The sequence below is a fragment of the Bosea sp. (in: a-proteobacteria) genome (assembly GCA_023910605.1).
Taxonomy (GTDB): Bacteria; Pseudomonadota; Alphaproteobacteria; order Rhizobiales; family Beijerinckiaceae; genus Allobosea.
This window is the reverse complement of sequence record JAAVVV010000001.1, coordinates 1-53,969: the sequence shown is the minus strand read 5'-3', so window position 1 is coordinate 53,969 and position 53,969 is coordinate 1. Positions and strand designations below refer to the sequence as shown.

Below are 53,969 nucleotides of genomic sequence, written 5' to 3'. Positions count from 1 at the left end.
GCGGGCAGCCCGAGATCCCCGAACTCGGGCGGCATGGCGTTGCTGGCATGGTCGCACAGGATCAGGGCGGCTGCGCCGTCCGGGCCTGGCACAAGTTCGACCTCGCAGGGGACCGGAAGGCCTGCGTGCTGTCCCGCCCCTGGTGCCGGGATGGCCGACATGTTCATGAATGATGCCCCCGCGCTGACATGGGAATGCTCATGGCATATCGCGCTTATACGGTCTAACAGGATCTCCCACCTGTCCCAGACGAAGGTCTGCCATGCCGATCAGCCCCACTGTGCGCGCCACGCTGGAATCCATCTACCGCGCAGCCGTCGCAGCCGCCTTGCCGGCCCAAAGCCTCGTGCCCTTTCTGCCGCCCATGCCGAAGGGCCGGCTCATCATCCTCAGCGCCGGCAAGGCCGCAGGCAGCATGACGCCGGCGGCCGAGGCGCATTATCTCGATACGCTGGGGGTCGATCCGTCCCGGATCACCGGCGTCGCGGTCGCGCGGCATGGCTATGGCGGGCGCACGCGGCACATTCCGATGATCGAGGCCGGCCACCCGGTGCCTGACGCCCACTCGGTGGAAGCGGCGTCACGAGCGCTGGCGCTGGCGCGTGAGGCCGCCGAGGATGACCTCGTGCTGGTGCTGCTCTCGGGCGGCGGATCGGCCAACTGGATCGCGCCGGCTGGCGCGCTGACCCTCGCGGAGAAGCAGGCGGTGACCCGCGCCATGCTGCGCTCGGGCGCCTCGATCGACGAGATCAATACCGTGCGCAAGCGGCTTTCGCTGATCAAGGGCGGCCGGCTGGCGCGCGCGGCCTGGCCTGCGACTGTGCTCACCCTCGCGGTGTCGGACGTGCCGGGGGATGAACCGTCGATCATCGCCTCCGGCCCCACGGTGGCGGATTCATCCACCAACGCAGACGCCCGCGCGGTGGTGGAGCGCTACAGGCTGGCGCTGCCGCAAAGCGCGCGGCGCCTCCTCGATGACCCCGCCATGGAGACGCCCAAACCGGGCGATCCCGACATGGCGCGCAGCGACTTCCGCATCATCGCGAGGCCGGCCGATGCGATCGACGCCGCCGCGCGGGCCTGCGCCGCGCTTGGCTTCGAACCCGTCTCGCTTGGCGCGGATCTCGAGGGCGAAGCGAGCTTGATCGCCGCCGATCATGCGCGCCAGGCGCTGGCGCTGAAGGCCGCCGGACGGCGGACGGCGCTGGTCTCCGGCGGCGAACTCACCGTGACCCTGAGGGGGCGAGGGCGCGGCGGGCCCAATCAGGAGTATGCGCTGGCGCTGGCTGTTGCGCTCAGCGCCGAGCCGGGCATCGCGGCGGTTTCGGGCGATACGGACGGCACCGATGGCGGCGACGGCTCGCCCAGCGATCCGGCCGGAGCCCTGATCGATGCGGGAACGCTCGCGCGGGCGCGGGTGGCCGGGATCGATCCTGCCGCGATGCTGGCCGACAATGATTCCACCGGCTTCTTCGAGGCGATCGGCGACCTGTTGACGCCGGGACCGACGCTCACCAATGTGAATGACTGCCGCGTCATCCTGATCGAGCCGTGATGCCTTTTCGCCGCCTCCTGTCCTTGCCCCGCCTTTCGTCCGCCGTCGCGCTCGTCGCTATGCTGTGGTCTGGCGCGGCCCTGGCGGACCTGCGCATTTGCAACAACACCGCAAGCCGCGTCGGCGTCGCGCTCGGCTATCGCGATGCCCAGGGCTGGATTACGGAAGGGTGGTGGAATCTGAGCCCGCGTGGCTGCGAGACCATCCTGCGCGGGACGCTGGCGGCGCGGTTCTACTACATTCACGCCGTCGACTACGACAAGGGCGGGGAGTGGACCGGCAAATCCACCATGTGCGTGCGCAATCGCGAGTTCACAATCCGGGGCATCGACGACTGCCTGCCGCGCGGCTTCGACCGGGCCAATTTCTTCGAGGTTGACACCGGCGAGCAGAAGAGCTGGACAATCCAGCTGACCGACGCGCCGCGCTGAGGGCGTTGCCGCAACAGGCGGGTGTGGCGGGCTGGCAGCGGCGTGGGCGTGCTTCCCGCGCTCAGTTGACGAGGGCGCCCTGAAGCTGCCGCAGGCCATCAAGGCGCGCCTGGGCCGCGATGCGCGATTCCACCGAGCGGGCATCGGCGACGTCGTCCATCGCGTTCTTGATGTCGGCCGCGATCATCTCGGGCTTCAGGTCCTCGAGCGGGATGGCATGCTCGGCGAGGATGGTGAGCCCCGTTTCGTTGATGTCGACGAAGCCGCCGCGCACGAACAGGCGGCGCTGGCCGCTCTTGCCTTCGGCCACCGTGACGACGCCGGGCTTCAGCGTCGCCATGGAGGGCGCATGGCCCGCCAGCACGGTCATGTCGCCTTCGGAGGCCGGCACGACAACGCTGTCCACCGGGCCCGAGAAAAGCACGCGTTCAGGCGAGACGAGTTCGAACTGGAAGGTGGCCATAGGGCGCTCCGGACGGCAGTGGGCAGTGGACAGTCGGAGAGTTGGTACAGACGGCCGCCGGACCGAACGCCCGGCTGCCCAATGCTTGCCCCCGACTGGGATCAATCAATCATGCCGCCTCGGCGGCGAGGCGCTGGGCCTTCTCGATCGCTTCCTCGATGGTGCCGACCATGTAGAAGGCGGCCTCGGGGAGGTGATCATACTTGCCTTCGCACAGGCCGCGGAAGCCCTTGATGGAGTCTTCCAGCTTGACATACTTGCCCGGCGAGCCGGTGAAGACTTCGGCCACGAAGAAGGGCTGGCTGAGAAAGCGCTCGATCTTGCGGGCGCGTGCCACGGTCAGCTTGTCCTCCTCGGACAACTCGTCCATGCCCAGGATGGCGATGATGTCCTGGAGCGACTTGTAGCGCTGCAGGGTCTGCTGGACCATGCGGGCGACCTGGTAGTGATCCTGGCCGACGACATCGGGCGAGAGCATGCGTGAGGTCGAGTCGAGCGGGTCCACCGCCGGATAGATGCCCTTTTCGGCGATCGAGCGGTTCAGCACGGTCGTGGCGTCGAGGTGGGCGAACGAGGCGGCGGGCGCCGGGTCGGTCAGGTCGTCGGCCGGCACGTAAATGGCCTGCACCGAGGTGATCGAGCCCTTGTTGGTGGTGGTGATGCGCTCCTGCAGCGCGCCCATGTCGGTGGCGAGCGTCGGCTGATAGCCCACGGCGGAGGGGATGCGGCCGAGCAGGGCCGAAACTTCCGAGCCGGCCTGCGTGAAGCGGAAGATGTTGTCCACGAAGAAGAGCACGTCCTGGCCCTTGTCGCGGAAATGCTCGGCGATGGTGAGGCCAGAGAGCGCGACGCGGGCGCGGGCACCCGGGGGCTCGTTCATCTGGCCGAAGACCAGCGCGCACTTGGAGCCTTCGCCGCCGCCCTTCTTGTTCACGCCCGACTCGATGAACTCGTGATAAAGGTCATTGCCTTCGCGGGTGCGCTCGCCGACGCCGGCGAACACCGAGAAGCCGCCATGGGCCTTGGCGATGTTGTTGATCAGTTCCTGGATGAGCACGGTCTTGCCCACGCCCGCGCCGCCGAACAGGCCGATCTTGCCGCCGCGCGCATAGGGAGCCAGCAGATCGACGACCTTGATGCCGGTTTCGAGGATCTGGGCATCGGTGGACTGCTCGGAATAGCTCGGAGCGGGCTGGTGAATGCCACGCATCGCTTCCCCGATGACAGGGCCGGCTTCGTCGATCGGCTCGCCGATGACGTTCATGATGCGGCCGAGCGTGGCTTCGCCGACGGGAACCATGATCGGGGAGCCGGTGTCCCGCACGGGCTGGCCGCGCACCAGACCATCGGTCGAGTCCATGGCGATGCAGCGCACGGCGCTTTCCCCCAGATGCTGCGCCACCTCAAGCACGAGGCGCGAGCCGAGGTTCTCGGTCTCGAGGCCGTTCAGGATCTCCGGCAGCACGCCTTCGAACTGCACGTCCACGACGGCGCCGATGACCTGGATGATCTTGCCCATCGGCTTGCTGGAGGTGATGTCGGCTTTCGCGGGGGCCTTGGTGGTGGCTTTGGCCATGGTTCTGTCCTCGATCCTTCAAGCTTCGGTGATCAGAGCGCTTCCGCGCCCGAAATGATTTCGATGAGTTCCTTGGTGATCATCGCCTGACGCGTGCGGTTGTACTTCTGCGTCTGCTTCTTGATCATGTCGCCGGCGTTGCGCGTGGCATTGTCCATGGCGGACATGCGCGCGCCCTGTTCTGACGCAGCGTTCTCGAGCAGCGCCTTGAAGATCTGCACGGCCACGTTGCGCGGCAGCAGGGTCTCGAGGATGGCGCTCTCGTCGGGCTCGTAATCATAGACGGACTGCGCGCCGCCGGCGGCGGCGCGGGCGGGAATCTCGGCCGGGATCAGCTTCTGCGCGGTCGGGATCTGCGAGATCACCGACTTGAACTTGGAGAAGAACAGGGTTGCGACGTCGAACTCGCCGGCCTCATACATCTTCAGGACGCGGGCGCTGACCTCATCGGCCTGCACGAAGCTCATCTGCTTCACCGAGCGGAACTCGATCAGGTCGATGATGTTGCGCTCAAGCGTGCGGCGCAGGGCGTCGTTGCCCTTCTTGCCCACGCACAGGATCCTGACGGTCTTGCCTTCGGACAGCAGACGCCCGGCATGTTCGCGCGCCAGACGGGCGATGGACGAGTTGAAGGCGCCGCACAGGCCGCGCTCGGCCGTGCAGACGATCAGAAGGTGCACCTTGTCCGATCCTGTCCCCGCCAGCAGGCGGGGCGCGGAGGAGGCATCGACGCCGGCGCCAAGATTGGCGAGCACGCTCTCCATACGCTCGGCATAGGGACGCGCGGCCTCGGCGGCCAGCTGCGCCTTGCGCAGCTTCGCCGCGGCGACCATCTGCATCGCCTTGGTGATCTTCTGCGTCGCCTTCACCGAGGCGATGCGTGTGCGAAGGTCCTTCAAAGAGGGCATTCGATCGTTCCCTTGCCGCTGGTCATGTCCGGCCCCGCGAGGGGCGCGGCGGTGAGGCGAGCCTGTCCCTTCGGGAACGGTTCGCCTCGCTGGAGCCCGCGAGCGGGCCCGGAGCCGTCTCAGGCGAACGACTTCGACAGACCTTCAACAATGCCCTTCAGCGTCGCGGCGCTGGCATCGGAGAGGTCCTTCGAGTCGCGGATGGTGTTCAGCAGGTCGACATGCTTGCCGCGCAGCAGCGACAGGAGCTGGTCCTCAAAGGCGCGGACCTTGCTGACCGGCAGCTTGTCGAGATAGCCGTTGACCCCGGCATAGATCACGCAAGCCTGCTCCTCCATCTTGAGCGGCGAGAACTGCGGCTGCTTGAGCAGCTCGGTCAGGCGTGCGCCGCGGTTGAGCAGGCGCTGGGTCACGGCGTCGAGGTCGGAGCCGAACTGGGCGAAGGCGGCCATCTCGCGATACTGGGCGAGTTCGCCCTTGATCTTGCCGGCCACCTTCTTGGTGGCCTTGGTCTGGGCCGAGGAGCCCACGCGGCTGACCGAGAGGCCGACGTTCACGGCCGGGCGAATGCCCTGGTAGAACAGGTCCGTCTCGAGGAAGATCTGGCCGTCGGTGATCGAGATCACGTTGGTGGGAATGTAGGCCGACACGTCGTTGGCCTGGGTTTCGATCACCGGAAGAGCGGTGAGCGAACCCTTGCCGGCATCGTCGCCCATCTTGGCGGCGCGCTCGAGCAGGCGGGAGTGGAGATAGAAAACGTCGCCGGGATAGGCTTCGCGGCCCGGCGGGCGGCGCAGCAGCAGCGACATCTGGCGATAGGCCACGGCCTGCTTGGAAAGATCGTCATAGATGATGACGGCATGCATGCCGTTGTCGCGGAAATACTCGCCCATCGCGCAGCCAGAGAAGGGCGCCAGGAACTGCATAGGCGCAGCGTCCGAGGCGGTGGCGGCGATAATGATCGAGTATTCCAGAGCGCCGCGCTCTTCGAGCACCTTCACGAACTGGGCGACGGTGGAGCGCTTCTGGCCGATCGCGACATAGACGCAGTAAAGCTTCTGACTCTCGTCATCACCTTCATTGAGCGACTTCTGGTTGAGGATGGTGTCGAGCGCCACGGCGGTCTTGCCGGTCTGGCGGTCGCCGATGATGAGTTCGCGCTGGCCACGGCCGATCGGGATGAGCGCGTCGATGGCTTTGAGGCCGGTCGCCATCGGCTCGTGCACCGACTTGCGCGGAATGATGCCTGGCGCCTTGACGTCGACGCGGGCACGGCGGGTGGCCTTGATCGGGCCCTTGCCGTCGATCGGATTGCCGAGCGCGTCGACCACGCGGCCCAGAAGCTCCTTGCCGACAGGAACGTCGACGATGGCGCCGGTGCGCTTGACGGTCTGGCCTTCCTTGATCTCGCGGTCGGAGCCGAAGATGACGATGCCGACATTGTCGCTTTCAAGGTTGAGCGCCATACCGCGCACGCCTGACTCGAACTCGACCATCTCGCCGGCCTGCACCTGGTCGAGGCCATAGACGCGGGCGATGCCGTCGCCGACGGACAGCACCTGGCCGACTTCGGTGACCGAAGCCTCCGAGCCGAAATTCTTGATCTGATCCTTGAGGATCGCGGAGATTTCTGCGGCGCGAAGTTCCATCAGCCGACCTCTTTCATCGCAAGGCGTATAGAGTTGAGTTTGGTTTTGAGCGAAGCGTCGATCATCCGCGAGCCCATCTTCACGATGAGGCCGCCGATGAGCGCCGGATCAATCCTGAGGTCGATCTCGACCTGCTTGCCGGCCGCATCCTTCAACGCGGCGGCGATGTCCTTGAGCTGGCCTGCGGAGGGCTGCTCGGCGATCATCACTTCGGCGCGCACGATTCCCTTATGGTCGGCCAGAAGCTTGCGGTAGCCCTCGATCATTCCCGGCAGGGCGAAAAGGCGGCGCTTGGATGCAACCAGCGCGATGAAGTTCGCGGCCAGGCCGCCGATGCCGCTGGCGGCCAGAACGCCCTTGACGGCAGCGACCTGCTCGTCGGCGGTGAAGACCGGGTTGCGGATGAGGCGCTTGAGATCCTCGCTGCCGTCGATCATCGCGCCGAAGCGATCAAGGCTCGCGCCGACCTCGTCGACCGCCTTCATCTCCTGCGAAAGCTCGAACAGGGCGGAGGCATAACGCCCGCTGACACCTGACACGATGGAACCGCTCTGGGCCACGTCTGATCTCTCTTGGTCCATGAAGCCCGGATTCGAGCCCCGTTCCGGGAGCGTCGCCGAGCCGCGCAAGCCGCGCATGAATGGAGACTTCGCCAGGGTTTGTTTCCCCGCAAAGCGGGGGTGCCGTAGCATGCTGATACTGGCCACGCAACCCGGACCATCAGGCAAAGCAACAGCATGGCTTCGCCGCCGCCCCACTGCGGCTGGGTCGCGTCAATCCGCCACGCCGGCGCGTCCCGCCATGGTCATCAGCGTGGCGGTGAGCACGGCGCACAGCTTCTCGCGCCCGTCCGCGACGGCATGGACCTCGGTCATGGCAAGGGTCAGCGTGCGCCCGGCCTTGATGATCCTGCCCCGCGCCAGGAGGCGCTCGCCAGCGGCAGGGGCCACGAGATTGATCTTGAACTCGGTGGTAAGCACGCCTGCGCCCTCCGGCATCAGCGTCAAGGCTGCATAGCCGGCGGCCGAATCCGCGATCGCGGCGACGGCGCCGGCATGAACGAAGCCGTGCTGCTGGCTGACGGACGGCGCCACGGGCAGCATGATCGTCACCTCGCCCGGCGTCACGGCCGTGATCCTGGCGCCCAGAGTGGCCATGAGCCCCTGCCGCGCGAAGCTCTCGCGGATGCGTGCCTCCGCTCCGGCGCTGACGACCGCCGCCGACGGATCATCCGCGCTCATGCTGCGCGCTCCTCCTGCGGGGCCACGCACTCGCGCGATACCCGCGCCACCGCGCCGCGCAGCGCGTCCAGCCCGGCATCGGGCCGCATGCAATCAAGAGCGAGCCCCTGGCGGAAGGCGCGCGCGCCCGGCCGCCCGGCGAAAAGCCCCGTCAGATGCCGCGTGATCGAATGAAGCCGCGTGCCGCGTGCCAGTTCGGCCGCGACATAGGGCACATAGGCCTCCATCGCCGCGAAGAGGTCCTGCGCCGGCGCGGGTTCGCCGAACAGGCCGGGGTCGACCTCCAGCAGGACCTGCGGGTTCTGGTAGGCCTCGCGGCCGACCATGACACCATCGAGGCGGTCGAGGTGAGCCAGCCAGTCGGACGGCTCGCGGAGGCCGCCGTTGATGGATATGGACAGTTCGGGGTTCTCGACCTTCAGCGCATGGACCAGCGGATAGTCGAGCGGCGGGACCTCGCGGTTCTCCTTCGGCGACAGGCCCTGAAGCCAGGCCTTGCGGGCATGGACGATGAGCGCATCGACGCCTGCCGCCTTCACCGCAGCCGTGAACGCGCGCAGCGCCTCGGCCGGGTCCTGATCGTCCACGCCGATCCGGCACTTGACCGTGACGGGGATGGAAACCGCCGCCTTCATCGCCGCCACGCAGGCCCCGACGAGCGCCGGCTCGCGCATCAGGCAGGCACCGAAAGCGCCGCCCTGCACGCGGTCGGACGGGCAGCCGCAGTTGAGGTTGATCTCGGCATAGCCGAAGCCTTCGCCGATGCGGGCGGCCCTGGCCAGCGCGTCAGGGTCATTGCCGCCGAGTTGCAGCGCCACGCGGCCCTCATGGGCCGCCGACCAACCGATCAGCCGCTCGCGCTCGCCATGGATCACGGCATTGGCCGTGACCATCTCGCTGTAAAGCAGCGCATGGCGCGTCAGCAGGCGATGGAAGGCCCGGCAGTGCCTGTCCGTCCAATCCATCATAGGTGCCACGGCGAATCTAAAGTGTTGATTTGTCGTCATTTTTTCTTTTAGTCGGCGGTCTCAAATCTGAAGTGCATCACCGAGTTTCGATAGCTCAATCATAAAGACTTCCTCGGGTGTTTGGAAGCCGAGGACGGCGCGCGGTCTGGTGTTGAGGCTGTGCGCGCACCCGAGCAACCCAAGCGTCGTATCAGACCCATGTCCCCTTGTAGTCACCAGCACAGCCGAAATTCTTCGCCGCGCTCTTGGCGTCCAGCGCCTGCCACAGTTCTGTGTGGTGGCTGATCTTGAAGCTGGGGAATGATCGGCATTGCCCGCGCCGAAGCCACGATCACGCTCGCGAACATGGCCTTCAACATGAAGCGATGGGTGTTCCTTGACGCCCGGATTCTGCCTGCATGAGGCGAAAACGGGCGGGAACATCGGCACCGGGACGCAGAAAACCACCAAAGTCGAGGCGATGACCGCAGACAGCGGGGTTGCTCACAAAGGCAACACCCATCAAGCCGAAATCAGAGCCTTTCCGGAGGTGTCCAGGTTGCCCCACATACGAGCATCGCACATCATGCCGGGGATCAGCACGAGCGGGATCATTGCACGCGCCGCGCCCCCTCCTTCAGGGTCGCGAGCTTCGCCCAGGCGATTTCGGGATCAACCGAGCCAAAGCCTGCGAACGTGCCAAATCCGCAATCAGAGCCCGCGATCACGCGGTCCTTGCCGACGATGGATGTGAACCGCTCCAACCGCTGCCGTACGAGTTCCGGATGCTCGACGAAATTCGTCGTCGTATCCACCGCGCCGGGCACCAGAACCTTGTCTTGCGGGATTTCCTTGGCGCGATCGCGGAACACGGTCCATTCATGCCCGTGGCGAGGGTTCGCGGTCTCAAACAGAATGTAGCGCGCGGGCACCGCCATCAGCAGCGAAAACACCTTGGCCATGTCGATGTCGCAGCAATGCGGACCCTCGTAATTGCCCCAACAGATATGAAGCCGGATGCGATCTTGCGGCAGGCCTCCCACCGCATGGCGCAGGGCTTCGACATGCAACCCCGCGATCTTCAGGAATTCCTCGTCCGAAAGATGCGTGAAAAGCATGTGGCGCGAGAGCGCGAGATCGGGGCAATCGAGTTGCAGGTCGAGCCCCGCCTCGATGATCGTGCGATACTCCTCGCGCATCACTTCCGCGAGGGCCTCGAGATAAGCCTCGCGGCTTGCGTAATGCACGTTCTGCAGGAAGAGGGAGATGACGCCGGGCGAGGCGGCATTCATGAAGCCGCGCTCCACGCCATGCGTGGCCATCGCAGCCTTCAGGGCCTTGATGTCCTTCTGCAATTCGCCCTGGCCCTTCGAGACCACCGGCCCGACGCATTGCGGACGCGCGTATTTCGGCGTGCCGCCGTCGCGCGCGAGGCGTTCGAGATAGGTCGGGAAGAGCTTCAGGTCCGCCGGGGCATTGCGCGGGCTGTCGCCGGCGAAGCCTGTGTAACGATCCTTCACGTATGTGGCATACGAAATTTTCGAGGTCTCGCCGTCAGAGACGATATCCACGCCGGCTTCCTTCTGCCGGCGCACCAATTCCATCACGGCCTCTTCCATCGCTGCATCGAAGGCAGCCTGATCGTAGGCCTCGCCGCGCTCGCGGGCGAAAAGGAAATCTACAACCTTCTGCGAGCGAGGCAGTGAGCCGACATGGGTGGAAAGCAGCGTCATGGTACGTTCCTCAAAGCAGGCGGCCGGTCGCGCCGGCTGGATCGTCGGTGTTGCGCACGCGGTAAAGCGAAGCCTCGCCCGTCATCGAGGGCGCGAGGCTGTGCCTGAGGCCCGGCGGAATGGCGGCGGTGTCGCCCGGGTTCAGCACGGTGGAGCCACCCGCCCAGCCCAAGCGCCAATAGCCGCGCATCGGCATCAGGATCTCGTGGCGGGGTGTGGAATACTCCTCCGCGGAAATAGAGTTCCGCGATAGCAGTTCCACCTCGAAGCCGGGCCGGTCGCGCAGCCGGCCTTCCGCTCCGATCACCTTGGCCGGTTGACGATCGGAGAGCGCCATCAGGTCCTGATATCGTGCGACATGGTTGGGGATGACGTCCGCCGTGGTGGGTTCGGGATAGGCCTTCAATTCCTCATCGGTCAGCAGCGGCATGTGGGGCAAACCTTCAGGCAGTTTCTGGCCTTTCCTGGTGTCGTAAAGCTTGCCGTTCTTGCCCAAGATCAGCCCATAATCTTTGGCATCGGTGATCACCTGCGGAGCCCAGATCACACCTCCGCCCGCATCATCTCCGCCGAGAATGGCCATGATCATCCCGTAATCCGTGCCAACATTCTCGAAAGCCCGAAAGATGCCGGTGGGAATATTGAAGATGTCGCCTTCCTCGGCGATGAACTCACCCGCCGTACCCCAACGTCCCCAGAAAAAGCGCCAGCGTCCCTTCAGGACGAAAAACACCTCGGCCGTGCGGTGTGAGTGCAGAGAGTTCCGGCAGCCCGGCGGCTGACCGGCAGCGCCGATATTGAAGCCCGGCGTTTCGCGGATGTGCACATGCTGATCGGGCGATTCAGAAACACCGCCACCGATGATCGTGAAATTCTCCTTCCGGTCCGAGCCCGGCGTATGGGCATCGATAAAGGCTGTCTTGCAGGCTTTCAGATCGCCATAGCGGACGATGCGCGCTTCCATCTCTTGCGGGGTCATAGGTCACCTGTCTGTAGGAGGATCTGCTTCCAGATCGCGATTTCGTCGTAAAGCGTGAACTCCCGGCGCAGCCCGATGCCATCAGGACCGAAGGGGCCGAATTCGGCATGGCTCATGCCCATCACATGCACACGCGCACCGGTGGGCCGGCCGAAGGCGCCCCAGCCATCATGCGCGCCGGTGAGCGACCAGCGGATCGCGGCGCGCGGCGGCATCATGTCGGCCTCCATCCCGATCTGGTGATGGATGGCGAAGGTGGCGGAGGGGAAGGCCGAGCGCAGGCCCACCCAGAAGGCAGCCACCGCATCCCGGCCGATTGCCTGTTTCGCGCCGGGATATTCGCCGATAACCGCACGATCGTAGTGCGAGTGAATGTGGTTGATATCCGCCGCCATGATGCGCTTCAGCATTTCCGCATAGCGCGCGCCCCAGGGGTTCGCATTGCCCCTGCCCTTGTAGACATCCGGCGGATCGGTTTCGGGGGTCAGCGGGCGACCAGCCTTCTCGATGCCGCCTTCGCGACGGATTAGCATCCGCGCAAAGTCCTCCGGCACCATACCGAGTTGGCGGACGATGCCGCAATAATCCCGTACAAGCCATTCATCGTAGATCGTGTCGTTCTTCGCTGCGCAATCCGCGATGACGCGGACCTGGAAGCGTTTGCCGGTGGCCGGCCCAAAGGCTCCGTCAGCAGCATGAGTAGCTGTGGTGATGATGCGATGTGAGGACAGAAACCCCTGAGCTTCGTCTTCCGAGAAGATGACATCTTCGGCAAAGAGTTGGCGATCGGGGAATTCATGCACCGTTGCAAGGGTTGCGGCGATCACTGCCTTGTTGCCCCGGCTCACGCCCATGGGCGATCGCACAGGGATGTCGGGCGCATAATAGTGGTTCAGCGTGCCGATGCCGCGATCTTCCCAGATCTCCTTCGTGATATCGATTATGTAGTCGCGGAAATCCGGCCAGCGGTTCGAAAAGGTGGTCATGGGCGGAATCCTTCGGGAATGCGGGCCGAGCGGCGGACAATCAGCGGCCCATCGATGCGGTGGTGATATGGCTCGGTATCGCCCTCGATCTGGCCGAGCAGGGTCTCGACCGTCACATTCACCATCGCCTCCACCGGTTGGCTGATGGTGGTGAGACTGTAAGCGGCCCAGGCGGCCATGGGCACATCGTCATAGCCGATGATCGAGATATCCTCCGGCACCCGCAGGCCCATGTGATGCCTGAGCTCATCGATGACGGCGAAGGCCATGTGGTCATTGCCGACGAAGATGGCATCAGGCCGATCCGGACCGGTGCAGAGCCTGCGCGCCGCTTCGGCAGCGCGCTCGCGGGAATATTCGCCATCGACCATCGCGAAGGGTTCGAGCCCCGTCGCTGCGAGGCGCTCGCTGAAGCCCTCGGCGCGATCGCGCCCCGTCGAGGACCCTTGCCAGCCCATGATATGCGCGATGCGCCGGTGACCGCCGGCGATCAGGAACTCCGCCACGCGCCGGCCGCCAAGACGATTGTCGGAAGTCACTTCGCTGAGGCGTGGGTCATTCTGACCGCGGTTGAACATGACAACCGGAATGCCTGCCGCCTGGCAGCGCAAGGTGAGGTCGTTCGTCATGGCGACCGAGGCGGTGATGATGCCATCGACCTGATAATCGAGCAGCTCATCGAGCACTTTGCCGACGTTCCCGGAGTCGTTGCCCGCCATGAAGATGAGGATGTGATAGCCGCGATCTTGCAAGGCGCTGGAAAGCCGCTCCAGGGCGACGGGGTAAAACTGGTTCTCGAGATAGGCGACAACCAACCCGATGATGCGGCTGCGTCCCGTGATCATCGCGCGGGCGAGTATGTTGGGCCGGTAGCCGAGGCGCTCGGCTGCGGCACGCACCCTTGCCGCCGTCTTCGGCGAGGCCGAAGCGCCGGGCGTGAAGACGCGTGACACGGCCGATTGCGAAACGCCGGCAAGACGCGCAACATCGGCGCTCGTCACTTTTTCGAGGGGACGGGAGCCACTCATTCCGCTGTCCAACCTCCGTCGATGATGAGATGCGTACCGGTCATGAGGGCGGAAGCATCCGAGGCCAGGAACACAATGGGACCCATCAGGTCCTCGATCTCGCCCACCCGACCAAGCTTGATCTTCGAGAGGATCCAGGCCTTTCGCTCCGGGATGGCGAGAGTCTGTTCAGCGAGCGGCGTGCGGATGAAGGTGGGGCAAAGCGTGTTCACGCGGATGCCATGTGGCGCCCATTCGAGCGCCATGGCCTTCGTCATGCCCTCAAGCGCATGCTTGTTCGCGCAATAGACTGCGCGATCCGGCCCGCCGACATGCCCCATCTGCGAGGAAATGTTGATGAGCGAGCCGGGCTTCCCCGCCGCGATCAGCCCGCGCGCCACCTCGCGCGTAAGGAAATAGGCCGCGCGAAGGTTGAGGTTCATCGCCGCATCGTAATCTTCCGGCCTGGTCTCAAGCGCCGGCGCATGGCGCGCCAAACCAGCCGAATTCACGAGCACATCGAACGGCCCGGCCTCCGCCACAAAGGAGGCCGTGGCGGCGAGATCGGTGATGTCGAGCGCTTTCGCCTCTGCCTTCCCGCCTGCCGCGCGGATGGCGCTCACTGCGGCCTCAAGCTCAGCAACCCGCCGCGCAACGAGCGTCACCGTGGCTCCCGCTTCGGCCAGCGCCGCCGCCGCGCCGAGCCCGATGCCGGAGGACGCGCCCGTGACAAGCGCGCGCCTTCCATCGAGCCGGAAGGAGGGGGTGCGGGGAAGCAACACCGCGCTGGTCATTCCGCCCCCGCGCCGTAGGGCACGTTCTTGCGGCCATAGCGCCGCACGCGGATGTTGCATTGCTCGGCATGGCCCACGAAGCCCTCAAGCATGCAGAGCCGCGAGCCGTATTCGCCGATGAGGGCCGCCGCCTCATCGGTGGTGACACGTTGGTAGCTATGGGTCTTAAGGAACTTACCCACCCAGAGGCCCCCGGTGTAACGCCCGGCCCGCTTCGTCGGAAGCGTATGGTTGGTGCCGATCACCTTGTCCCCATTCGCAACATTGGTGCGCGCGCCGAGGAAGAGCGCGCCGTAGGAATGCATGTTCGCCAGATACCAGTCATCGCGGTCGGTCATCACCTGAACATGCTCGTAGGCCATGTCGTTGGCGACCTGCAGCATCTCGTCATGGGTGTCGCAGAGGATGACATCGCCATAATCGCGCCAGCTGATCGCGGCGGTCTCGGCTGTGGGGAGGATGGCGAGCAGCCTGTCGACCTCTCGCAACGTGCCTTCAGCCAGCGCTCGTGAATTGGTGATCAGGCACGCGGGCGAATTATAGCCATGCTCGGCTTGGCCCAGCAGGTCGGTTGCGCAGAGCTCGGCATCGACTGTCTCATCGGCGATCAGCATCGTCTCGGTCGGCCCGGCGAAGAGATCGATGCCGACGCGGCCGTAGAGCTGGCGCTTCGCTTCCGCCACGAAGGCATTGCCGGGTCCGACAAGCATATCAACAGGGCGGATGGTCTCCGTGCCGAGCGCCATCGCCCCCACCGCCTGGATCCCGCCGAGCACATAGATCTCGTGCGCGCCCCCCATATGCATCGCGGCGACGATGGCCGGATGCGGCTCGCCATTGACCGGAGGCGCGGAGGTGATGATGCGCGGTACGCCCGCCACCGACGCGGTGAGCACCGACATATGCGCGGAAGCGACCATCGGAAACTTTCCGCCCGGCACATAGCAGCCGACCGATTGCACCGGGATGTTGCGATGCCCGAGGACGACGCCCGGCAGCGTTTCGATCTCGATATCCTGCATGCTCGCGCGCTGTGCTTCCGCGAAACGGCGGATCTGCGCCTGCGCAAAGCGGATGTCATCCATGTCGCGCGGGGAAACCTTCGCCATCGCTGCCTCGATCTCCGAGGGCGAGAGCCGGAAGGCCGGCGGCGCGTAGCGGTCGAATTTCAGCGCAAGCTCGCGCACGGCCGCGTCGCCGCGCGTTTCGATATCCTTCAGGATCGCCTCGACCGTGGCGCGGACCTTCGCATCATCCTCGGCGCGTGCTTCTGCCGGCTTGCCGGACTTGAGGGAAATGGTCGCCATGAGCCTGTCCTCAGAGGGTTGTTTCCGGCGGGGTCGGTGGAGTTTGTTCGCCGCGATCAAAAGCTTCCCAGCCCTCGCCTGCGAAGACATCGCGTCCAAGCTGGGCGAGCACGGCAGCAAAATCGACAAAGACGGGATTGTCGGCGATACGGCCGTCCTCGACCCGCCAGAAATCCATGTAGGGAATGGTCACGTGCTTGCCGGTCGGAGCGATGCCCATGAATGCGCCGGAATGGGTGGCTTCGATGTGGCCGAAACAAGCGGCCCAGTCGCCATCGGCGAGGAATTTCTCTGTTTTGTAGATGCGATCCGAGAAAGCGGCGCGCAACGGCAGCTGCCAATTGCGCCGGAATTCGGCGAGACCCTGCTTCAAGCCGCAGCCGACATTCCCGCGCCAAACAAAGTTCTCGTGGAAATGGCGCTCCATATCGTTGGCGTTCGCGCCCAGCGCCGCCTCCATGCGCTGTATGGCGGCGAGGGTCTCCAAAGAGCGGGCGCAGTGGCCTGCAATCTTGCTCATCAGGGGGCCCGCTGAGGTTCGAAAACATCCACACCGAACTGCAGCATGGCGTTGGGGATGTCGACGAAAACCCAGTTCTCCATCAGCAAGTCGCCCTCGCGCCGCCACCAATCGCAGACCCGGAAGAAGGTCATCTTTCCCGTGGGTTGCTGGCCAAGAAAGGGCTTGACCGAGGTTCCCGAAAGCGACGGCCACCCGCCCGAACAGGTGTAGAGGCCATCACCGAAGCGGGTGAAGTGCTTCGTCCTTCCCGATCCTGCCGACCCCCCCGCCCAGCCCTCGAAACACTGTTCGAAGGGACGCTGGAACCCTGAGAATCGGTCGACGCCGAGATAGCTACCGAATGCAGCCGGGCCATACCAAACCATGTTGGGGTGCCAGTAAGGGCGCCAGGCCTCATCCGGCGTGTTGAGTTTTGAGAGCATCTCCGTCACCTGCGTGAAAGAGCGGGCTCCTTGCGCCGGGTCATTGGCGTGCAGTTGCAGCCCGTCCTGCGTCGCCGGCCCATGCAGGATGCCGGTGTGCCCCGGCGGCATCGGCAAAGGCCACTGCCCGGCGGCGATCATCAGTTCCGGAAGGTCGAGGAAGATGTAGCTCTCGACAGCCTGGCCATTCTCCATCCTGTGAAATTCGCCAAAGCGAAGATGCGCCATCTTGCCGGTGGGGCGAATGCCAAGAAACGGCCTCCGGAAATGCCCGACGAGATAGCCGGTCGCGCTGACCCAGTCCGCCTGCTCGAAGCGGCCGCCCATCAGGATATCGACGCGCCGGTAAAGACCATCAAAGGCCGCAAGAAGCGGTTCGTGAACCGAGGCCCAATGCGCGTCCGGTCCGGTCGAGGCATTGAAGGGATGAACGGCATTGATGACGGCGTCCGGCGCGAAGAAGTCCCTTGTCGAGGCCTTCCAGCGATCCTCTCCGGGTGTGCCAAATGCGGCGAGATGCGCGGCGAACCGCCGCTTCAGGGCCTGGGCTGGATCACTGCTCACGGAGAGGCTCCACGCGCTGGCCCGATGCGGCATCAAACAGGTGGCAGATACGTGCCGGCACATGGGCGGCCAAAGTGTCGCCGATACCCGCCTTGAAATCCTTCGCGGACTTGATCGCAGCGAAGGCGCCAGGACCAAGTTGAAGCGTCGCCATCGAGGAATCGCCAAGAAGCTCCATGGAATAGACTGGCGCGGTGATTTCGCCCTTGGCAGCGACCGTGGCATCCTCGGCGCGGAAGCCGAGCGTCACTGGCCCATCCGGTGCATCAAAGCCAGCAATCTGCACGCAGGAAGCCGCAAAAACACCGCCGCGCAATTCACCCTCGATCAGGTTCATCGCCGGGTTGCCGATGAAGGACGCGACAAAGGTGTTGGCGGGCCTGTCGTAGATTTCGAGCGGTGTGCCGACCTGCTGCACCTCGCCCTTGTTCATCACCACCACGCGATCCGCCAGCGTCATCGCCTCGATCTGGTCATGGGTGACATAGATCGTGGTGGTTTTCAGCTCGTGGTGCAGGTTTTTGATCTGCGCGCGGGTGGAAACGCGCAGTTTGGCATCCAGATTCGACAATGGCTCATCCATCAGGAAGACCTTTGGCTTGCGCACGATGGCGCGAGCCAGGGCCACACGCTGGCGCTGGCCGCCCGAGAGCGCTGCCGGCTTGCGGTCCAGAAGCTCGGTGAGTTCCACGGTCTTCGCCGCGCGCATCACCCGTTCATGATGATCGGCATCAGGAATCTTCCGCACTTTCAGCGGGAAGCGGATGTTCTCATAGACCGTCATGGTTGGGTAAAGCCCGTACGACTGGAAAACCATCGCAATGTCGCGGTCCTTGGGGTCAAGGTCATTGACGACGCGGTTGCCCACACGAATCTCGCCGGCGCTTACATCCTCCAGCCCCGCGATCATGCGCATGGTTGTGGTCTTGCCGCAGCCGGACGGCCCGAGCAGCACGAGGAACTCGCCATCGGCGATGTGGAGGTTCATCGTCTTCACGCCGGTGACTGCTCCCCAGCGTTTCGACAGGTTGACGAGTTGGATATCGGCCATGGCTTACCCCTTCACCGCGCCAGCCGTCAGGCCCGACACAATTTGGCGTTGGAAGAACATCACCAGCAGGAAAAGCGGCACGGTGACAGAGACAACCGAAGACACCGCGAACATCACGTTGCCTTCGGTCTGCGTGGTGCCGAGGAAGCTCGCGATCTTCGGGATCATCGTCTGGTTCTGCTTCGAGAGCAGCATCGAGGTGACCACGAAATCGTTATAGGCGAGCAGGAAGGAGAAAAGCCCTGTGGTGATCACACCAGGCCACATCACCGGGATGATCACATGCCGGAAGGCCTGGAACGGCGTGCAGCCATCCACGCGCGCGCTTTCGTCAAGATCCTTCGGGATGTTCTTGAAGAAGGCGGTGAGCATCCACAGGGTGAAGGGCTGGTTGATCGCCACCAGCACGATGATCGCGGTCGGCAGATGCCCCCACAGGTTCCACTGGTAGAAGGGCAGCAGATAGCCCGAGACCAGCGTGACCGGCGGCATGGCCCGGAAGACGAGCGCGATAATCAGCAGCCAGAAGGCGTAACGATACCTGGAGCGGCTGAGCGCATAACCTCCGAGCGTTCCGAAGGTCAGCGAAACAACCACGACGCAGACAACGACTATCGATGTATTGAGAGCCGCCCGCCAGAACTCCTCTTTAATCCAGGCGCCGTGATATCCCGCGCCGGTGAAAGCCGAGCCATGATCGAGCTGTGTCAGCGGCCCCCACAGGGCGTTCCACCAACTCGCCTTCGAGAAGAAATCGCCTTCCACCTTGAAGCTGCCCCACAGGGTCCAGGCGAAGGGGAAGATCGCGATCACCAGCCACAGCACCATGAAGAGGCTGAGAACCAGGTTGAGGCTGAGCGGGCGTCTCTGGGTGCGAACGGACATCTCTGCCTCCTCAGGCCTTGCCGAACTGGCGCCATGTGCGCACGAGGATTGGCGACAACAGCACCAGCACACCGGCGATGGTCAGCACCGAGGTTGCCGCTGCAGAAGACAGGAGCCGCGTCTCGCCACCAAGATCGGAATAGATGAAGTAGGAGAGCGATTGCGCATGCGCGCCGGCGTTGAAGCTGACAATCGGCTCGAAAACCCGAAAATTATCCATGATCTTGATGAGGAACATGAAGGTCGTGAGCGGCAAGAGATGCGGCAGGACGATGTAGCGGATGCGCTGCCTGCGCGAGGCCCCGTCGAGCATCGCGCTTTCCATGGTGTCCTGCGGCAGGGTCTGCAAACCGGCGTAATAGACGACAAAAGCGAATGGTGCAGAGGACCATGTGCCGTAGACGATCAGCATGATCCAGGTCAGTGGCGTAGAGGCCTTGAGCGACAGGTTCGGATCGTTCAAAAGCCATTGCACCGCCGCACCGATGATGCCGCGCGAATCCACCATCCAGAACAGGATCAACGCGCCCACAAGCGGTGTCACGATCATCGGCAAAAGCGAGAAAAAGATCACCGGACCGCGCATGAGCCGCGGAATGGCATTGACTGCCAGAGCCACGACAAACCCAAGCATGATCGAGAGCGGGGTCACGAAAACCATGTAGGTCAGCGTGAAGGCAAGAGCCTTGTAAAAGGGCAGGTCCATCAACCGCTTCAGAAAATCGCCCATTCCGCCAGCCCGTGCCCAGGCCTCGGACAATTCCCCGAAAGCCAGATGGGACCGATCCGTATAGATCGCTGCGCCGACGAAGCGACCGAGCGGCTTTTCCTCCCGGAGTTTGCGCGTGGCAGCCTGATCGATCGTGGTGGATTTCGTGCAGCCGAAGGGCGTGCAGTTCTGGGATTCCACGACGACCTGATCATGCGGCACATGGGTCGACTGGATCAGCACCGAGATGATCGGCAGGGCGATGAACAGCAGCATAGCTGTCGCCGTCGGCACGAAGAAGCGCAGGAATGTCGCGTGTTTCATGACACATCGTTCGCGCAAGCGGCAGCGCGGCAAACTGGAGGATACGCCTCATAGTGCAGCGGATCGGGACTGGGCATGACGGCGGCGAAGATCCCGCCGCCGTCAGGATCGTGCGAAGCGACTTACTTCAGGAAGCCCTTTTCCTTCGCCGCCGTGGCATAGGCCTTCTCGATGTCCGCGAGCGTCGTCGCGGCATCCTTGCGGCCCTGCAGGAACGGGGCAAGGCCGTCGCCGAGCGCGGTGTGAAGCAGGCCCATATAGGGCAGCATCGGGTAGGGTTTCGCGCCCATTGCCATTGTCTGCATCACGCCCTGGTTCACCGGGGCGGGCTTGTAGCCGGCGATCATCCAGACGGCCTCGCCCATGGTCTGGTCCGTCAGAATGGACGGCGCGATGCCGTTCTTCATGGCGACAAAAGTGGCGCGGGCATCCTCATCAGGGATGTTTCGTGCAACCGTCCAGCCATCCCACCAGAGCGTGGTCGCAGGGATATTGCCGCCGCCGACCGTCATCGGCGCGCCAACGGCGGTGTTCTCCGAGACCTTCGGATCGTTGCCTTCCTTCGCCATCAGTACGCCGGTGCGCGAGCCCCACATGTTCATCAGCGCAACGTTGCCCGACTTCCACTCGGCGCTGGTCTCGTTGTTGTCGTGCGTCAGGAAATCCGGATGCATCAGCTCGGACAAGGCCTTCATGGTATTGAGCGCTGCGATGCCACGCGGATTGTTGATGGCTGCCTCCGCCGAGCCGGCCTTGAAGAACTCGCCGCCATGGCCGGTGTACATGTTGACGAATTCCTGCGCGAGGGACCAACCCGCCTTGTAGGCTCCGCCAATCGGGTTCTTCACGATGCCACGCTCGCGCAGCAGCTTGCCGATCCGGATCATGTCCTCGTAGGTCTTGGGCGGCTCGGCGCCGACCTGTGCCAGGAGATCCTTGCGATAGACGAGGTGCTGGGAGTTCGCCATGAAGGCCACGGCCATCACCTTGCCGTCAATGGTGATGAACTGGTTCTTCGGAATGTCCTGCCCGTGAGCAGCCACGAGCGCATCGAGCGGGCGGATCACGTTCTCATTGATGAGAGCGACGATCGACGAGGTCGCCACGATGGCCGAGGTGTATTCCGCCGGATTGCCCTGCATGCCGGGCAGATTGATGCGCTGGTGGTTCGCTGTGAGGTTCGACTTTACGGTGAGAGAACCGGTCTGGCACTTGGCGGCATTGGCCGCCACGGTCTTGATCGCCGGGAACTCGTTGCCAACGATATTCACCCGGCCGCTGGTCGCGCCGCAATTCACCTGCGCTTGCGCCGCTCCTGCGGCGAGCAAAGCCGCCAGCAAAAGAGCCGTCTTCATGGTCCTCATCATGCGCCTGATCCTCCTGAGTGGCGCTGCCGTCGTTCATATGTCCATGGGCTAAAATCAGCCGGCAGCTTTTCCAACTGCATAGGAACATGTCTTGCATTCGTATGCAACATGCTTCTTGAATACGCTTGCAAGTTGAGGAACAGTCCATCTGGACGGCGCGTTGCGCGGCTGCGCTCGTTGCACTTTCCTTTCTCTCCCGCCTTGCAGGATGTGTCGCATGGTTTCCGATTTTGATCCCCTTGCCTCGCCGGAGGCCGCTGCCCGCCGCAGTGTTCATAAACGCCTGACAGTTTTGGCCGAGGCGCACGAAAGCAGGCTTGAAGACGCGCTGGGGGCGCTTGCTCGGAAGCATGCGCTCTGGCGCGTTGCTCACCCGATCAACCAGTGTGCTGACACTTCGGTGGCGCTTGAGCGGGCATTCCGGCCACTCAAGCGCGCCTTCCCGGACCTTGAGCGTCGCGACGTGATATTTGTCGGCGGCAGTTACCAGAACCGGCGCTACGTCGCGGCCATCGGCCACTATTGCGGCACGATGCGCGGCGATTGGCTCGGCATCCCGGCCACCAACCGGCCGATCTATCTGCGCTATGGCGAAGTCTATGAGATCGATGCCGAAGGCACGGTGATTCATGCCAATCTGCTCTGGGATGTGCTTGATTTGATGCGGCAAGCTGGCATCTGGCCGATTGCGCCGCCGCTTGGCAGTGCTGAAATGTGGCCTGCACCGCTTACTGCGGATGGCGTGCGCTTTGATGTGTCGGATGCGGAGCAGTCGGTTGCGAGCATCGCACAGACGCTCGCGATGCATCGCACGCTGGCCGAATTCGACGACCGTGCGAAGCTAAACCGCGAGAACCTCATCGCTATGCCGCAAAAGGAGCATTGGCACCCGAAAATGATGTGGTATGGCCCAGCCGGAATCGGCTCCACGCGTGGGCTCGATGGCTTTGTGGACGGGCATCAATTGCCGTTCCGCATCGCCTTCCACCGCCCGCAGGGCACGCTCGCCGAGGTGCAGGCCGAGAGGGCGCGGCACGGCGCGGGGCATTACATCCGCATCGGCGATGGGCCGTACTCGGTCACCGGTGGCTGGCCTTCGGTCTATGCGGTGCATGCCGGCGGCGGGTTCTGCGGTTTGCCGCCTTCCGGCAAACCGGTCTTCATGCGCGTGATGGATTTCTACCTGCATCATGAGGGACTTATCCGTGAGAACTGGGTTCCGCTCGACATGCTCGACCTGATGATGCAGATGGGCTTTGATGCGCTCGGACGCGTGAAAGAGGTTTTGCGGCGTTAAGGAGCTTGTTGCATGAAGATGGCCCGAACCGCAGCTCCCCCCTCCGCCATCGGCTTCAGGCGACCCGGACTGTCCGTCGGCAGATGATTCGAGACAGTTCAGGCGGTTTTCGAAGGGAGGCTCTTGCTCATCCGGGTTAGGGTTCAAGCGGCTTGCAGGTGATGCTGCAAGCGTCCGTGTTTGAGCTGCCGGTCTACTTCTGCGATCCGCACAGCCCCTGGCAGAGGCCGTCCAACGAGAACCTCAATGGCCTCGTCCGGCAGTATCTGCCCAAGGGCATCGACCTGTCGATCTACAGCCAGCGTGATCTCGACAGGATCGCCCACAGCCTCAACACCAGACCGCGCGCCGTCCTCGGCTTCCAAACACCCGAGGAAGTCTTTATGATTGAGCTATCGAAACTCGGTGATGCACTTCAGATTTGAGACCGCCTTGTGTTTTTGTGGTATTGTCAACTTGCCGAACTGGGCATCGCCGCGTAGCGCCAGGGGAAAGCGCCCCGTCTTCACGCGACCGCCGGTCGGCAAGTTGACAGTACCAAATCCGGCCAGAACCGGGAATAGCGCGACTTTCAGGCCGTTTTCCTTGGCCTGCCACCCTTCTGGCCGTTTCTCCGCGCGGCTTCTCCCTTAGCGCTGCTTTCCGACCGTCCGCCCCGTGCTCCGATCATTTGGGCTGCGGTGGTCTCGGACATGAACCGAGCCGTGCCAAAGATACCATTCATCAACGCCGGCACATAAACGTCAGCGTCGAGTGCCTGCCAGTGCAGACCCAAACCATTCGGGCTGACCTCAATCTCGGACAGTTCGTCATTCGACGCTCCCTGCAGACCCTCGATCATTTCGGCCGGAACAGTGATCTCCAGGCCGCTATCGAGCCCGATGATGATGCGTCGGCGGCGGCCGTCATAGCGTGCGCGGATTGCATAGCCTGCGCGACGCGTCTCGTTCGCGCGTGCTTCGGCATCAGCAACGTCTTTCTCAGAAATCGCCATGGATCTTTCTCCATTGATCACAGATCTGCATAAGCGCGCCAGCGAGCCGCTGACTGATCTCGGTCAGTTCGGTTGCCTTGAACCGGTAGTTCTCGCGCAGCGAAGGCGGCCCTTCCGGGCAGTGCAACTGAAACACCGCCTGGCAACCCCGCCCGATGATGTGGACATGGGACGGACGGTGATCGTTGGGATAGATCACGACGCGCAAACCATCGATGGTCAAGACCTTCGGCATTGGTGGAGACGTCTACCATAAACCCAAACGCTTGGGAATAGAACCAATGCGCGGCGCTGGCAGGAGAGGAAGCGCCAATTTCTGATACTCTGCCGTCGGATGCAGCTTGCCCATATGGGAGAACGCAATAACGACTGCACATTCAGCATCAGGTGCTGTCAACTTGCCGACCGGCGGTCGCGTGAAGACGGGGCGCCTTCCCCTGGCGCTACGCGGCGACGCCCAGTTCGGCGATCTCGCGCCAGACGACCATCGCCTCGGAACGAAGCGCTCGATAGTCGGATGACGACATGGCGTGGCGGGGAAAGTTGTGGAGGTTGGCGACCCCATCGTGGATGGAGACGAGGCGCTGCAGGTGCCTGGCGGATCTGAACCGCTTCATGATCCTCTCTCGCCTCCGCGTCGGCAGATGCGAATTCTCTGCCCGGTTGTTGAGGCCCTTGTGCTGGCGATGTTCGAAGGTCATGCCCATCCCGGTCCGGGCAGCGCCATAGGAACCGAGCTTGTCGGTGACCATCACCCGCGGTGCGCGGGATTGCTTTCGTATCAACTTGCGCAAGAGCTTCTCCACTGCGAGCTTCTCCGCTGCGCACCGACCCTCGCGGCCCTGAACCAGGGCGTCGAGAACCAGGCCGCCACAAGCCATCAGCATCGACGGCGCGAACATGGCACTGCATCTTGCCGTTGATCGAGATCACGACCTCGTCGAGATGCCACTTGTCGCAGAACTGCGGGGCGCGCCGACGGATCTTGTTGGCGTATATCCGTCCGAATGTCTCCGCCCGGCACCGCACGGTTTCGTGCCTGATTCATGGCTGACGACGATCCCGCTTGCCCCCAGCAGGTCCTCGACCATCCGCAGGCTGAGTGGACAACGGACAAAGAGCCAGACAGCCTGCTCGATGACGTCCGCCGGGAACCGATCGCCACGATCAATGGATTCCGCACTCGTCACCATCGCGCTCGAAGAGCCGATGTTCGCCGACACGTCGTCAACATGACAGTACCCTGTCAGGTTGATCATCTCACAGCGTTGATATATAATCCGATCGATCGGATGATTTTATGCGTTAGGAGCACGGTCATGCTCATTACAGCCACCGAACTTCTGAAGCCACCCGAAGCGGCCGCGGTTGCGGGAGTCTCGCTGCGCGACGTCAACCGGGTCGTGGACGAGAGGCTCCTGCCGGCTGACCTGCTCGCGGCCGAGGACGGCCGCCGTCTGCGGGCCGCCACCTGCCCGATGATCGCCTTCTATTTCGCCAGCGCCCGGCGCCTGGCGGCCGAGGAGCGGCTGGCCGTGCTGAACGCCATGGCTCCACGGCTGGGCAGTTTGGGATCCAGGACGCTGAGCGAGGCCGCTGACGAGGACTGGACTTGGCGCGAGGCCTATCTTGCGGTTGACCTCGGGCCGTTCGTCCGAGCGGCTGGACAAGCTGGCCGAGGCTCGCGCCCTCGTCGAAAACAATCACGACATCTTGGGCGGTGCGCCAGTCGTCCGCGGCACCCGTGTGCCGGTCCATGACGTAGCGGCCTTGGTGGCGGCGGGTCTTCCGATGGAGCGCATCCTTTCGGCCTATCCGAGCCTCGACGGGCGCCAAGTCGACCTCGCCGCCTTTTACGCCGCCGCTAACCCGCCGCGCGGGCGGCCTCGGTCGGTCGAGTTGCCTGCCGGCGCTCGGATCGTTACGGATCGCCGCGTGGTGCGCCGCAGGGCGGCGGCGTGAAGCTCCTCATCGACGAGTGCCTCAGCCCGGACCTCACCAAGCTGGCGCAGCGGCGCGGCCACGGCGAATCCTCGCATGTGGTCTGGCTGGGTCTTGCCGGCCGCAAGGACTGGGAGCTGAAGCCGATTATCCTCGCCGGCGACTGGACCTTCGTCACCAAGAACGCGGTCGATTTCCGCGGGCCGGCAGATCGGCCGGGCGCGAAGGGGCAATACGCCGGCGTCGCACTGCATGCCGGGCTGATCTGCCTTGGCGCCGCGGACGCCATGGACCTCGATCTGCAGCTTGAGCTGTTCGAGGTCGCGCTTGACGAGCTGGCAGGCGATCCCGACCTCGTCAATCAGGTGCTCGAGGTCACAGCCGACGCTGCCGATGAGATCCACATCCTGCGCTACGCCCTACCTCCGGACTGAAGGCGATCACACTTCGGGCAGCACTTCACAGTCAGCCTTGCGCGCCTCACACGATCCCCCACGCCCGATACCGCTTCCGCCCTGTGAGCTCGCGCGGCAGGCTGGGCCCGAGTTCCTTCAGCATCACCTCGACAGCTTGTTGCGTGACCTTGAGCTTCTCGGTCGCCATCTGCACGGTGACCAGCGGCGAGGCCATGAACAGGTCGACCAGCTCCTTCAGCCTCGAATTTGTTGATTACCGCTGAGAACTGACCCGGCGGGCTCGTAAATTCCCACTGATACCAAAGGCCCTTTGACCTGACTCACCGAGGGTTCCCAAACTGACTGCGGCGTGATTCAAAGTGCGTGGAGGACCCACGCCATGCCGAAGGTTGTCGAGATCAAGCCGAGCCATACTCCCGCCGAGCTGCGCCGCCTGGCGGCATCGGGCAAGGATGCGAACCAAAGTCGACGATTGCTGTCCATCGCTGCGGCGCTGGACGGGATGAGCCGGGCGGAGGCCGCCAAGATCGGCGGCATGGACCGCCAGACGCTACGGGACTGGGCGCATCGGTTTAATGAGCAAGGCCCTGCCGGGTTGAAGGACAACCGTCGCCGGGGGAACCCAAGACGTCTGTCGCAGGCGCAACTGGTGGAGCTGTCCGAGATCGTCGAGACCGGCCCCAACCGCGCTGTAGACGGCGTGGTGCGCTGGCGGCGGATCGACCTGCAACGTGTCATCGCGGACAAGTTCAAGATCGCGTATCACCAGCGCAGCATCGGCAAGCTGCTGAAGCACCTGGGCTTCTCGCACATCAGCGCCCGGCCACGGCATCCCGGGCAAGATGGCGAGGTCATCGCGGCTTTTAAAAAAACTGGCCCAACACGCTCGCGGCGCACATCAAGGGCGTGACGCGCAAGACGAAGATCGAGATCTGGTTTCAGGATGAGGCCCGCATCGGCCAGAAGAACGGGCTCGTCCGGCAATGGGCGAGGCGCGGCACAAGACCTACCCAGCCTGCCGACCAACGCTATGAGAACGCCTATCTCTTCGGTGCCATCTGCCCCGAAAGAGGCGTGGGCGCGGCCCTCGCTTTGCCCCATGCTGACACCGACATGATGCAACTGCATATCGACGAGATATCCCTGCACGTCGCCAAAGGCGCTCATGCCGTGCTGCTGCTGGATCGAGCCGGATGGCACATCACCGGCGACCTGAACTGGCCGAAGAACATCACGCCGATCCTGCTGCCCTCGCGCGCGCCGGAACTGAACCCCGTGGAGAATATCTGGCAGTATCTGCGTGCCAACTACCTCTCGAACCGCGTCTTCGAGACATACGCCGACATCATCAATGCAGCCTGCGAGGCCTGGAACAGGCTCACCGAAAGGCCCGACGTCATCACATCAATCGGGATGCGCCACTGGGCGCAAACAGGTCAGTTGTAAGGGCCGTTAGTATGAGATTTGACCCATGTTCTGACCATCTCCCTGGCTTTGGGTCGGGGGAACATGGAGTGATCGACATGGCATTATTAAGCGTCATCCGGCGCTGGCATTTCCGGGAAGGGATGCCGATCCGGGAGATTGAGCGACGCACGGGATTGTCGCGGAACACGATCCGTAAATATCTTCGCGCGGGCACGGTTGAGCCTCAGTTCAAGGTCCCCGATCGCCCGAGCAAAATCGACCCTTTTGCCGGGAAGATAACGGTGTGGCTCCGGGCCGAGGCGAGCAAGGATCGCGTGCCGTCCGCCGCGCAATCGCAGTCACGGACAGGCCTTGCCGGTGTAAATCCAGGATCATCATCACATCTCCAAGCTGAACCACCCGCGCCGCTCCCCGTCCTTTCCCCAGGACGGTATCGTCGGCGGCATCGGGCGAAAGCCGGCCTGTTGAGGGCGCGCCCTCAACAGGCCGGCAGGGGCACCAACTCAGGGAAAATTCAAGGCCCACAATGAGGGAGTATTCATCGGCCAGTGACACCATGTTCGTCTCTTCTTGCTTGCTGTTTCCGGAACCATCTCCGGGACGCTGCTGACGAAGCGACGGCGAGGCGGGGTGGTCAGCCAGTTTGGCCAGCGCAAGCTGACCCCGGACGGAGCGGCCAAGGGGGAGGGGGATCTACGGAGCCTCGCCAGACAGCGCCAAGGGCCGCTACAGCCCTGCCGAGTGCGTTGGTGCACGCAAGGGAGCGGGTTGAAGGCTCGCCCGATCCTGCCCAGGTGTCAGCACGTCCTATGTGGAGCGCCAGAACCTGACGATGCGCATGGGGATGCGTCGCTTCACGCGCCTGACGAACGGCTTCTCAAAGAAGCTGGAAAGCCACTGCGACGCGCTGGCGCTCTACTTCTTTCACTACAACTGGTGCCGCATTCACAAGACGACGCGGGTTACGCCTGCCATGGCTGCGAACCTGACAACGCGCCTATGGGCATGGGATGATGTGCTTGCGGTGATCGACGCGATGAACGCGCCCAAGGTTCGCGGGCCGTATAAGAAAAAATCAAACTAGGGGGGGGATTCCAAACCTATCTTGGTGTGCTAATGTAAAAAAACGGAAGCGGTTTCCCGCCTCCGTTCTACGCTTACTTTGCTCCCCTACGGGGCTGCACACCGCATGGCGCGTGTCAGGCGCTCTGCGATCTGGAAGGGGTTATATTGGCGGCTTCACGGTTGTCCTCCTTCTTCTGAATTAACGGCGGGGGCACTCCCCGCCGTTTCCATTTGAGAGCCGCTCAAAAGGAGCCATCGTCCTCTTTCATCGCGGCGATACTTTTCCCCCTCGAAACGGCGCAACTCGTTGCCAATCGACTTGGCGGCAACTTCCGCATCGTATTTGGGGGCGATCCCTTCAATTTGCGTGGCGGTCAACCCGTCCGGGTGATCGCTCAGAAGGCGAACCATCATTCGCCCCACAGAACCACGAGGGGCGCGCAAGCCTGCCTCTGCTGCTTTGCGGGGAAGAATATCCCCAAGTTCGGGCCTAGCTTGCGGCGCGTACAAATCAGCCAATGAACCCTGCGAGGGCGCGCTGGCGACATCAAGGATGCGCTGCCGCATTGCGGCCAAACCGTCCGCAAACCCTCTCCCATACTCGGCCTTGGCCGCCGCCCTTAAATCTTCAATGAGTTCGTCGAATCGGCCCATGCCTCACCTCCTGCGCGCCTTATGGCGCATTGCGGGGTTTGGCGCAACTGCAAAGACGCCAAGGGCATATGGAAGGCTCAGACGGACAGTCTGAGCTGAATTTCAAACTGAGACACTACCCAGTCCTGGCTCCGGGTGTCACCCGGTGATCTCGTAACCACGCGCCTGCTTGGCGCGCAGGATGGCCTGAAGCTCGGCCTCGGCGGACCGGTGATCCTCGAACAACCCGATCATCACCCTCTCTCCCCGCTGCCCGATGCGGCCGTAGCGTCTCGTGCACGACCAGTCATCGAACAGCGTGACCTCCAGCGAGAGGGCGTACCAGCGCGCCATGTTGCGGGCGGGCTCAACGCGCCGCAGCACGATGGGGTCGTGCCGTTCCAAGTTCGCATCAACATTGGCGTCGGCAGGGGCATCGGCATTGGCAGGAGGGTGAGTGACATTCGCCGTATTCATCGCATGAATGGTAAGCGTGTAGGCAACCCCACGTATCTTTTGGTGTTCTGATCGCTCATTTTCCCGGTGAATCATGTGGGGAATCCTATGAGCGAGAGTATGAATCAAGATCGAGTTTTTGAGGTTTTGACGGCAGCGCCGGTGCGGACGAGGCGCAGGCTACGTGATTGGTCGGTCGACGAGAAGGCACGACTGATTTCCCAGACGCTGTTGCCTGGTGCGAATGTTTCGGCGATTGCGCGTTCTGCCGGGGTTGACCCTTCGCAGCTTTATGGATGGCGGCGACAGGCCCGGGCATCCGGGGCGGTCAAAGCCATGCCCGTTGCGCACGATGAGGTGAAGTTTGCGCGCGTCGAGGCGGCTGGCAACTGGGCTGTGGAGATTGTCATTCGGGATACGGTTGTCCGCGTTGGCGGCGACATCGATGCGGATCATCTGACCGTGATACTGAGGGCGGTGCGCAAAGCATGATTGGCCTGGGTGTCGTCGTTTACGTGTCGTGCCAGCCCGTCGACTTTCGTAAAGGTGCCGCATCCCTGATGGTGCTTGTCCGGGATGGCGGCCTCGACCCGTTCAACGGCGCGCTTTACGTGTTTCGGTCGAAACGTGCGGACCGTGTTCGGATCGTGTGGTGGGATGGCAGCGGCGTTTGTCTCTATTCGAAGACGCTTGAGGAGCAAGGCTTTTGCTGGCCTGCCCTATCGGCGGCTCGCATTCGCCTGGACCATTCGCAGCTGATGGCTCTTCTGGCCGGGATGGACTGGAAGAAGATCCGTCCGACAAAGGTGCGGCGACCCTTGCTGACGGGATGATGTCGATCTGCGGCAAGATGAATCATGCTGCTGTAATCATTGGGAAAGTGAGCGGTTTTGTGCTCTATTTGCACCCATGGATTTACCCCTGAACACCTTGCCGGACGACGTGGATGCGCTCAAGGCGATGGTGCTCGCCCTGGCGCGTGCGCAGGCGCAAGGGGATGTTCGATTAAGAGCCGCGGAGGCTGAAATCGCCCGGCTGGAGGCGATCGAACAGAGCGCCAACGAGCGGATTGCCAACCTGACGCTGATCATGAAGGTCTTGCAGCGCGCGCAACATGGCAAGCGCTCTGAACGGCTCCGCGCCGGTGGTCCTGGGGTCCTCGACGACGAGCAGATTGCCTTTGCCTTCGAGGAGGTGGAGACCGGCCTTTCGAGCGTCCAGAGCGAACTCGACCGGGGCGCCAGGGACAAGCCGAAACGCGCTCCACGCCCGCGCAAAGGCTTTGCTGCGCATCTTGAGCGCATCGAGGAGGTCATCGAGCCGGAACTCCCCGCTGGATATGAGGGCCTGGAGAAGGTGCTGATCAGCGAAGACCGTTCCGAACGGCTCGATGTCATTCCGCCGAAGTTCAGGGTCATCGTGACGCGCCGTCCCAAATATGCCTTCCGTGGCCATGACGGCGTGATCCAGGCGCTCGCACCGGCACACATCATCGAAGCCGGATTGCCAACGGAACGGCTGCTCGCCTTTATCGCGGTCTCCAAATATGCCGACGGTCTTCCGCTTTACCGTCAGGAGGCGATCTACCTGCGCGACGGGGTCGAGATCAGCCGATCCCTGATGGCCCAATGGATGGGCCATCTTGGGTTTGAACTGCAGATACTGGCCGATTACATCCTCGAAAAGATCAAGGAGGGTGAGCGGATCTTTGCCGACGAAACGAGCTTGCCCACTCTGGCTCCCGGATCGGGGAAAGCAACCAAGGCCTGGTTATGGGCCTACGCGCGCGATGATCGCCCCTATGGCGGCACCAGTCCGCCAATGGTGGCCTATCGCTTCGAAGACGGCAGAGGCGCTGAATGTGTGGCCCGTCATCTGTCCGGGTACAACGGCATCCTGCAGGTCGATGGATACGTGGCCTATAGCAGCCTTGCCAAGAGCCAGGCCAAGAGCCAGGCCAAGAGCCAGGCCAAGAGCCAGGCCAAGAGCCAGGCCAAGAGCCAGGCCAAGAGCCACGCCAAAAGCCAGGCCAAAACCGGCAGCACAGAAACGATGAGGCTTGCCGGATGCTGGGCGCATCTCAGGCGCAGGTTCTACGATCTGCACATCAGCGGCGTCTCGCAGGCTGCCACGGACAGCGTCATGGCCATGACCGAGCTGTGGAGGGTCGAAGATGACGTGCGCGGCCGGAATGCAGACACCCGCGCGAAGCTCCGGCAGGAAAAGTCTGCGCCTGTCGTCGCGCGCCTCTTCGATCTTTGGGAACGGGAGCTCGGCAAGGTCTCCGGCAAGTCCAAGACGGCGGAAGCAATCCGCTATGCGCTCGCCCGCCGTGAAGCACTCGAACGGTTCCTCTCCGACGGTCGCATTGAAATCGACTCCAACATCGTCGAACGGGCCATCAGGCCCCAAACCATTACGCGAAAGAACAGCCTCTTTGCCGGAAGTGAAGGCGGTGGCAGGACCTGGGCTACACTGGGAACGCTTCTGCAAACCGCCAGGATGAACAATGTCGATCCTCTCGACTGGCTGTCGCAAACCCTCGCGCATATCGCCCAAGGATGGCCCGCATCCAAAATCGACGCCCTCATGCCCTGGAACTTCAGGTCAAACGCCCTCAGCTAACCGCTTACCATGAATGTCCTGCGATGCGGCTCACGGGTCCAACGCAATTCTGGAATCGAACGGGCCTGATTGATTCACGTCTGTGATGAACGGACGGCTCGCCCAGATGCGCTCAGTCCGTCTTCCGGCGTTGAGCCAGTTTGTAGACCTCGTTGCGTTCGCGTTTTCCCACAGCGACGACCAGAACCAGCAGTTCGCGATCCTTGACCTGATAGACAAGGCGGTACCCGGCATTGCGCAGCTTGATCTTGTAACGCTCCCTGGCGCCATGAAGCCGTGCTGACGGGATTTTCGGGTTCTGCAAGCGCTCGGCAAGCCTGGCCTTGAACTGCTCGCGCGTTGCGTTGTCGAGCTTGCGCCATTCCTTCAGAGCGTCGTCCAGAAAGGCGAGCTCATAGGTCATCCAGCTCAACCTTGTGGATCGCCTGGCCTTCGCGCGCATCGGCGATGGCGTTGAGCTCCATGTCCTCAAGACGCTCCAGCATGGCCTCATAGGCCTTCGCAGGCACGCAATAGAAGGCCGGTTCGTTGCGGTTGAGGATGGCGACAGGGAAGCCCTCACCGGCCGCAACCGTGCCCATGGGGTTCTTCTTGAGCTCGGATACGCTCGCCGTCGTCAAAGCATGGATCTGGTTTGCCATGTGAAGCCCTCCTTATTAGGGTTCACAATAGCACTCTTAACCGGTCTTTTCAATGGTCGTGGCCGACAGGATAGAGCTTCGCACCGCGATCCCGCCTTGCGCCGGTATAGCGGGCATCGCTCCTCGATTTGGACATGAGCGCATCAGTGCAGTCGGGGCTCGCCAAGATGCCAGTCGGTCTCAAGGCGGAGGTAGCGCCGCCAGAGCTCGGTCTTGATGACGGAAGAGTCACCGCGGGTGGTGTACGACAGATCCATGGTGATAAGGCCAGCCCAGCAAAGTGGGCGCAGGACACCGATGAACAAGGCCAGTGCTGTCTCGTCATGGCCGGCACTGTCCGGTTGGCCATAAAGCGTGCGCCGCAAGCTGTTGAGGCTCGCGCCGCGCTCCGCCTCGACATTGATCACATTGAGGAACACATCCCAGCTGCCAAGCAGCCCTGAGTGCGATCGCATGCTCGCACCGTGGTCCAGCCGAAACAGGTAGTGCGGCAGAAGTTCCGCAAACAAGCGGCCGGGACGGGCAACCAGGTCCTTGCCAGCCCTGGTCAACATGAACCTGCCTTTGGCATGTCGGCCCAGCCGCAAGGCGCGCAGCAGCGCATGCAGATCGCCAAGCGGCGGAAAATCCATCTCGTCGAGCACCTTGTTGACGGCAAACAGATCATCCTCCGTAAACCCCGGCCACTCAAATTCAGCAGCCGCCCAATGCACGAACTTGCGATTGAACGCGCCCGATGCCGTCAGGCCAATGCCGCCATGCTCAGCGATGTAGTCAGCCATCTTCAGCAGGCCACGGATCAGCGGCGAGGTTGTGAGCAGCGGCTCGTCATCGGGAATGGACGTGATGGACAACATGGGCAACTCTTCTGGGGAGCTTCATTCTGAACTCCACCGCTCCTACCACAAGTGCTGCCCCTGACCTCGGCTCAGTCCACGAGCCGTGGCCGCGTCCGGTCGATCCGTGGCGTCACGCCCTGCAGCCTCGTCTCCACGCAGAAGCCTGCACCCGTGTTGCTTGTTCGCGTCACGAATTCCGGCTCGAACAGGCAGCGATGGCACGTCAGCCGCGCCAGAAGTGGCGCGACCTCTGGAACGACATCCTGCAACTCTCCATCGTCAGTTTCGCCGATGATCAGGAAGCGTCCGGCAATGGCGTTGGTGCCGTCATCGCTGACGGTGAAGGCGGTTGCTGCATCCCAGCCGTTCTCGTCGGCCCAGATCAAGTGTTGCTCATCGAACGCAGCGCGCTCGACCAGGTCGCAACCGAGGAGCACGTAGAGCTCATCCAGTCGAAGCGCATCATCCATGACGGTCAGGGAGACCCTACGCGCCTCGGCACGGTTCGGATCGATCAGCAGCGCGGTGATGGCAATGGATTGGGAGGTCGATGTGGTCATTATCCGTCTCCCCCTCACGCTGCCACAGCGTTGACGAGCGTCGATTGAGGCAGCGGGCTGGCGACCAGATCCTCTCCGTCATCATCGGCCTCACTGACAGGCTCGCCATTCACCGCTCCTGGCTGCTGCGCATGCATCCAGTCTGCCGCCTGCTGAGCTTTTGCGGCAGCGGTGAAGATGGCCCGCGTATCGTTCTTCAGCACCTTGAGCCAGGAGGCGAGGTAGGCGGCGCTTTCGGGCCTCGCACCATAGCTGAGCCCCAGATCCGCCATCACGAAACTCGCCGTCAGTTCGGCGATCTGCTCATCCACGGCGTAGCGTTCAGAGCCGAAGCGCCCACCCAGATCACGGTCCAGCCGATGCTTGGCGCCTGTGGCGTGGCCGCACTCGTGACCGAGCGTAGCGTAATAGCAGCCGGCATCCCGAAACCGTGCGAAGGGCGGCATGCGCACCTCGTCCAGGCTGGGCAGGTAACACGCCTGATCGCCCTCGGTTTTGATCGTGATGCCGAGGTGGGCGAAGAACTGCTCGGCGGCGGCGACGCGGGCGCATTCCGGCAGAACGGGCTGCGCTGGCAGTTCGAGGCCATCGACCTGGGCCGCGTTGAAGACATGATAGCCACGGGCCATGAAACGCGCCCGACGGTTGTCGCCAGCGTCGCCATCATCGCTCTCACCGCGCCGGAATTCTTTCCAGAACACCACCGTGGTGGCACGCTCGTCCCTGCGGACCTGCGCGCCCACTTCCGCAAACTGCCGATAGGTGCCCCACAGGCCCGAGCCGAACCCCGCCTTCATGCTGGCGATCCAGAGCGCCAGGATGTTGATGCCGCGATACTTGTTCTTCGAGGCGATGTTCATCGGGCGCGCGACGTTGCTGCCGTCGTGATGCCAGGGCAGTTTCCAGTCGGCGCGAGCTCCCGCCTGCATGGCTTCGATGGTGTCGACGATCTCCTTTGTGATGCGGCTGTAGATGTCGGCGCGGTCAGACGCGCCCTGCTGGCGATGGTTCCGGTCCATGACGGGGTTCTCCGCGACGGGCCGGGCAAGCTGCTCTCGCCCTTTCAACCCGTCGCGGGATCACCCGCTTGCCTCTGGCTCTCTGACTGGCCATGGACCGGTTGCAGGAATGCTCCACGCGACCCGGTAGAACAGCTCGTTCGTGATCGGCCATGGCAGCTCTTTATGACCGGCAAGGCCATGCCGTGCTATCCAGGCGATCTGTCCAGGCGATCTTGTCATTTCGGCAATTTGCCGCTATATCTCCAGCAGGTTGCCGATCCGTGTGGAGGCATGCGCGCGATGTCGATGGTGTTGATGGAGATGGCCCGCAAGCTAGGCGGTGCAGCGGTGCTGGGCGGCGCGGTGCGCTCCCAGACCGATCTGGCGCTCGCCGTACAGCGGCGATTGCCGCTCGAAACTCTCAAGGGCTTGTCGCAAGCGGGGCTAAGCGACAAGGAGATCGAGCGTTTTGTGATCCCGCAGCGCACGCGCAGGCACCGGCAGGAAAAGAACCAGCCGCTGACGATCGACGAGTCGGACCGGGCCGTGCGTCTTGTTCGCATCCAGACCATCACGGAAGAAACCTTCGGCGATCTCGCCAAGGCCAGCACCTGGTTGCGCAAACCGCTTGCAGCCCTCGCAGGCGAAACACCGCTCGACATCGCGCAGACCGAAAGCGGCGCGCGTGTGATCGAGACAATGCTCGCCAAGATCGCCTGGGGCGCGGCGGCTTGACGGCTTGCTGATGAAGGCCCGGCCGCAATGATCCTCTGGCGTCTCTCCGGCGCCCAGCACGCGCGCGCCTTTGATGGCGGGTATGGCCTTCTGTTCGACGGGCGCTGGAACACAGCCGGACATGCTGTGACCTACGCAGCGACCGCACCGTCGCTTTGCGTGCTCGAAAAACTCGTCCATATCGAGGATCCAGCCTTGATGCCCGAACTCGTCATGGTGCGCTACGAGGCGCCCGATGATCTGGCCAGACAGGTGATTTCACTCAGCGATCTGCCACCGGATTGGACGAAGGCCGAGACCTTGACGCAAGACTTGGGTGATCGCTGGCATGGCGATGGGGAAACCCCGATGTTGCAGGTGCCTTCCGTTATTGTGCCGATCGTTGGATCGCCTGATGTCAACATTGTCATCAATCATCGGCATCCGGCGGCAGCGCGCATCAAGATCATCACAGCCGAGCCGTTCAGGCTCGATGTTCGCCTGTTCTGAATCAGGGCACCCCAGACGTCGCGTCACGGCGAGTTGAGCGGCTTGCACCGCCCTGTTGAAGCTTCAGCCAAATTGGTCGTGCGGCCTCACCCGCCGCACCTCCAGACCGGGATGCCGAGCGCGCGCGCCTTGTCGGCGAGATTGTCCTGGATGCCTAAGCCGGGAAGCACGATCACCCCGATGGGCAGCACCTCCAGCATGGCGTCGTTGCGCTTGAAGGGGGCGGCCTTGGCGTGGCGGGTCCAGTCCGGCTTGAAGGCGATCTGCGGCACCTTGCGGGTGTCGGCCCATTTGGCGGCAATCAGTTCAGCCCCGCGATCCGAGCCACCATGCAGCAGCACCATGTCGGGATGCCGGGCCTGGACCTGATCGAGCTTGGCCCAGATCAGGGTGTGATCATTGAAGGCCGCGCCGCCGGTCAGCGCCACCTTGGGGCCAGCCGGCACGAGGATGTCGGTCTTGGCCCGGCGGCGAGCCGCCTTGCTATGGTCGACAGGAAACGCTTCTCGGCCTTGACGTCGGTGGCGATGGGCCGGAACAGCGGCGGCTGTTTCTGGTTGGTGCGGTTGGTGCGGCCAAGACCTTGAATGGCCGTGTCTGCCTTCCAGCCCGGCTCCAGCAGATAATGCACCCGCAGGCGCTGGTTCTTCGCTCCCAGATCGGCGTGCTAGGAGCGCCCGGTGCCGCCAGCATCCGAGAACACCAGGATGCGCTTGACGTCATCCATGAAGGCGCGGGCATCCGTGAGGTTGGCGCTGCCAGCCCGGCTTTCGACCACAAGGCGATCATTGCCGCCGCTAAACGGGTCAGAAGGCCCGTGCTCCCCACTGACTTCGCGGCCCCCGGCACGCTTGCGCACGATACGCCGTGACCGGCCGGTCACCTCGGCGACGTGTTCGGTGCCGAAGTGCTGGATGATCTGGTCGAGGGCACCGGGCACGGGTGCCATCGACGCCAGATGCTCGATCAGGCTGTCGCGTCGCCTGACCGCTTCCCGGCAGAGCACGGGCTGGCCATCCCTGGTCACGGGTCGTGAGCGCAGATTGCCCTCAGTATCGGTGAAGGGCTCATAGAGCTGCACCGGGAAGGAGTGGCTGAGGTAATCGAGGACGTAATATGCCGCGTCCGCGTTATGCAGAGCGCGGCGCTTCATGTCATTGATATGATGTTTCATTTCGGGATCTCCACTTGGCATAATCATGATGCCTCTGCTCTCAATCGCAGAAGGACACCCCGACATGACCTCCCCCTCCAACTCTCACCCCGGCGGCACAACCGCCGGAAGCGGAGGCATGCTTACAGCAGAGCCGTTTGGCCGTTATGGTCGGAGGGAAGGGACAACTAGGCGGAAATCACAGGTGGTAGATCGAAGCGGCACAGCAACAGAATTGGCGAGGGTTCGGGCACGGCTGGCCGAGCTGGATGCGGAACAACGTCAACTTTTGCAGGAGCTTTCGGTGCTGGAGGCCAAGCAAACCGCAGAAATAGCCGCACAAGCCAAACGTTCATCCTTTGAAAATGCCCCCGTCACCAACATGTCGAGTTCGAGCGAAAAGGTAGAGCTGTTCCGCAACCTGTTTGCTGGCCGCCCAGACGTGTTTCCGGTGCGTTGGGAGAACCGCAAGACAGGACGCGCCGGCTATTCGCCTGCCTGCTTCAATGAATGGGTGAAAGGCATCTGCGGAAAACCGACCGTCAAATGCGGGGACTGCAAGCATCAGCGGTTCATACCCCCCGACGCCAGCGTCATCGAACGGCACCTACGGGGCGGCGAGGGCCCTTCGGCTGACTTCGTGGCCGGCGTCTACCCGTTGTTGCGGGACGACACCTGCTGGTTCCTGGCAGCAGATTTTGACAGGGATTCATGGGCGGAGGACGCCAGTGCCCTGCTCGAAACCTGCCGGGCAAAAGAAGTGCCTGCTGCGCTGGAACGATCCCGATCGGGCAACGGCGGCCATGTCTGGATCTTCTTCGCCGAACCGGTATCGGCCCGGGCTGCCCGCCAGCTTGGATCGGCGCTGATCACGGAGACCATGGAGAGGCGACCGGAGATCGGCTTTGCATCCTATGACCGCCTCTTCCCAAACCAGGACACGATGCCCCTCGGCGGTTTTGGAAACCTGATCGCCCTGCCGCTGCAGCACAGCGCGCGGAGGGTCGGCAATTGCGTCTTTCTCGATCAGTATCTTCAGCCATACGACGACCAGTGGGCGTATCTGTCGACGCTGCCGAGACTGTCCGCGGCGGCGGTATCCAGCATTGTTGCAGCCGCAGAGGCGTCCAGTCAGGTGCTGGCAGTTCGAATGCCAGTTGAAGACGAAAATGCTGACGAGCCGTGGAAAATGTTGCCATCGCGACGCCCGAAGGCAAAGCCTGCGGACGTGGTGATTCCGCCAAACATCAAGGTGACAGTCGCAGATCAGGTCTACATTGACCGAACCGGGCTGCCCTCTGCTATGATTGCCCAATTGGTACGGGTCGCAGCTTTCCAGAACCCCGAGTTCTATCGGGCGCAGGCGATGCGGCTGCCCACCTTCGGAAAGCCTCGCGTGGTCGCTTGTGCCGAGCTGCACCCACGCCACATTGCCTTACCGCGAGGCTGCTTTGATGAGGTGGTTGAAATCCTGACCGAACACGGCGCCAAGGCAGAACTGGACGACCAGCGCAGCGATGGAACCCCGCTGCCGAACACGGTTCGGTTCCTTGGTGAGCTTCGGCCGCCGCAACAGCGCGCCTATGAGGCGCTCACCGCGCATGATACTGGCGTGCTCGCCGCGACCACGGCCTTCGGCAAAACTGTTGTTGCGTCGGCCCTGATTGGTTATCGCGCCCGAAACACGCTGGTTCTGGTGCATCGTCGGGAACTTCTCGACCAATGGGTCGAGCGGCTGAAGACCTTCCTCCAGATCGACCCCAAACAGATTGGCACAATAGGCGGTGGAAAGCGCAAACCGACGGGCGTGATTGACGTGGCTTTGATCCAGAGCCTAGTCAGAAACGGCGAGGTCGACGACATCGTGGCTGACTACGGCCAGTTGATCGTCGACGAATGCCACCACCTGTCTGCGGCGAGTTTTGAACTTGTCGCGCGCAGAACGAAGGCGCGCTATGTCGTCGGTCTGTCGGCAACCGTCGCCCGAAAAGACGGGCACCATCCCATCATCTTCATGCAATGCGGCCCCATACGGCATCAGGTTCATGCCAGATCGCAGGCTGCTGAGAGCGGCATTCGGCATCGGGCGCGCGAGCGTCACACGCGGTTCAAACTGCCCGAAATGCTTGCGATGGCGGAACGGCCATCGATGCCCGCGATCTATGCCGCCTTGGCTGAGGACGCCGGTCGAAATGATCAGATCTTTGATGATGTGCTGAAATCGCTCGAGGCGAAGCGGTCCCCGATCGTGCTGACCGAGCGCAAAGACCATCTGGATTATCTCCAGCAGCGGTTCTCCAAGTTTGCGAAGAATCTGGTCGTCCTGCGAGGCGGCATGTCGGCGAAAGATCGCAAATCCGCCGCCGCCGCACTGAATGTCCCCAAAGACGAGGAGCGGCTGATCCTTGCGACAGGACGCTACATCGGTGAGGGCTTTGATGACCCGCGGCTGGATACCCTGTTCCTGACCATGCCGATCGCGTGGAAGGGCACGCTGGCGCAATATGTTGGGCGCTTGCATAGGCAACATGACGGCAAGAAGGACGTTCTGGTCGTGGACTACGTGGATAGTGCCGTTCCAGTACTGGCGAGAATGGCCGCAAAACGGCGGTCGGGATACCGTGCACTTGGCTATGTGATGGAATAGCAGTGCCCCACCCTGTGCGGGACGCTGCTGGTATGTGGGCCGGCAAGAGCTCAGGACAGTGCGATGGTCATCGCCGGGTCTTCGTGCCCGTCGCGGCCGCAAGGATTGCCATCAGCTTGTCAGACGGCGGCCGGAACTTGCCCGGCTTGATCAGTGGGGCATGATGCGCTTCGAGAAGGGCGAGCTTCTCGGTCGGGTCCGCGCGCAAGTACATCTCGGTCGTCTGGAGGCTGGCATGACCCAGCCAAAGGGCGACCTTGCGGACATCACCTGTAGCCTGCAGCGTGTGCATGGCGCAGCTGTGCCGCAGCACATGCGGGGTCACGTGCTTGTCGGCAATCGAAGGGGTCGTGCGTTCCGCCGCGGAAACATGTTGGCGGAGCCGGTAGGCAAAACCATCCCGTGTCATCGGGCCGCCATCGTGGTTCAGGAACAGTTCCGGCCCGAGATCATTGGGACGGACGGCGAGCCAAGCCCGAATGGCTGCTTGTGTCTCCTTCCAGAGCGGCAGCACCCGTTCCCGCCGCCCCTTCCCGAGCACCCGGATATTGGCGAACGATCCCTTCGGGAAATCGTCCATCCGAACCGCGAGAAGTTCAGACGCCCGCAGTCCTGCGGCATAGGCCAGGTGAAGCATCGCCCGATCACGCAGCCCAGCCGGCGCTCTGCCGTCTGGGGCCGCAAGCAAGGCGCGCACCTCGTCCTTCGTCAGGTAGTCGATCAGCTTTACATCCGTGCGTTTGACGGGCAGCGCTCTCACCATCATCGCCTGTTCGAGGCAGGCTGGACGCCGTGGCTCAAGGAAGCGGAAAAATGCCTTGATGGCTGCCAGCCGGGCATTGCGGGATCGCACGGTATTGGCCCGACCTTCTTCGATGTACTCGAGAAAGGCCCTGATCAGTCTGACGTCGAGATCCTCGATCGCAAGGTCAGAAGGCTGTCGTTTAAGGCGTTTGGCCGCAAACCGTAGCAGGAGGGTGAACGCGTGGGCATAGGCGGCGATGGTATGTTGGCTGGCGCCACGTTCGTCGGGCAGATGCTTTTGCAGGAAAGATGACAGGTCAGGCGCGAGCGGGGTCATGCTGCACCCCCGATCCACGTCTCTTCCGCCCTTGCCGCAATCATTTGCAACAAGACAGGCGTGGCTTCGAGATACCAATAGGTATTGGCGATATCGACATGGCCGAGATAGGTGCTCAGGGCCCGCATGTGCCGCAGGACGGACTGCGGATCAGTTCCGCAGGTCTCCAGGGACCGAACCGCGAAGGTATGGCGCAAATCGTGTAGCCGGGGGCCGGGACCAGTCGGATTGCGGTAACCGAGCTTGCGCACAATCCGTACGAAGACCACGTGTGCTCTCGTCGCCGTCGGTGCGTGACCGTGCCCGAGCACGAAAAGGTCATGACCAGCATCACGGACGATGCGCCGCTGATCGAGATAACGCTCCATCACTGCACGGGTCGAGGCGTGAAGAGGGACGAGACGGCTCTTGCCAAATTTGCCCTTGCGGATCATCAGCCCATCTTCCGTCAGGTCGTCGCAACGCAGGGACAATGCTTCCGAGATGCGCAGACCTGTCGAGGCCAGCAATCCGAACAGCGTGTGATAGGTCTGTGGGCTGATCGGGGACAGGCCGGGAACCAGCAGTGCCTCCGTCAGGATGCCATTGATCTGGTCTTGCGACAGGATGTGGGGAGCGGGTCGGCGGCGCCTTGACCGGCCGAACAACCCTGCCACTGGAACCTCGTGCTGCACGTCCTCTGAATGCAGGAACATCGCGAAGGCGCGGGCCTGATCATATCGGTCTTGTGCAGAATTAGGCGTGGCCGCCCTGCCTGCCCACTCGAGGATTAGTGCCGCGGTTACATGCGGATCGGTCCGGTCAGCAGCAAATGCGGCGAACTCGCGCAAGGACCTCTCATACTAACGGCCCTTACAACTGACCTGTTTGCGCCCAGTGGCGCATCCCGATTGATGTGATGACGTCGGGCCTTTCGGTGAGCCTGTTCCAGGCCTCGCAGGCTGCATTGATGATGTCGGCGTATGTCTCGAAGACGCGGTTCGAGAGGTAGTTGGCACGCAGATACTGCCAGATATTCTCCACGGGGTTCAGTTCCGGCGCGCGCGAGGGCAGCAGGATCGGCGTGATGTTCTTCGGCCAGTTCAGGTCGCCGGTGATGTGCCATCCGGCTCGATCCAGCAGCAGCACGGCATGAGCGCCTTTGGCGACGTGCAGGGATATCTCGTCGATATGCAGTTGCATCATGTCGGTGTCAGCATGGGGCAAAGCGAGGGCCGCGCCCACGCCTCTTTCGGGGCAGATGGCACCGAAGAGATAGGCGTTCTCATAGCGTTGGTCGGCAGGCTGGGTAGGTCTTGTGCCGCGCCTCGCCCATTGCCGGACGAGCCCGTTCTTCTGGCCGATGCGGGCCTCATCCTGAAACCAGATCTCGATCTTCGTCTTGCGCGTCACGCCCTTGATGTGCGCCGCGAGCGTGTTGGGCCAGTTTTTTTAAAAGCCGCGATGACCTCGCCATCTTGCCCGGGATGCCGTGGCCGGGCGCTGATGTGCGAGAAGCCCAGGTGCTTCAGCAGCTTGCCGATGCTGCGCTGGTGATACGCGATCTTGAACTTGTCCGCGATGACACGTTGCAGGTCGATCCGCCGCCAGCGCACCACGCCGTCTACAGCGCGGTTGGGGCCGGTCTCGACGATCTCGGACAGCTCCACCAGTTGCGCCTGCGACAGACGTCTTGGGTTCCCCCGGCGACGGTTGTCCTTCAACCCGGCAGGGCCTTGCTCATTAAACCGATGCGCCCAGTCCCGTAGCGTCTGGCGGTCCATGCCGCCGATCTTGGCGGCCTCCGCCCGGCTCATCCCGTCCAGCGCCGCAGCGATGGACAGCAATCGTCGACTTTGGTTCGCATCCTTGCCCGATGCCGCCAGGCGGCGCAGCTCGGCGGGAGTATGGCTCGGCTTGATCTCGACAACCTTCGGCATGGCGTGGGTCCTCCACGCACTTTGAATCACGCCGCAGTCAGTTTGGGAACCCTCGGTGAGTCAGGTCAAAGGGCCTTTGGTATCATGTTTGGCAAACCCCTTTCCGAGGGCGCGGTGAAGGTTGATATAGCGGTCAACATGGTGATGCATCATGCTGAATACCCCGGCCAAGGCTGGGCCATCGCCCCGAGCATATCGACATCGACCTTGGCGTAGATTGCGGTTGTGTCGCGTGACACGTGGCGCAGCGCGGCCCCAATCTGATCCAGTTCCGCGCCACCGCGCAGCCATGTCGAAGCCAGTGAATGCCGAAACACATGTGCGCCGGTCGGAAGGCCGACGAAACCGCCGCGGGAAAGGACTCGAGAGACGATACCGGCGATCTCGGCCGATGAACGAAATGGGGTGAAAGGGGCTTGGACGCGCAAGAAGACTCGATCGGATGCAACCACCGGCCGGGCGTCCTCGATATAGGCGAGCAGCGCATCACCGACGTCTTGCGGTAAAGGCATAAACACCCCACGTCGGCTTTTGCCGTGCAATCGCAACCTGCTCGCGCGCCAGTCGATGTCGCGGAGATGGAGTTGCCAGATATCGCCAGCCCGCAAGGCCATCCGCGCGAGAAGCAGGATGATGGCGCGGTCCCGCACCTCAACCGCTGTGCCTGTGCCGCAGGACGCGACGATCTCTTCGATGGTCGAAGCCGGGATCGTCTTTGGGACGGTCGAAAGCCTGCGTCGCACCCCTGACGGCACCGCATGAAGCAGCGACGGAGCACACAACCCCTCGCCGATCATGAATCGCAAGAATGTGCGCAAGACTGTTATCGTCATGCGGACTGACGATCGGGAGCGGTCCTCGCCTTGATCCAGAACGATCGAGCGGACGACCGCAGCGGTGATCCCCTGCGGTTCCGATCCAAGCTTCATCAGCCAGCGGCCCAACTCTTGCTGATAGCGCCTGATCGTCTCGGACGTGGCGCCGCGCTCCCGGCGCATCCAAGCGGCAAAATCGGCGAGGCGTGGATCGGCAGGTAGTTCAGTGGCCAACGCGACCGGGATCGATCCTTCTACTCTGAGGAAAGACACGAAGGCGCGGGCACCACGGCGGCGATCCCTATTGCCGGTGCCCTCGACCCGCTTGCCGCGTTTGGTCTTGATCCCGCACTGGCAGTCGTGATGGGCAAACTGCTCAATCAGGTCGTTATCGATATGGCTGGACGGAATACGTCGCTGCAGAGCCCATTCCGCAAAATGCCGCGCCTGACTCATGCGGGCGTTGTAGGTGACCTTGCCGTAGCCTTGGTCAGCAAGGCACGCGGAAAAGCAGGCCAAATGCGGGCCAAGCCGGGCAACCTCGTCTGGAATGGCCACATGGCCGGTATCTTCCAGATAGCGAAGAAACCTCCGGACCTCGGTGATGTAAGCGGGGTCCCGCAACTGCGTGGCGCTATAGCGGCCGCACCGGCAGCGGTGTCGCGCAAAACGACTAATCGCCGCAGTATCAAGATCCCTGATCGCGATATGCTGGTCGGCGACCCACTTCAGGAAATGCCGGGCCGCGCTGAGCGCGCCAGCAGACAACTTGGGATTATCCGCAAGATAACCGCAAATAAGTGCTTGGCCGCTGACAGCCCCGGCGGCTGGCGCGCTGCCGGGGTGAGAGTTGGAGGGGGAGGTCATGTCGGGGTGTCCTTCTGCGATTGAGAGCAGAGGCATCATGATTATGCCAAGTGGAGATCCCGAAATGAAACATCATATCAATGACATGAAGCGCCGCGCTCTGCATAACGCGGACGCGGCATATTACGTCTTATCCGGAGTTCTGGATAAGACGTATTCGCGCGGGGTCAGATCGACCTGGACATCGTTCCATTCTGAGGTGGGGATAAGGCTGAGCCTGCGCTCCATCAGCGCCTCACCGGTCGAGACGATCTGGATGACAGCGGCATGCCCTGCTGCGAGGTCCTCCTCAATCGAACGCATCAAGGTCGGCGTCTTCATCGCCGTCAGGAGATGGCCGAAAAAGCGCTGCTTGGTGGATTCGAACGCCGAGCGCGCCGCAGCCTTGGCTTGCGCGTTGAGGGTGGCTCCCTTGCCGCCCTGGCCGCTGCCGCTCTCGGCTACCTTGCCACTCGTGATGTTGGCCGCTTCCAGCGCGGCATTGAGGTTGCGGTGGATGATGCCGAAGGCCCCGGCATAGGCATCGTAGATTTGCCGCTGCGGCTCCGTCAGCGTGTGTTCAACGAGCTCATAGCGCACGCCGACATAGGACAGTGATCGTGAGGTGTAGAGCCCGAGCGCGCGCAGGTCGCGGGGTCCCCTGGGCAAAGCGCGACAGGGGCGTGACCAGCAGTTTTTCCATGCCGAGCGATGACCAGTCGCGCTGGGCGTCTTCCAGCAGCTTGTCTGATTTGGAGATCCAGAGCGCTTTCCGGCGTCCGCGCAGCCAATGATCGAGCAGGATGCCAGCGCATTGGCGGCCCTTGCCTGCGCCTGTGCCATCACCCAGCATGAAGCCTTGCCGGAAGCGGACGGCGTCCCTGGCATCATCGGGCGCGGCCATCACCACATCGCCGGCGGCATCAACCGTCCATGATCCTGCGAGATGACCCTCATGCGCCTCGCCGGCAAGGATGATGGTCTCAAGCTGGGCGTCAGACAGGATGCCGTCAGTGATCAGGCGCGGCGGCAACATCGGTTGATAGGTGGGTTTCGGCGGCGCGACCGAGGCCATGGCGGCGGATTGCACAAGCCCCGTCGGATGGGGCTGCGCGCCAGCAATCACGATAGTCTGCAAGGCGTAGGGCTCGTAGATCGCCTCGCTGATGCGGGTGTCGCTGGAGGACACCCGTCGCAGGTTTCGTAGGCGAGCGGCACGCCGTCAGGTGGCGCAGCGCGGGATGCGGGCCGGACGGCAGCAGGCACGTCTGGTCCAGAGAGGGAGCGTGCTGGCTGCGTGGGCGTTCGCGCAATGTGCTGCGCTGATCGATCGGGTGTGTGCTGAGATCTCGATCGTCGATTTGAACCGATCAATCCGGTCGCGTTGGCGACAGCATCGCGTCCGGCGAGCCCGCTTTGGCGATCAGGGCCGGGCCATGTCGTCTCAGGAACAGTACGCTCGCGGCTTCCGTCGCCTCATAGGCGAGCTTCCAGTCCCAGCCGCCAGCAGCATCGGATGATCCGAAGGCGTCGGTCATGACCGAGCGCAGAATGGCGGCGTCGATACGCTGACCTTGCTCAAGATGAGGGAGAAGACGTTGCGCAGCGCCATAGATGGCGACCGCACCATGGTTTGTGTCCACTGCCGACACATGAGCTGGCAAGTCACCAGCCATTGGGGTGCCGGGACGTTCGGCGCACGGCGGCAACGCGGTATTCTGCGGCAGCAAGACCGCTGCGGAGACAGATGGGGTCATGGGACAGGTCCACGAGAGAAGTGCGGTGATTGGCCGGGATCGCTCTCTCATTCCGCCCGGCTTGCCCCTCCCCGGCACCGCTCTGCCTCTGGAACGATGTGTCGATGCCAAAAAGGACCGGACAGCAATGAAGGTCGGTTGCAGGTGCCGACCCATGGTCTGCCCGCAACGCCATTCTTGACTTGGACCATTGAGTGGTCCATTTTATCGGTCATCATTCCAACGGAAAGGCCTGGTGCCATGCACGTGTCGGTAAGCGAGGCGAAGGGTCAGTTGACCGAACTGGTCCGGCGCGCCGAAGCTGGCGATGAAATCGTGTTGACCCGCCACGGTCAGCCTGCCGTGCGGCTCGTGCCCGTGAGGTCCATGCCCGAGCCCATGGCGCGTCATCAGCTGCTCGACAGCCTGCGCCGCAAGGCCTCCGCCAAGGCGACGCCGGGCTTGAGTGCTGCACGCAGCCAGGATGAGCTCTACGGCGAGGACGGTCTGCCAGAATGATCGCGGTCGATACCTCCGCCCTGATGGCCATCCTGCTGGATGAGCCGGAAGCCGATGCGTGCATGGCCGTCTTGACCAGCAGCTCGAGGACCGCAATCTCGGCTGGCACCGTCGCTGAATGCCTGATCGTGGCGGGGCGCCGCAATGTCGGTGAAGAAATGGCCGCGCTCATCGACGGCATCGGCTTCGAGGTCATCAGTGTGACGCCAGCTTCAGCACGGCGTGTCGCAGAAGCCTATGCGCACTGGGGCAAGGGTGTGCACGAGGCTGGCCTCAACTTCGGGGATTGTTTTTCTTATGAGGTCGCGCGCGAATTGGGCTGCCCACTGCTCTATGTCGGTCAGGACTTTGCGCGCACCGATCTGGCCAGCGCCCTTCAGGCAGGTTGATCGGAATTGGCATCCGGCGGCACATACATCTCGAACGGGTTGGCGTCGGCGAGATGGCCAAACGGCGTGAACACGTAGTCCCCGTCCTGCCGCCCAACAGCGCAAATGACGTAGCGAATCTCACGGGTCTTCGCGTCTGTGCATTCCATCAAGGCGAGGTGCCCGGCTTCGGCGGCGCGAAGCAGCGTCTGGAAATTGCGGCTGGCATAATCTGGGATCGCCATGGTTTCCTCCATGAATGAGATGCCCGGCGCCGCACTGACCATGTGACGAAGCAGCATGGCTGTGCAGCGAGACCGGGCGGTTGATCGGATGAGAATTCGGGATGTATCGAAGCGGTCGGTGCGTCCGCACTACAGGCGAAAATGCCGGACCAGCTTCTGCGCCTGCATATGCTGCGCGAGCATCTCGCGGTAGAACGTCTTGCGCGCCATACGTCGTCCGGGATTTCGGCGGCAGGCTCGCAGGTCAGCTTGCCGGCGGAGGCGCGCACGACGGCTCGCCAACCGTCATGGACGGCGGCCGCCTAGTGTTTCACATTTTCGGTTCACTGGCGGAATTCGAAAGAGGGGTCATCCGAGAGCGCACTAAGGCTGGGCTGAGTGCTGCTCGTGCACGGGGCAGGGTAGGCGGTCGCCCCGTGAAGCTGACGGGAGATGACCTGAAGGCTGCAAAGGCGCTGCTCGGCGATCCGACAATCACCGTCGCGGATGTCGCCAAGAGACTGGGCGTCTCACCCGCGACGCTCTATCGGCACCTGCCAGCGGCACGTTCAACGATGCAGGAAACGGAGGGCGATTAATGCAGCTCGATATGTTCCCGACACGCATCCGACTTCAGTGCATCGATCCGGCCAAAAACAAGCGCCGATTCTACCTGATGCAGGTCCAACCCACTCTCTTTGGTGGATGGGAGCTGGTCCGCGAATGGGGACGCATCGGCCGTGCAGGGAGGGTGCGTCACGATCCGTATTGCTCCGCAGGGATGGCGCTCGATGCCCTGTCCGCACTCAAGCGGGAGAAGGGGCGGCGAGGATACTGCTGACGGGAGAGTCGGTTAGAGCTGCGATTTGCGCGACCTGACCTTGTAGCCCCGACAGCTTTTCGCGAAGCTTCTGCTCTGTTGCGGGGGCAACGTGTCCTTTGAGTGCCTTGCGCGTTTCATGCAACTTCTTCAACTGCCTGTTGGGAACGAGCAGCCGATCGCCATCGACAATTACTCCGGTGATTTCGGCAGGCTGGTCGATGAAAGACTTTTCTTTGTGATACCGAAGGCCTGCGCCATGAATCGCACGCTTGATGTCCCAAAGCACCTGCGGCGAAAGCGAACTGCCTGATATGGTCACGTCATCGATATAGACCGTCAACTGGTAGCCGTGCTCTTTGCATAGCCGCGCGATGGTCTCCCACACGTCATGGTGGGCGAAGAACGCCATAATAGGGCTAATACCAAAGGCCCTTTGACCTGACTCACCGAGGGTTCCCAAACTGACTGCGGCGTGATTCAAAGTGCGTGGAGGACCCACGCCATGCCGAAGGTTGTCGAGATCAAGCCGAGCCATACTCCCGCCGAGCTGCGCCGCCTGGCGGCATCGGGCAAGGATGCGAACCAAAGTCGACGATTGCTGTCCATCGCTGCGGCGCTGGACGGGATGAGCCGGGCGGAGGCCGCCAAGATCGGCGGCATGGACCGCCAGACGCTACGGGACTGGGCGCATCGGTTTAATGAGCAAGGCCCTGCCGAGTTGAAGGACAACCGTCGCCGGGGGAACCCAAGACGTCTGTCGCAGGCGCAACTGGTGGAGCTGTCCGAGATCGTCGAGACCGGCCCCAACCGCGCTGTAGACGGCGTGGTGCGCTGGCGGCGGATCGACCTGCAACGTAAGCGTGTAGGCAACCCCACGTATCTTTTGGTGTTCTGATCGCTCATTTTCCCGGTGAATCATGTGGGGAATCCTATGAGCGAGAGTATGAATCAAGATCGAGTTTTTGAGGTTTTGACGGCAGCGCCGGTGCGGACGAGGCGCAGGCTACGTGATTGGTCGGTCGACGAGAAGGCACGACTGATTTCCCAGACGCTGTTGCCTGGTGCGAATGTTTCGGCGATTGCGCGTTCTGCCGGGGTTGACCCTTCGCAGCTTTATGGATGGCGGCGACAGGCCCGGGCATCCGGGGCGGTCAAAGCCATGCCCGTTGCGCACGATGAGGTGAAGTTTGCGCGCGTCGAGGCGGCTGGCAACTGGGCTGTGGAGATTGTCATTCGGGATACGGTTGTCCGCGTTGGCGGCGACATCGATGCGGATCATCTGACCGTGATACTGAGGGCGGTGCGCAAAGCATGATTGGCCTGGGTGTCGTCGTTTACGTGTCGTGCCAGCCCGTCGACTTTCGTAAAGGTGCCGCATCCCTGATGGTGCTTGTCCGGGATGGCGGCCTCGACCCGTTCAACGGCGCGCTTTACGTGTTTCGGTCGAAACGTGCGGACCGTGTTCGGATCGTGTGGTGGGATGGCAGCGGCGTTTGTCTCTATTCGAAGACGCTTGAGGAGCAAGGCTTTTGCTGGCCTGCCCTATCGGCGGCTCGCATTCGCCTGGACCATTCGCAGCTGATGGCTCTTCTGGCCGGGATGGACTGGAAGAAGATCCGTCCGACAAAGGTGCGGCGACCCTTGCTGACGGGATGATGTCGATCTGCGGCAAGATGAATCATGCTGCTGTAATCATTGGGAAAGTGAGCGGTTTTGTGCTCTATTTGCACCCATGGATTTACCCCTGAACACCTTGCCGGACGACGTGGATGCGCTCAAGGCGATGGTGCTCGCCCTGGCGCGTGCGCAGGCGCAAGGGGATGTTCGATTAAGAGCCGCGGAGGCTGAAATCGCCCGGCTGGAGGCGATCGAACAGAGCGCCAACGAGCGGATTGCCAACCTGACGCTGATCATGAAGGTCTTGCAGCGCGCGCAACATGGCAAGCGCTCTGAACGGCTCTGCGCCGGTGGTCCTGGGGTCCTCGACGACGAGCAGATTGCCTTTGCCTTCGAGGAGGTGGAGACCGGCCTTTCGAGCGTCCAGAGCGAACTCGACCGGGGCGCCAGGGACAAGCCGAAACGCGCTCCACGCCCGCGCAAAGGCTTTGCTGCGCATCTTGAGCGCATCGAGGAGGTCATCGAGCCGGAACTCCCCGCTGGATATGAGGGCCTGGAGAAGGTGCTGATCAGCGAAGACCGTTCCGAACGGCTCGATGTCATTCCGCCGAAGTTCAGGGTCATCGTGACGCGCCGTCCCAAATATGCCTTCCGTGGCCATGACGGCGTGATCCAGGCGCTCGCACCGGCACACATCATCGAAGCCGGATTGCCAACGGAACGGCTGCTCGCCTTTATCGCGGTCTCCAAATATGCCGACGGTCTTCCGCTTTACCGTCAGGAGGCGATCTACCTGCGCGACGGGGTCGAGATCAGCCGATCCCTGATGGCCCAATGGATGGGCCATCTTGGGTTTGAACTGCAGATACTGGCCGATTACATCCTCGAAAAGATCAAGGAGGGTGAGCGGATCTTTGCCGACGAAACGAGCTTGCCCACTCTGGCTCCCGGATCGGGGAAAGCAACCAAGGCCTGGTTATGGGCCTACGCGCGCGATGATCGCCCCTATGGCGGCACCAGTCCGCCAATGGTGGCCTATCGCTTCGAAGACGGCAGAGGCGCTGAATGTGTGGCCCGTCATCTGTCCGGGTACAACGGCATCCTGCAGGTCGATGGATACGTGGCCTATAGCAGCCTTGCCAAGAGCCAGGCCAAGAGCCAGGCCAAGAGCCAGGCCAAGAGCCAGGCCAAGAGCCACGCCAAGAGCCAGGCCAAGAGCCACGCCAAAAGCCAGGCCAAAACCGGCAGCACAGAAACGATGAGGCTTGCCGGATGCTGGGCGCATCTCAGGCGCAGGTTCTACGATCTGCACATCAGCGGCGTCTCGCAGGCTGCCACGGACAGCGTCATGGCCATGACCGAGCTGTGGAGGGTCGAAGATGACGTGCGCGGCCGGAATGCAGACACCCGCGCGAAGCTCCGGCAGGAAAAGTCTGCGCCTGTCGTCGCGCGCCTCTTCGATCTTTGGGAACGGGAGCTCGGCAAGGTCTCCGGCAAGTCCAAGACGGCGGAAGCAATCCGCTATGCGCTCGCCCGCCGTGAAGCACTCGAACGGTTCCTCTCCGACGGTCGCATTGAAATCGACTCCAACATCGTCGAACGGGCCATCAGGCCCCAAACCATTACGCGAAAGAACAGCCTCTTTGCCGGAAGTGAAGGCGGTGGCAGGACCTGGGCTACACTGGGAACGCTTCTGCAAACCGCCAGGATGAACAATGTCGATCCTCTCGACTGGCTGTCGCAAACCCTCGCGCATATCGCCCAAGGATGGCCCGCATCCAAAATCGACGCCCTCATGCCCTGGAACTTCAGGTCAAACGCCCTCAGCTAACCGCTTACGTTGGGTTTCAACCAGGGTCTGTTACTCAGCATTTCCCCTACCTGTTCAAGCCCTGCGCGAAGAGGATCGTCCAGCAGGTGGGCGTAGCGCTGGGTGGTCTGAACCTGCGTATGGCCGAGGAGCTTGCCGATCATCGGCAGCGTCATGCCGCCTGAAACGAGCAGCGACGCGAAGGTGTGGCGCAGATCATGGATGCGGACTGCGGGCAGTTCGGCCTTCGCCCGGACATCTTCCCAGAACCGCTTTATGTCCTGAAGCGGCTTGCCTTCGGCGTCACCCGGAAACACCCATTCGCATTCTTCGGGCACGCGCAGCCGGATCGTGCGCAGCAACGCGGCGGCGGAAGCGCTGATCGGCGCGCGATGCAGACGGCGTTGCTTGGTGGTAGCCGCAGGCTTGATCCAGACAGCGGCTTCGAGATCGAATTGCTCCCAGCGCGCACTCAGCACTTCGCCGCGCCGCGCGCCGGTGAGCAGGATCAGGCGCACCGCATCGGCGGCGCGCCGGTTCGGATGGGCATCGAGCGCAGCTGACAACCGCCCGATTTCGTCCGTTGAGAGATAGCGATCCCGAGGCGCTTCAGCATTCCGGGCGAAGCCTGCGGCGGGATTGTCAGTGCGGATGCGCCAGCGGATCGCGAGGTTGAACATCTTGCGCAGGATTTCGCCGAGGCGGTTCGCTCGCACCGGCGTCGGCTTGCGGCCTCGTTTTCCCGGCGTGCCACCGGCGATCTGGCGCAGCAGCCGATCAACATCATCGGGCTGGATCTCTGCCGCCTTGCGCGGTCCCCAGGCAGGCTCGACCAGCTTGCGCAGCATCGACGCCTGATCGTCGCGGTTGCGCTTCGCAAGCTTGGCGGCGTGTTCTTCGAGATAGCGGTCGATCAGTTGCCGAACGTTCGGCGACTCCCGGGCTTCGTCGCGTTCCGCCATAGGATCGCGGCCCTGATCGATTTCGCGCTTAAGGCGCTTGGCCTCTTCCCGGGCGGCGGTGACCGACCAATCCGGCCATGCGCCGATGGTGAGGCGGCGTTCCCGCGCCTCTATCCGATAGGTCAGGATGAAAGCGCGCGTGCCGCCGCTGGTGATGCGCACGCCGAAGCCGACAACCTCCTCGTCATAGACGATGATGTTCTTCTGCTTCGGTTGAAGCCCCTTCACATTGCGTTCGGTAAGATGCGCCTTCATGCCTTCGACCCTTTCCGCAGGACTGAGCCGCGGTCATTTCCGGTCAGCAAGATGCTCTCGGCGGCTCTCCCGATGAATGGTGGGAACGGGTGCAAACCGGGCGGAAAGCCAACGGTGCGAAGATCGTGGGGCAGGCTTTCGGGCCGGGACCATCGTTCCGTGTCCGCACTGTGTCCGTCGCCTTCCGTGCCTCGAACGGATGTTCGCGCCGTGTTCCGCCGTCGAATGCGCGCGACGAAAAACGCTGCCGATCCGGTGAGCGCGCGTTCTAGAATCGAACCTGAACGACGTCGATGCCGAAATCCGAATGACATCAAACTGTTATGAAAGGTGTTGCGTTTGCGAACGGTGGCGCATACAAGCGCGGTTCTCAGTGACGCGGGGTGGAGCAGCCCGGTAGCTCGTCAGGCTCATAACCTGAAGGTCATCAGTTCAAATCTGGTCCCCGCAACCAAAATACCAAAGCTAATTCAACAGCTTATGCAAAGCCCCGTTGGCTCTCGCCAGCGGGGCTTTTGCTTGTGTCCGCACTGTGTCCGTTTTCAGGCCATTCAGAAACACGAACCGTCGCTAAAGAGCAGCACTGTTTGGCCGGGAGACCTCAAGGGATCGCCAGCCAGGCACATGCGCCGTCATCAACGCCTTGAACAGGC

General features: G+C 62.8%; 58 protein-coding genes, 1 tRNA gene and 8 pseudogenes (1 of these 67 running past the window's edge). 24 read left to right on the top strand and 43 right to left on the bottom strand.

What is annotated here, in order from left to right; translation table 11 throughout:
* A protein-coding gene (locus tag HEQ16_00335; GenBank protein MCO4052523.1) for an N-formylglutamate amidohydrolase crosses the window boundary here: on the bottom strand, positions 1–161 show its 5' end (the start). 664 nt of this gene lie to the left of the window's left edge; only the first 161 of its 825 coding nucleotides appear in the window; it begins with the start codon at positions 159–161; its stop codon lies beyond the left edge, outside the window.
* 101 nt (positions 162–262) lie between these two features.
* Between HEQ16_00335 and HEQ16_00330 the strand changes: the two genes are divergently transcribed.
* Both HEQ16_00330 and HEQ16_00325 read left to right on the top strand, forming a co-directional pair.
* Complete coding sequence (locus tag HEQ16_00330) at positions 263–1,555, top strand: DUF4147 domain-containing protein (GenBank protein MCO4052522.1); 1,293 nt, start codon at positions 263–265, stop codon at positions 1,553–1,555.
* Entirely contained in the window at positions 1,555–1,986 is a 432-nt protein-coding gene (locus HEQ16_00325; GenBank protein MCO4052521.1) for a DUF1036 domain-containing protein, read from the top strand. The genes HEQ16_00330 and HEQ16_00325 overlap by 1 nt, the downstream gene beginning before the upstream one ends.
* A gap of 61 nt (positions 1,987–2,047) precedes the next feature.
* Here the strand turns inward: HEQ16_00325 and HEQ16_00320 are convergent, their stop codons facing one another.
* The 19 genes from HEQ16_00320 to HEQ16_00230 form a co-directional block, all read right to left on the bottom strand.
* Positions 2,048–2,449 (bottom strand): F0F1 ATP synthase subunit epsilon, encoded by a 402-nt coding sequence (locus tag HEQ16_00320; GenBank protein MCO4052520.1) that lies wholly within the window; start codon positions 2,447–2,449, stop codon positions 2,048–2,050.
* A gap of 109 nt (positions 2,450–2,558) precedes the next feature.
* On the bottom strand, positions 2,559–4,025 hold the full coding sequence (atpD, locus tag HEQ16_00315; protein ID MCO4052519.1) for a F0F1 ATP synthase subunit beta: 1,467 nt from the start codon (positions 4,023–4,025) through the stop codon (positions 2,559–2,561).
* A gap of 32 nt (positions 4,026–4,057) precedes the next feature.
* On the bottom strand, positions 4,058–4,933 hold the full coding sequence (locus HEQ16_00310; protein MCO4052518.1) for a F0F1 ATP synthase subunit gamma: 876 nt from the start codon (positions 4,931–4,933) through the stop codon (positions 4,058–4,060).
* 119 nt (positions 4,934–5,052) lie between these two features.
* Complete coding sequence (locus tag HEQ16_00305) at positions 5,053–6,582, bottom strand: F0F1 ATP synthase subunit alpha (protein ID MCO4052517.1); 1,530 nt, start codon at positions 6,580–6,582, stop codon at positions 5,053–5,055.
* Complete coding sequence (locus HEQ16_00300) at positions 6,582–7,163, bottom strand: F0F1 ATP synthase subunit delta (GenBank protein MCO4052516.1); 582 nt, start codon at positions 7,161–7,163, stop codon at positions 6,582–6,584. Before HEQ16_00300 ends, HEQ16_00305 begins: the two co-directional genes overlap by 1 nt.
* Positions 7,164–7,355: 192 nt before the next feature.
* Positions 7,356–7,823 (bottom strand): PaaI family thioesterase, encoded by a 468-nt coding sequence (locus HEQ16_00295; protein MCO4052515.1) that lies wholly within the window; start codon positions 7,821–7,823, stop codon positions 7,356–7,358.
* Positions 7,820–8,830, bottom strand: coding sequence for a tRNA dihydrouridine(20/20a) synthase DusA (gene dusA / locus HEQ16_00290; GenBank protein ID MCO4052514.1), 1,011 nt, complete (start codon positions 8,828–8,830; stop codon positions 7,820–7,822). Before dusA ends, HEQ16_00295 begins: the two co-directional genes overlap by 4 nt.
* A gap of 551 nt (positions 8,831–9,381) precedes the next feature.
* On the bottom strand, positions 9,382–10,503 hold the full coding sequence (locus HEQ16_00285; protein MCO4052513.1) for a cobalamin-independent methionine synthase II family protein: 1,122 nt from the start codon (positions 10,501–10,503) through the stop codon (positions 9,382–9,384).
* 10 nt (positions 10,504–10,513) lie between these two features.
* On the bottom strand, positions 10,514–11,482 hold the full coding sequence (locus HEQ16_00280) for a cupin domain-containing protein (GenBank protein MCO4052512.1): 969 nt from the start codon (positions 11,480–11,482) through the stop codon (positions 10,514–10,516).
* Positions 11,479–12,468: an ester cyclase gene (locus HEQ16_00275; GenBank protein MCO4052511.1), complete on the bottom strand. Its 990-nt coding sequence runs from the start codon at positions 12,466–12,468 to the stop codon at positions 11,479–11,481. Before HEQ16_00275 ends, HEQ16_00280 begins: the two co-directional genes overlap by 4 nt.
* On the bottom strand, positions 12,465–13,496 hold the full coding sequence (locus HEQ16_00270) for a LacI family DNA-binding transcriptional regulator (protein ID MCO4052510.1): 1,032 nt from the start codon (positions 13,494–13,496) through the stop codon (positions 12,465–12,467). The genes HEQ16_00275 and HEQ16_00270 overlap by 4 nt, the downstream gene beginning before the upstream one ends.
* Complete coding sequence (locus tag HEQ16_00265) at positions 13,493–14,269, bottom strand: SDR family oxidoreductase (protein MCO4052509.1); 777 nt, start codon at positions 14,267–14,269, stop codon at positions 13,493–13,495. Before HEQ16_00265 ends, HEQ16_00270 begins: the two co-directional genes overlap by 4 nt.
* Positions 14,266–15,576: a histidinol dehydrogenase gene (gene hisD, locus HEQ16_00260; GenBank protein MCO4052508.1), complete on the bottom strand. Its 1,311-nt coding sequence runs from the start codon at positions 15,574–15,576 to the stop codon at positions 14,266–14,268. Before hisD ends, HEQ16_00265 begins: the two co-directional genes overlap by 4 nt.
* Positions 15,577–15,586: 10 nt before the next feature.
* The gene (locus tag HEQ16_00255) at positions 15,587–16,096 is read right to left on the bottom strand and encodes an ester cyclase (GenBank protein ID MCO4052507.1); all 510 of its coding nucleotides are present in this window, start codon (positions 16,094–16,096) and stop codon (positions 15,587–15,589) included.
* Positions 16,096–17,118: an ester cyclase gene (locus tag HEQ16_00250; GenBank protein MCO4052506.1), complete on the bottom strand. Its 1,023-nt coding sequence runs from the start codon at positions 17,116–17,118 to the stop codon at positions 16,096–16,098. The genes HEQ16_00255 and HEQ16_00250 overlap by 1 nt, the downstream gene beginning before the upstream one ends.
* On the bottom strand, positions 17,075–18,136 hold the full coding sequence (locus tag HEQ16_00245; GenBank protein ID MCO4052505.1) for an ABC transporter ATP-binding protein: 1,062 nt from the start codon (positions 18,134–18,136) through the stop codon (positions 17,075–17,077). The genes HEQ16_00250 and HEQ16_00245 overlap by 44 nt, the downstream gene beginning before the upstream one ends.
* Before the next feature lie 3 nt (positions 18,137–18,139).
* Entirely contained in the window at positions 18,140–19,021 is an 882-nt protein-coding gene (locus HEQ16_00240) for a carbohydrate ABC transporter permease (protein ID MCO4052504.1), read from the bottom strand.
* A gap of 10 nt (positions 19,022–19,031) precedes the next feature.
* A complete protein-coding gene (locus HEQ16_00235; GenBank protein MCO4052503.1) occupies positions 19,032–20,054 on the bottom strand; it encodes a sugar ABC transporter permease in 1,023 nt (340 codons plus the stop codon).
* Positions 20,055–20,176: 122 nt separating this feature from the next.
* On the bottom strand, positions 20,177–21,409 hold the full coding sequence (locus tag HEQ16_00230; GenBank protein ID MCO4052502.1) for an extracellular solute-binding protein: 1,233 nt from the start codon (positions 21,407–21,409) through the stop codon (positions 20,177–20,179).
* Between the two features lie 229 nt (positions 21,410–21,638).
* Between HEQ16_00230 and HEQ16_00225 the strand changes: the two genes are divergently transcribed.
* Together HEQ16_00225 and HEQ16_00220 are read left to right on the top strand one after the other, a co-directional pair.
* Positions 21,639–22,718, top strand: coding sequence for an ester cyclase (locus HEQ16_00225; protein MCO4052501.1), 1,080 nt, complete (start codon positions 21,639–21,641; stop codon positions 22,716–22,718).
* Between the two features lie 185 nt (positions 22,719–22,903).
* Positions 22,904–23,143, top strand: a pseudogene (locus HEQ16_00220) (IS30 family transposase).
* 146 nt (positions 23,144–23,289) lie between these two features.
* Here HEQ16_00220 and HEQ16_00215 read toward each other — a convergent pair.
* The 3 genes and pseudogenes from HEQ16_00215 to HEQ16_00205 all read right to left on the bottom strand — a co-directional run bounded on the left by HEQ16_00215 (position 23,290) and on the right by HEQ16_00205 (position 24,905).
* On the bottom strand, positions 23,290–23,712 hold the full coding sequence (locus tag HEQ16_00215; protein ID MCO4052500.1) for a DUF2442 domain-containing protein: 423 nt from the start codon (positions 23,710–23,712) through the stop codon (positions 23,290–23,292).
* Complete coding sequence (locus tag HEQ16_00210; GenBank protein ID MCO4052499.1) at positions 23,699–23,947, bottom strand: DUF4160 domain-containing protein; 249 nt, start codon at positions 23,945–23,947, stop codon at positions 23,699–23,701. Before HEQ16_00210 ends, HEQ16_00215 begins: the two co-directional genes overlap by 14 nt.
* A 208-nt stretch (positions 23,948–24,155) precedes the next feature.
* Positions 24,156–24,905 (bottom strand): annotated as a pseudogene (locus tag HEQ16_00205) (IS6 family transposase).
* Positions 24,906–25,031: 126 nt separating this feature from the next.
* On the opposite strand from HEQ16_00205, the pseudogene HEQ16_00200 reads away from it, so the two are divergent.
* Positions 25,032–25,674 (top strand): annotated as a pseudogene (locus HEQ16_00200) (DUF433 domain-containing protein).
* Complete coding sequence (locus HEQ16_00195) at positions 25,671–26,087, top strand: DUF5615 family PIN-like protein (GenBank protein MCO4052498.1); 417 nt, start codon at positions 25,671–25,673, stop codon at positions 26,085–26,087. The pseudogene HEQ16_00200 and the gene HEQ16_00195 overlap by 4 nt, the downstream one beginning before the upstream one ends.
* A 46-nt stretch (positions 26,088–26,133) precedes the next feature.
* Here HEQ16_00195 and HEQ16_00190 read toward each other — a convergent pair whose 3' ends face one another.
* Entirely contained in the window at positions 26,134–26,283 is a 150-nt protein-coding gene (locus HEQ16_00190) for a hypothetical protein (GenBank protein MCO4052497.1), read from the bottom strand.
* Between the two features lie 165 nt (positions 26,284–26,448).
* Here HEQ16_00190 and HEQ16_00185 point away from each other — a divergent pair.
* A protein-coding gene (locus HEQ16_00185) for an IS630 family transposase (GenBank protein ID MCO4052496.1) occupies positions 26,449–27,515 on the top strand; the annotation gives its coding sequence in 2 pieces (ribosomal slippage) (positions 26,449–26,935 and positions 26,935–27,515; 1,068 coding nt in all).
* A 77-nt stretch (positions 27,516–27,592) separates the two neighbouring features.
* Positions 27,593–27,811: pseudogene (locus tag HEQ16_00180) on the top strand (IS21 family transposase).
* On the opposite strand, the pseudogene HEQ16_00175 reads toward HEQ16_00180, so the two are convergent.
* Positions 27,792–27,896, bottom strand: a pseudogene (locus HEQ16_00175) (helix-turn-helix domain-containing protein). The pseudogenes HEQ16_00180 and HEQ16_00175 overlap by 20 nt on opposite strands.
* A gap of 397 nt (positions 27,897–28,293) precedes the next feature.
* On the opposite strand from HEQ16_00175, the pseudogene HEQ16_00170 reads away from it, so the two are divergent.
* Positions 28,294–28,476, top strand: a pseudogene (locus HEQ16_00170) (IS1 family transposase).
* Positions 28,477–28,736: 260 nt separating this feature from the next.
* Here the strand turns inward: HEQ16_00170 and HEQ16_00165 are convergent.
* Positions 28,737–29,216, bottom strand: a complete 480-nt coding sequence (locus tag HEQ16_00165; protein ID MCO4052495.1) for a hypothetical protein — start codon at positions 29,214–29,216, stop codon at positions 28,737–28,739.
* Between the two features lie 138 nt (positions 29,217–29,354).
* Complete coding sequence (locus HEQ16_00160) at positions 29,355–29,747, bottom strand: WGR domain-containing protein (protein ID MCO4052494.1); 393 nt, start codon at positions 29,745–29,747, stop codon at positions 29,355–29,357.
* A 12-nt stretch (positions 29,748–29,759) separates the two neighbouring features.
* Between HEQ16_00160 and HEQ16_00155 the strand changes: the two genes are divergently transcribed.
* From HEQ16_00155 to HEQ16_00145, 3 genes are all read left to right on the top strand, one after another.
* Entirely contained in the window at positions 29,760–30,143 is a 384-nt protein-coding gene (locus tag HEQ16_00155; GenBank protein ID MCO4052493.1) for a transposase, read from the top strand.
* Complete coding sequence (tnpB, locus tag HEQ16_00150) at positions 30,140–30,484, top strand: IS66 family insertion sequence element accessory protein TnpB (GenBank protein ID MCO4052492.1); 345 nt, start codon at positions 30,140–30,142, stop codon at positions 30,482–30,484. Before HEQ16_00155 ends, tnpB (HEQ16_00150) begins: the two co-directional genes overlap by 4 nt.
* A 76-nt stretch (positions 30,485–30,560) precedes the next feature.
* Positions 30,561–32,276 (top strand): IS66 family transposase, encoded by a 1,716-nt coding sequence (locus tag HEQ16_00145; protein MCO4052491.1) that lies wholly within the window; start codon positions 30,561–30,563, stop codon positions 32,274–32,276.
* Positions 32,277–32,388: 112 nt separating this feature from the next.
* Here the strand turns inward: HEQ16_00145 and HEQ16_00140 are convergent, their stop codons facing one another.
* The 5 genes from HEQ16_00140 to HEQ16_00120 all read right to left on the bottom strand — a co-directional run bounded on the left by HEQ16_00140 (position 32,389) and on the right by HEQ16_00120 (position 35,335).
* Positions 32,389–32,679: a type II toxin-antitoxin system RelE/ParE family toxin gene (locus tag HEQ16_00140; GenBank protein MCO4052490.1), complete on the bottom strand. Its 291-nt coding sequence runs from the start codon at positions 32,677–32,679 to the stop codon at positions 32,389–32,391.
* Positions 32,669–32,917: a plasmid stabilization protein gene (locus tag HEQ16_00135; protein MCO4052489.1), complete on the bottom strand. Its 249-nt coding sequence runs from the start codon at positions 32,915–32,917 to the stop codon at positions 32,669–32,671. The genes HEQ16_00140 and HEQ16_00135 overlap by 11 nt, the downstream gene beginning before the upstream one ends.
* 143 nt (positions 32,918–33,060) lie before the next feature.
* Complete coding sequence (locus tag HEQ16_00130; protein MCO4052488.1) at positions 33,061–33,774, bottom strand: hypothetical protein; 714 nt, start codon at positions 33,772–33,774, stop codon at positions 33,061–33,063.
* 71 nt (positions 33,775–33,845) lie between these two features.
* The gene (locus HEQ16_00125; protein MCO4052487.1) at positions 33,846–34,316 is read right to left on the bottom strand and encodes a hypothetical protein; all 471 of its coding nucleotides are present in this window, start codon (positions 34,314–34,316) and stop codon (positions 33,846–33,848) included.
* A 14-nt stretch (positions 34,317–34,330) separates the two neighbouring features.
* Positions 34,331–35,335: a DUF1738 domain-containing protein gene (locus tag HEQ16_00120; protein MCO4052486.1), complete on the bottom strand. Its 1,005-nt coding sequence runs from the start codon at positions 35,333–35,335 to the stop codon at positions 34,331–34,333.
* Between the two features lie 282 nt (positions 35,336–35,617).
* Here HEQ16_00120 and HEQ16_00115 point away from each other — a divergent pair, with 282 nt between their 5' ends.
* Together HEQ16_00115 and HEQ16_00110 are read left to right on the top strand one after the other, a co-directional pair.
* Complete coding sequence (locus HEQ16_00115) at positions 35,618–36,052, top strand: DUF2384 domain-containing protein (GenBank protein MCO4052485.1); 435 nt, start codon at positions 35,618–35,620, stop codon at positions 36,050–36,052.
* A gap of 27 nt (positions 36,053–36,079) precedes the next feature.
* Entirely contained in the window at positions 36,080–36,541 is a 462-nt protein-coding gene (locus tag HEQ16_00110; protein MCO4052484.1) for an RES family NAD+ phosphorylase, read from the top strand.
* An 86-nt stretch (positions 36,542–36,627) separates the two neighbouring features.
* Here HEQ16_00110 and HEQ16_00105 read toward each other — a convergent pair whose 3' ends face one another.
* Together HEQ16_00105 and HEQ16_00100 are read right to left on the bottom strand one after the other, a co-directional pair.
* Complete coding sequence (locus tag HEQ16_00105) at positions 36,628–36,993, bottom strand: DUF2493 domain-containing protein (protein MCO4052483.1); 366 nt, start codon at positions 36,991–36,993, stop codon at positions 36,628–36,630.
* 20 nt (positions 36,994–37,013) lie between these two features.
* Positions 37,014–37,655: pseudogene (locus HEQ16_00100) on the bottom strand (methylase).
* Between the two features lie 178 nt (positions 37,656–37,833).
* Between HEQ16_00100 and HEQ16_00095 the strand changes: the two are divergent.
* On the top strand, positions 37,834–40,341 hold the full coding sequence (locus HEQ16_00095; protein MCO4052482.1) for a DEAD/DEAH box helicase family protein: 2,508 nt from the start codon (positions 37,834–37,836) through the stop codon (positions 40,339–40,341).
* Positions 40,342–40,408: 67 nt separating this feature from the next.
* On the opposite strand, the gene HEQ16_00090 is transcribed toward HEQ16_00095, so the two are convergent.
* The 6 genes and pseudogenes from HEQ16_00090 to HEQ16_00065 form a co-directional block, all read right to left on the bottom strand.
* A complete protein-coding gene (locus tag HEQ16_00090; protein ID MCO4052481.1) occupies positions 40,409–41,422 on the bottom strand; it encodes a site-specific integrase in 1,014 nt (337 codons plus the stop codon).
* A complete protein-coding gene (locus tag HEQ16_00085) occupies positions 41,419–42,252 on the bottom strand; it encodes a tyrosine-type recombinase/integrase (GenBank protein ID MCO4052480.1) in 834 nt (277 codons plus the stop codon). Before HEQ16_00085 ends, HEQ16_00090 begins: the two co-directional genes overlap by 4 nt.
* A 22-nt stretch (positions 42,253–42,274) precedes the next feature.
* Positions 42,275–43,341, bottom strand: a protein-coding gene (locus HEQ16_00080; protein MCO4052479.1) for an IS630 family transposase whose coding sequence is annotated in 2 segments (ribosomal slippage) — positions 42,275–42,855 and positions 42,855–43,341 — 1,068 coding nt in all. Because the reading frame shifts where the segments join, the coding sequence is not laid out codon by codon here.
* A 149-nt stretch (positions 43,342–43,490) separates the two neighbouring features.
* The gene (locus tag HEQ16_00075; protein ID MCO4052478.1) at positions 43,491–45,023 is read right to left on the bottom strand and encodes a tyrosine-type recombinase/integrase; all 1,533 of its coding nucleotides are present in this window, start codon (positions 45,021–45,023) and stop codon (positions 43,491–43,493) included.
* Between the two features lie 123 nt (positions 45,024–45,146).
* A pseudogene (locus HEQ16_00070) lies at positions 45,147–46,170 on the bottom strand (hypothetical protein).
* 202 nt (positions 46,171–46,372) lie between these two features.
* A complete protein-coding gene (locus HEQ16_00065; protein ID MCO4052477.1) occupies positions 46,373–46,759 on the bottom strand; it encodes a hypothetical protein in 387 nt (128 codons plus the stop codon).
* A gap of 240 nt (positions 46,760–46,999) precedes the next feature.
* On the opposite strand from HEQ16_00065, the gene HEQ16_00060 reads away from it, so the two are divergent.
* Positions 47,000–47,257: a type II toxin-antitoxin system prevent-host-death family antitoxin gene (locus HEQ16_00060; GenBank protein MCO4052476.1), complete on the top strand. Its 258-nt coding sequence runs from the start codon at positions 47,000–47,002 to the stop codon at positions 47,255–47,257.
* Positions 47,254–47,646, top strand: a complete 393-nt coding sequence (locus HEQ16_00055; GenBank protein MCO4052475.1) for a type II toxin-antitoxin system VapC family toxin — start codon at positions 47,254–47,256, stop codon at positions 47,644–47,646. The genes HEQ16_00060 and HEQ16_00055 overlap by 4 nt, the downstream gene beginning before the upstream one ends.
* Here HEQ16_00055 and HEQ16_00050 read toward each other — a convergent pair.
* Positions 47,634–47,870 (bottom strand): hypothetical protein, encoded by a 237-nt coding sequence (locus tag HEQ16_00050; protein MCO4052474.1) that lies wholly within the window; start codon positions 47,868–47,870, stop codon positions 47,634–47,636. The genes HEQ16_00055 and HEQ16_00050 overlap by 13 nt on opposite strands.
* A gap of 101 nt (positions 47,871–47,971) precedes the next feature.
* On the opposite strand from HEQ16_00050, the gene HEQ16_00045 reads away from it, so the two are divergent.
* Together HEQ16_00045 and HEQ16_00040 are read left to right on the top strand one after the other, a co-directional pair.
* The gene (locus tag HEQ16_00045; GenBank protein ID MCO4052473.1) at positions 47,972–48,448 is read left to right on the top strand and encodes a recombinase family protein; all 477 of its coding nucleotides are present in this window, start codon (positions 47,972–47,974) and stop codon (positions 48,446–48,448) included.
* Positions 48,448–48,690, top strand: coding sequence for a WGR domain-containing protein (locus tag HEQ16_00040; protein ID MCO4052472.1), 243 nt, complete (start codon positions 48,448–48,450; stop codon positions 48,688–48,690). The genes HEQ16_00045 and HEQ16_00040 overlap by 1 nt, the downstream gene beginning before the upstream one ends.
* Here the strand turns inward: HEQ16_00040 and HEQ16_00035 are convergent.
* Positions 48,656–49,081, bottom strand: coding sequence for a hypothetical protein (locus tag HEQ16_00035; GenBank protein MCO4052471.1), 426 nt, complete (start codon positions 49,079–49,081; stop codon positions 48,656–48,658). The genes HEQ16_00040 and HEQ16_00035 overlap by 35 nt on opposite strands.
* 93 nt (positions 49,082–49,174) lie before the next feature.
* Here HEQ16_00035 and HEQ16_00030 point away from each other — a divergent pair, with 93 nt between their 5' ends.
* The 4 genes from HEQ16_00030 (at position 49,175) to HEQ16_00015 (ending at position 52,120) form a co-directional block, all read left to right on the top strand.
* On the top strand, positions 49,175–49,567 hold the full coding sequence (locus HEQ16_00030) for a helix-turn-helix domain-containing protein (protein ID MCO4052470.1): 393 nt from the start codon (positions 49,175–49,177) through the stop codon (positions 49,565–49,567).
* Positions 49,568–49,603: 36 nt separating this feature from the next.
* Positions 49,604–49,987 carry a transposase gene (locus HEQ16_00025; protein MCO4052469.1) on the top strand — a complete coding sequence of 128 codons (384 nt, stop codon included), beginning with the start codon at positions 49,604–49,606 and terminating at the stop codon, positions 49,985–49,987.
* On the top strand, positions 49,984–50,328 hold the full coding sequence (tnpB, locus tag HEQ16_00020) for an IS66 family insertion sequence element accessory protein TnpB (protein ID MCO4052468.1): 345 nt from the start codon (positions 49,984–49,986) through the stop codon (positions 50,326–50,328). Before HEQ16_00025 ends, tnpB (HEQ16_00020) begins: the two co-directional genes overlap by 4 nt.
* 76 nt (positions 50,329–50,404) lie before the next feature.
* The gene (locus HEQ16_00015; GenBank protein ID MCO4052467.1) at positions 50,405–52,120 is read left to right on the top strand and encodes an IS66 family transposase; all 1,716 of its coding nucleotides are present in this window, start codon (positions 50,405–50,407) and stop codon (positions 52,118–52,120) included.
* Here HEQ16_00015 and HEQ16_00010 read toward each other — a convergent pair.
* Positions 52,117–53,316: a site-specific integrase gene (locus HEQ16_00010; protein MCO4052466.1), complete on the bottom strand. Its 1,200-nt coding sequence runs from the start codon at positions 53,314–53,316 to the stop codon at positions 52,117–52,119. The two genes, HEQ16_00015 and HEQ16_00010, sit on opposite strands and share 4 nt — an antisense overlap.
* Positions 53,317–53,693: 377 nt before the next feature.
* Between HEQ16_00010 and HEQ16_00005 the strand changes: the two genes are divergently transcribed.
* Positions 53,694–53,770 (top strand) — tRNA-Met (locus HEQ16_00005).
* Positions 53,771–53,969 lie beyond the last annotated feature (199 nt).

Excerpts from the sequence above, each read along its gene's own strand:
- HEQ16_00270 (MCO4052510.1), bottom strand. The coding sequence starts at position 13,496 with ATGAGTGGCTCCCGTCCCCTCGAAAAAGTGACGAGCGCCGATGTTGCG.
- HEQ16_00030 (MCO4052470.1), top strand. The coding sequence starts at position 49,175 with ATGCCGAAGGTTGTCGAGATCAAGCCGAGCCATACTCCCGCCGAGCTG.
- HEQ16_00255 (MCO4052507.1), bottom strand. The coding sequence starts at position 16,096 with ATGAGCAAGATTGCAGGCCACTGCGCCCGCTCTTTGGAGACCCTCGCC.
- HEQ16_00295 (MCO4052515.1), bottom strand. The coding sequence starts at position 7,823 with ATGAGCGCGGATGATCCGTCGGCGGCGGTCGTCAGCGCCGGAGCGGAG.
- dusA (MCO4052514.1), bottom strand. The coding sequence starts at position 8,830 with ATGACGACAAATCAACACTTTAGATTCGCCGTGGCACCTATGATGGAT.
- HEQ16_00145 (MCO4052491.1), top strand. The coding sequence starts at position 30,561 with ATGGATTTACCCCTGAACACCTTGCCGGACGACGTGGATGCGCTCAAG.
- hisD (MCO4052508.1), bottom strand. The coding sequence starts at position 15,576 with ATGGCGACCATTTCCCTCAAGTCCGGCAAGCCGGCAGAAGCACGCGCC.
- atpD (MCO4052519.1), bottom strand. The coding sequence starts at position 4,025 with ATGGCCAAAGCCACCACCAAGGCCCCCGCGAAAGCCGACATCACCTCC.
- HEQ16_00190 (MCO4052497.1), bottom strand. The coding sequence starts at position 26,283 with ATGGCCTCGCCGCTGGTCACCGTGCAGATGGCGACCGAGAAGCTCAAG.
- HEQ16_00040 (MCO4052472.1), top strand. The coding sequence starts at position 48,448 with ATGCAGCTCGATATGTTCCCGACACGCATCCGACTTCAGTGCATCGAT.
- HEQ16_00125 (MCO4052487.1), bottom strand. The coding sequence starts at position 34,316 with ATGACCACATCGACCTCCCAATCCATTGCCATCACCGCGCTGCTGATC.
- HEQ16_00055 (MCO4052475.1), top strand. The coding sequence starts at position 47,254 with ATGATCGCGGTCGATACCTCCGCCCTGATGGCCATCCTGCTGGATGAG.
- tnpB (MCO4052468.1), top strand. The coding sequence starts at position 49,984 with ATGATTGGCCTGGGTGTCGTCGTTTACGTGTCGTGCCAGCCCGTCGAC.
- HEQ16_00155 (MCO4052493.1), top strand. The coding sequence starts at position 29,760 with ATGAGCGAGAGTATGAATCAAGATCGAGTTTTTGAGGTTTTGACGGCA.
- HEQ16_00135 (MCO4052489.1), bottom strand. The coding sequence starts at position 32,917 with ATGGCAAACCAGATCCATGCTTTGACGACGGCGAGCGTATCCGAGCTC.
- HEQ16_00060 (MCO4052476.1), top strand. The coding sequence starts at position 47,000 with ATGCACGTGTCGGTAAGCGAGGCGAAGGGTCAGTTGACCGAACTGGTC.
- HEQ16_00090 (MCO4052481.1), bottom strand. The coding sequence starts at position 41,422 with ATGACCCCGCTCGCGCCTGACCTGTCATCTTTCCTGCAAAAGCATCTG.
- HEQ16_00325 (MCO4052521.1), top strand. The coding sequence starts at position 1,555 with ATGCCTTTTCGCCGCCTCCTGTCCTTGCCCCGCCTTTCGTCCGCCGTC.
- HEQ16_00210 (MCO4052499.1), bottom strand. The coding sequence starts at position 23,947 with ATGCCGAAGGTCTTGACCATCGATGGTTTGCGCGTCGTGATCTATCCC.
- HEQ16_00115 (MCO4052485.1), top strand. The coding sequence starts at position 35,618 with ATGTCGATGGTGTTGATGGAGATGGCCCGCAAGCTAGGCGGTGCAGCG.
- HEQ16_00305 (MCO4052517.1), bottom strand. The coding sequence starts at position 6,582 with ATGGAACTTCGCGCCGCAGAAATCTCCGCGATCCTCAAGGATCAGATC.
- HEQ16_00035 (MCO4052471.1), bottom strand. The coding sequence starts at position 49,081 with ATGGCGTTCTTCGCCCACCATGACGTGTGGGAGACCATCGCGCGGCTA.
- HEQ16_00300 (MCO4052516.1), bottom strand. The coding sequence starts at position 7,163 with ATGGACCAAGAGAGATCAGACGTGGCCCAGAGCGGTTCCATCGTGTCA.
- HEQ16_00075 (MCO4052478.1), bottom strand. The coding sequence starts at position 45,023 with ATGACCTCCCCCTCCAACTCTCACCCCGGCAGCGCGCCAGCCGCCGGG.
- HEQ16_00240 (MCO4052504.1), bottom strand. The coding sequence starts at position 19,021 with ATGTCCGTTCGCACCCAGAGACGCCCGCTCAGCCTCAACCTGGTTCTC.
- HEQ16_00050 (MCO4052474.1), bottom strand. The coding sequence starts at position 47,870 with ATGGCGATCCCAGATTATGCCAGCCGCAATTTCCAGACGCTGCTTCGC.
- HEQ16_00275 (MCO4052511.1), bottom strand. The coding sequence starts at position 12,468 with ATGACCACCTTTTCGAACCGCTGGCCGGATTTCCGCGACTACATAATC.
- HEQ16_00025 (MCO4052469.1), top strand. The coding sequence starts at position 49,604 with ATGAGCGAGAGTATGAATCAAGATCGAGTTTTTGAGGTTTTGACGGCA.
- HEQ16_00045 (MCO4052473.1), top strand. The coding sequence starts at position 47,972 with ATGTATCGAAGCGGTCGGTGCGTCCGCACTACAGGCGAAAATGCCGGA.
- HEQ16_00015 (MCO4052467.1), top strand. The coding sequence starts at position 50,405 with ATGGATTTACCCCTGAACACCTTGCCGGACGACGTGGATGCGCTCAAG.
- HEQ16_00265 (MCO4052509.1), bottom strand. The coding sequence starts at position 14,269 with ATGACCAGCGCGGTGTTGCTTCCCCGCACCCCCTCCTTCCGGCTCGAT.
- HEQ16_00095 (MCO4052482.1), top strand. The coding sequence starts at position 37,834 with ATGCTTACAGCAGAGCCGTTTGGCCGTTATGGTCGGAGGGAAGGGACA.
- HEQ16_00230 (MCO4052502.1), bottom strand. The coding sequence starts at position 21,409 with ATGAAGACGGCTCTTTTGCTGGCGGCTTTGCTCGCCGCAGGAGCGGCG.
- HEQ16_00285 (MCO4052513.1), bottom strand. The coding sequence starts at position 10,503 with ATGACGCTGCTTTCCACCCATGTCGGCTCACTGCCTCGCTCGCAGAAG.
- tnpB (MCO4052492.1), top strand. The coding sequence starts at position 30,140 with ATGATTGGCCTGGGTGTCGTCGTTTACGTGTCGTGCCAGCCCGTCGAC.
- HEQ16_00250 (MCO4052506.1), bottom strand. The coding sequence starts at position 17,118 with ATGCCGCATCGGGCCAGCGCGTGGAGCCTCTCCGTGAGCAGTGATCCA.
- HEQ16_00235 (MCO4052503.1), bottom strand. The coding sequence starts at position 20,054 with ATGAAACACGCGACATTCCTGCGCTTCTTCGTGCCGACGGCGACAGCT.
- HEQ16_00130 (MCO4052488.1), bottom strand. The coding sequence starts at position 33,774 with ATGTTGTCCATCACGTCCATTCCCGATGACGAGCCGCTGCTCACAACC.
- HEQ16_00140 (MCO4052490.1), bottom strand. The coding sequence starts at position 32,679 with ATGACCTATGAGCTCGCCTTTCTGGACGACGCTCTGAAGGAATGGCGC.
- HEQ16_00065 (MCO4052477.1), bottom strand. The coding sequence starts at position 46,759 with ATGACCCCATCTGTCTCCGCAGCGGTCTTGCTGCCGCAGAATACCGCG.
- HEQ16_00330 (MCO4052522.1), top strand. The coding sequence starts at position 263 with ATGCCGATCAGCCCCACTGTGCGCGCCACGCTGGAATCCATCTACCGC.
- HEQ16_00215 (MCO4052500.1), bottom strand. The coding sequence starts at position 23,712 with ATGGCGATTTCTGAGAAAGACGTTGCTGATGCCGAAGCACGCGCGAAC.
- HEQ16_00310 (MCO4052518.1), bottom strand. The coding sequence starts at position 4,933 with ATGCCCTCTTTGAAGGACCTTCGCACACGCATCGCCTCGGTGAAGGCG.
- HEQ16_00225 (MCO4052501.1), top strand. The coding sequence starts at position 21,639 with ATGGTTTCCGATTTTGATCCCCTTGCCTCGCCGGAGGCCGCTGCCCGC.
- HEQ16_00245 (MCO4052505.1), bottom strand. The coding sequence starts at position 18,136 with ATGGCCGATATCCAACTCGTCAACCTGTCGAAACGCTGGGGAGCAGTC.
- HEQ16_00165 (MCO4052495.1), bottom strand. The coding sequence starts at position 29,216 with ATGGGCCGATTCGACGAACTCATTGAAGATTTAAGGGCGGCGGCCAAG.
- HEQ16_00010 (MCO4052466.1), bottom strand. The coding sequence starts at position 53,316 with ATGAAGGCGCATCTTACCGAACGCAATGTGAAGGGGCTTCAACCGAAG.
- HEQ16_00160 (MCO4052494.1), bottom strand. The coding sequence starts at position 29,747 with ATGATTCACCGGGAAAATGAGCGATCAGAACACCAAAAGATACGTGGG.
- HEQ16_00120 (MCO4052486.1), bottom strand. The coding sequence starts at position 35,335 with ATGGACCGGAACCATCGCCAGCAGGGCGCGTCTGACCGCGCCGACATC.
- HEQ16_00110 (MCO4052484.1), top strand. The coding sequence starts at position 36,080 with ATGATCCTCTGGCGTCTCTCCGGCGCCCAGCACGCGCGCGCCTTTGAT.
- HEQ16_00280 (MCO4052512.1), bottom strand. The coding sequence starts at position 11,482 with ATGACCCCGCAAGAGATGGAAGCGCGCATCGTCCGCTATGGCGATCTG.
- HEQ16_00320 (MCO4052520.1), bottom strand. The coding sequence starts at position 2,449 with ATGGCCACCTTCCAGTTCGAACTCGTCTCGCCTGAACGCGTGCTTTTC.